Annotated in this window: 45 protein-coding genes and 1 pseudogene; 20 read left to right on the plus strand and 26 right to left on the minus strand. The window is 44.9% G+C overall.

Translation table 11 applies throughout. The features are described 5' to 3' along the window. Positions 1 to 160: 160 nt before the first annotated feature. The 4 genes from AC3A14_RS03185 (at position 161) to AC3A14_RS03200 (ending at position 5,312) form a co-directional block, all read left to right on the plus strand. A complete protein-coding gene (locus AC3A14_RS03185; RefSeq protein WP_318731579.1) occupies positions 161 to 2,188 on the plus strand; it encodes a GspE/PulE family protein in 2,028 nt (675 codons plus the stop codon). A gap of 70 nt (positions 2,189 to 2,258) precedes the next feature. Then, the gene (locus AC3A14_RS03190) at positions 2,259 to 3,338 is read left to right on the plus strand and encodes a type IV pilus twitching motility protein PilT (RefSeq protein WP_318698164.1); all 1,080 of its coding nucleotides are present in this window, start codon (positions 2,259 to 2,261) and stop codon (positions 3,336 to 3,338) included. A gap of 53 nt (positions 3,339 to 3,391) precedes the next feature. Beyond that, on the plus strand, positions 3,392 to 4,636 hold the full coding sequence (locus tag AC3A14_RS03195) for a type II secretion system F family protein (RefSeq protein WP_318698165.1): 1,245 nt from the start codon (positions 3,392 to 3,394) through the stop codon (positions 4,634 to 4,636). An 82-nt stretch (positions 4,637 to 4,718) separates the two neighbouring features. After that, positions 4,719 to 5,312, plus strand: coding sequence for a hypothetical protein (locus tag AC3A14_RS03200; RefSeq protein WP_318731580.1), 594 nt, complete (start codon positions 4,719 to 4,721; stop codon positions 5,310 to 5,312). Between the two features lie 21 nt (positions 5,313 to 5,333). On the opposite strand, the gene AC3A14_RS03205 is transcribed toward AC3A14_RS03200, so the two are convergent. Next, positions 5,334 to 5,798 carry a nucleoside 2-deoxyribosyltransferase gene (locus tag AC3A14_RS03205; protein ID WP_318731581.1) on the minus strand — a complete coding sequence of 155 codons (465 nt, stop codon included), beginning with the start codon at positions 5,796 to 5,798 and terminating at the stop codon, positions 5,334 to 5,336. Positions 5,799 to 6,095: 297 nt separating this feature from the next. Here AC3A14_RS03205 and AC3A14_RS03210 point away from each other — a divergent pair, with 297 nt between their 5' ends. Further along, positions 6,096 to 7,505, plus strand: coding sequence for a reverse transcriptase family protein (locus AC3A14_RS03210; RefSeq protein ID WP_318731582.1), 1,410 nt, complete (start codon positions 6,096 to 6,098; stop codon positions 7,503 to 7,505). Between the two features lie 75 nt (positions 7,506 to 7,580). Next, positions 7,581 to 7,748 (plus strand): PCP reductase family protein, encoded by a 168-nt coding sequence (locus AC3A14_RS03215; RefSeq protein ID WP_318731583.1) that lies wholly within the window; start codon positions 7,581 to 7,583, stop codon positions 7,746 to 7,748. On the opposite strand, the gene AC3A14_RS03220 is transcribed toward AC3A14_RS03215, so the two are convergent. Then, positions 7,742 to 8,659 (minus strand): DMT family transporter, encoded by a 918-nt coding sequence (locus AC3A14_RS03220; RefSeq protein ID WP_318731584.1) that lies wholly within the window; start codon positions 8,657 to 8,659, stop codon positions 7,742 to 7,744. The two genes, AC3A14_RS03215 and AC3A14_RS03220, sit on opposite strands and share 7 nt — an antisense overlap. Continuing rightward, positions 8,656 to 9,801, minus strand: coding sequence for a response regulator (locus tag AC3A14_RS03225; RefSeq protein WP_318723134.1), 1,146 nt, complete (start codon positions 9,799 to 9,801; stop codon positions 8,656 to 8,658). Before AC3A14_RS03225 ends, AC3A14_RS03220 begins: the two co-directional genes overlap by 4 nt. A gap of 218 nt (positions 9,802 to 10,019) precedes the next feature. Here AC3A14_RS03225 and AC3A14_RS03230 point away from each other — a divergent pair, with 218 nt between their 5' ends. Then, on the plus strand, positions 10,020 to 10,895 hold the full coding sequence (locus AC3A14_RS03230) for a tetratricopeptide repeat protein (RefSeq protein ID WP_318731586.1): 876 nt from the start codon (positions 10,020 to 10,022) through the stop codon (positions 10,893 to 10,895). A 13-nt stretch (positions 10,896 to 10,908) separates the two neighbouring features. On the opposite strand, the gene AC3A14_RS03235 is transcribed toward AC3A14_RS03230, so the two are convergent. Continuing rightward, positions 10,909 to 12,114 (minus strand): glycoside hydrolase family 10-like protein, encoded by a 1,206-nt coding sequence (locus AC3A14_RS03235; protein ID WP_318731587.1) that lies wholly within the window; start codon positions 12,112 to 12,114, stop codon positions 10,909 to 10,911. 35 nt (positions 12,115 to 12,149) lie between these two features. After that, the gene (locus tag AC3A14_RS03240; protein ID WP_487778907.1) at positions 12,150 to 12,548 is read right to left on the minus strand and encodes a response regulator; all 399 of its coding nucleotides are present in this window, start codon (positions 12,546 to 12,548) and stop codon (positions 12,150 to 12,152) included. Between the two features lie 434 nt (positions 12,549 to 12,982). Between AC3A14_RS03240 and AC3A14_RS03245 the strand changes: the two genes are divergently transcribed. Then, positions 12,983 to 15,538: a DNA gyrase/topoisomerase IV subunit A gene (locus AC3A14_RS03245; protein WP_318731588.1), complete on the plus strand. Its 2,556-nt coding sequence runs from the start codon at positions 12,983 to 12,985 to the stop codon at positions 15,536 to 15,538. Between the two features lie 5 nt (positions 15,539 to 15,543). Here AC3A14_RS03245 and AC3A14_RS03250 read toward each other — a convergent pair whose 3' ends face one another. Further along, positions 15,544 to 16,533, minus strand: a complete 990-nt coding sequence (locus tag AC3A14_RS03250; RefSeq protein WP_318731589.1) for an ATP-grasp domain-containing protein — start codon at positions 16,531 to 16,533, stop codon at positions 15,544 to 15,546. 70 nt (positions 16,534 to 16,603) lie between these two features. Between AC3A14_RS03250 and AC3A14_RS03255 the strand changes: the two genes are divergently transcribed. The 3 genes from AC3A14_RS03255 to AC3A14_RS03265 all read left to right on the plus strand — a co-directional run bounded on the left by AC3A14_RS03255 (position 16,604) and on the right by AC3A14_RS03265 (position 19,111). Further along, entirely contained in the window at positions 16,604 to 17,572 is a 969-nt protein-coding gene (locus AC3A14_RS03255; protein WP_318731590.1) for an RpnC/YadD family protein, read from the plus strand. Between the two features lie 23 nt (positions 17,573 to 17,595). Then, positions 17,596 to 18,861 (plus strand): ABC transporter ATP-binding protein, encoded by a 1,266-nt coding sequence (locus AC3A14_RS03260; RefSeq protein WP_318731591.1) that lies wholly within the window; start codon positions 17,596 to 17,598, stop codon positions 18,859 to 18,861. An 88-nt stretch (positions 18,862 to 18,949) separates the two neighbouring features. Further along, complete coding sequence (locus tag AC3A14_RS03265) at positions 18,950 to 19,111, plus strand: chlorophyll a/b-binding protein (RefSeq protein WP_318698177.1); 162 nt, start codon at positions 18,950 to 18,952, stop codon at positions 19,109 to 19,111. A 163-nt stretch (positions 19,112 to 19,274) separates the two neighbouring features. On the opposite strand, the gene rpoD is transcribed toward AC3A14_RS03265, so the two are convergent. From rpoD to hisH, 3 genes are all read right to left on the minus strand, one after another. Then, a complete protein-coding gene (gene rpoD / locus AC3A14_RS03270) occupies positions 19,275 to 20,396 on the minus strand; it encodes an RNA polymerase sigma factor RpoD (protein WP_271940737.1) in 1,122 nt (373 codons plus the stop codon). Between the two features lie 578 nt (positions 20,397 to 20,974). Further along, positions 20,975 to 21,229 (minus strand): hypothetical protein, encoded by a 255-nt coding sequence (locus AC3A14_RS03275; protein WP_318731592.1) that lies wholly within the window; start codon positions 21,227 to 21,229, stop codon positions 20,975 to 20,977. A 164-nt stretch (positions 21,230 to 21,393) separates the two neighbouring features. Further along, positions 21,394 to 22,035: an imidazole glycerol phosphate synthase subunit HisH gene (gene hisH, locus AC3A14_RS03280; RefSeq protein ID WP_318698179.1), complete on the minus strand. Its 642-nt coding sequence runs from the start codon at positions 22,033 to 22,035 to the stop codon at positions 21,394 to 21,396. A gap of 192 nt (positions 22,036 to 22,227) precedes the next feature. On the opposite strand from hisH, the gene AC3A14_RS03285 reads away from it, so the two are divergent. Next, positions 22,228 to 22,629, plus strand: a complete 402-nt coding sequence (locus AC3A14_RS03285; protein WP_318731593.1) for a gamma-glutamylcyclotransferase family protein — start codon at positions 22,228 to 22,230, stop codon at positions 22,627 to 22,629. Here AC3A14_RS03285 and AC3A14_RS03290 read toward each other — a convergent pair. The 5 genes from AC3A14_RS03290 to AC3A14_RS03310 all read right to left on the minus strand — a co-directional run bounded on the left by AC3A14_RS03290 (position 22,626) and on the right by AC3A14_RS03310 (position 25,937). Further along, positions 22,626 to 23,207 carry an anti-sigma factor family protein gene (locus AC3A14_RS03290; protein WP_318731594.1) on the minus strand — a complete coding sequence of 194 codons (582 nt, stop codon included), beginning with the start codon at positions 23,205 to 23,207 and terminating at the stop codon, positions 22,626 to 22,628. The genes AC3A14_RS03285 and AC3A14_RS03290 overlap by 4 nt on opposite strands. Positions 23,208 to 23,358: 151 nt before the next feature. Then, a complete protein-coding gene (locus AC3A14_RS03295) occupies positions 23,359 to 24,015 on the minus strand; it encodes a sigma-70 family RNA polymerase sigma factor (protein WP_318731595.1) in 657 nt (218 codons plus the stop codon). Between the two features lie 122 nt (positions 24,016 to 24,137). Then, positions 24,138 to 24,680 (minus strand): late competence development ComFB family protein, encoded by a 543-nt coding sequence (locus AC3A14_RS03300; protein ID WP_318731596.1) that lies wholly within the window; start codon positions 24,678 to 24,680, stop codon positions 24,138 to 24,140. Positions 24,681 to 24,822: 142 nt separating this feature from the next. After that, positions 24,823 to 25,680, minus strand: a complete 858-nt coding sequence (locus tag AC3A14_RS03305; protein WP_318731597.1) for a M23 family metallopeptidase — start codon at positions 25,678 to 25,680, stop codon at positions 24,823 to 24,825. A gap of 44 nt (positions 25,681 to 25,724) precedes the next feature. Further along, on the minus strand, positions 25,725 to 25,937 hold the full coding sequence (locus AC3A14_RS03310) for an Hfq-related RNA-binding protein (RefSeq protein ID WP_318731598.1): 213 nt from the start codon (positions 25,935 to 25,937) through the stop codon (positions 25,725 to 25,727). Positions 25,938 to 26,132: 195 nt separating this feature from the next. Between AC3A14_RS03310 and dapF the strand changes: the two genes are divergently transcribed. The 4 genes from dapF to AC3A14_RS03330 all read left to right on the plus strand — a co-directional run bounded on the left by dapF (position 26,133) and on the right by AC3A14_RS03330 (position 29,742). Further along, positions 26,133 to 26,969, plus strand: coding sequence for a diaminopimelate epimerase (gene dapF / locus AC3A14_RS03315; RefSeq protein WP_318731599.1), 837 nt, complete (start codon positions 26,133 to 26,135; stop codon positions 26,967 to 26,969). Positions 26,970 to 26,981: 12 nt separating this feature from the next. Continuing rightward, complete coding sequence (locus AC3A14_RS03320) at positions 26,982 to 28,139, plus strand: hypothetical protein (RefSeq protein ID WP_318731600.1); 1,158 nt, start codon at positions 26,982 to 26,984, stop codon at positions 28,137 to 28,139. A 57-nt stretch (positions 28,140 to 28,196) separates the two neighbouring features. After that, positions 28,197 to 29,393: a pentapeptide repeat-containing protein gene (locus AC3A14_RS03325; RefSeq protein ID WP_318731601.1), complete on the plus strand. Its 1,197-nt coding sequence runs from the start codon at positions 28,197 to 28,199 to the stop codon at positions 29,391 to 29,393. Between the two features lie 214 nt (positions 29,394 to 29,607). Further along, positions 29,608 to 29,742: a hypothetical protein gene (locus AC3A14_RS03330; protein ID WP_318732611.1), complete on the plus strand. Its 135-nt coding sequence runs from the start codon at positions 29,608 to 29,610 to the stop codon at positions 29,740 to 29,742. Positions 29,743 to 29,955: 213 nt separating this feature from the next. On the opposite strand, the gene AC3A14_RS03335 is transcribed toward AC3A14_RS03330, so the two are convergent. Further along, entirely contained in the window at positions 29,956 to 30,990 is a 1,035-nt protein-coding gene (locus AC3A14_RS03335; RefSeq protein WP_318732612.1) for a YdcF family protein, read from the minus strand. A 146-nt stretch (positions 30,991 to 31,136) separates the two neighbouring features. Beyond that, positions 31,137 to 32,432, minus strand: coding sequence for an ATP-binding protein (locus AC3A14_RS03340; protein WP_318732613.1), 1,296 nt, complete (start codon positions 32,430 to 32,432; stop codon positions 31,137 to 31,139). A gap of 210 nt (positions 32,433 to 32,642) precedes the next feature. On the opposite strand from AC3A14_RS03340, the gene AC3A14_RS03345 reads away from it, so the two are divergent. Further along, positions 32,643 to 32,933, plus strand: coding sequence for an HNH endonuclease (locus AC3A14_RS03345; protein ID WP_318732614.1), 291 nt, complete (start codon positions 32,643 to 32,645; stop codon positions 32,931 to 32,933). 23 nt (positions 32,934 to 32,956) lie between these two features. Here AC3A14_RS03345 and AC3A14_RS03350 read toward each other — a convergent pair whose 3' ends face one another. Both AC3A14_RS03350 and AC3A14_RS03355 read right to left on the minus strand, forming a co-directional pair. Continuing rightward, positions 32,957 to 33,232 carry a hypothetical protein gene (locus AC3A14_RS03350; RefSeq protein WP_318701340.1) on the minus strand — a complete coding sequence of 92 codons (276 nt, stop codon included), beginning with the start codon at positions 33,230 to 33,232 and terminating at the stop codon, positions 32,957 to 32,959. Then, complete coding sequence (locus AC3A14_RS03355; RefSeq protein ID WP_271942183.1) at positions 33,229 to 33,798, minus strand: hypothetical protein; 570 nt, start codon at positions 33,796 to 33,798, stop codon at positions 33,229 to 33,231. The genes AC3A14_RS03350 and AC3A14_RS03355 overlap by 4 nt, the downstream gene beginning before the upstream one ends. Positions 33,799 to 34,081: 283 nt before the next feature. Between AC3A14_RS03355 and AC3A14_RS03360 the strand changes: the two genes are divergently transcribed. Then, on the plus strand, positions 34,082 to 35,119 hold the full coding sequence (locus AC3A14_RS03360; protein ID WP_318732615.1) for an N-acetylmuramoyl-L-alanine amidase: 1,038 nt from the start codon (positions 34,082 to 34,084) through the stop codon (positions 35,117 to 35,119). 143 nt (positions 35,120 to 35,262) lie between these two features. Here AC3A14_RS03360 and AC3A14_RS03365 read toward each other — a convergent pair whose 3' ends face one another. Then, positions 35,263 to 35,592, minus strand: coding sequence for a hypothetical protein (locus tag AC3A14_RS03365; protein ID WP_318701343.1), 330 nt, complete (start codon positions 35,590 to 35,592; stop codon positions 35,263 to 35,265). A 296-nt stretch (positions 35,593 to 35,888) separates the two neighbouring features. Here AC3A14_RS03365 and AC3A14_RS03370 point away from each other — a divergent pair, with 296 nt between their 5' ends. After that, entirely contained in the window at positions 35,889 to 36,959 is a 1,071-nt protein-coding gene (locus tag AC3A14_RS03370) for a CHAD domain-containing protein (RefSeq protein WP_318732616.1), read from the plus strand. Between the two features lie 97 nt (positions 36,960 to 37,056). Here AC3A14_RS03370 and proX (AC3A14_RS03375) read toward each other — a convergent pair whose 3' ends face one another. From proX (AC3A14_RS03375) to AC3A14_RS03390, 4 genes are all read right to left on the minus strand, one after another. Next, the gene (proX, locus tag AC3A14_RS03375; RefSeq protein WP_487778908.1) at positions 37,057 to 38,070 is read right to left on the minus strand and encodes a glycine betaine/L-proline ABC transporter substrate-binding protein ProX; all 1,014 of its coding nucleotides are present in this window, start codon (positions 38,068 to 38,070) and stop codon (positions 37,057 to 37,059) included. Positions 38,071 to 38,338: 268 nt separating this feature from the next. Next, positions 38,339 to 39,391, minus strand: coding sequence for a glycine betaine/L-proline ABC transporter substrate-binding protein ProX (gene proX, locus AC3A14_RS03380; RefSeq protein WP_318701346.1), 1,053 nt, complete (start codon positions 39,389 to 39,391; stop codon positions 38,339 to 38,341). An 82-nt stretch (positions 39,392 to 39,473) separates the two neighbouring features. Further along, positions 39,474 to 40,169, minus strand: coding sequence for a GUN4 N-terminal ARM-like repeat domain-containing protein (locus tag AC3A14_RS03385; RefSeq protein WP_318732618.1), 696 nt, complete (start codon positions 40,167 to 40,169; stop codon positions 39,474 to 39,476). Positions 40,170 to 40,244: 75 nt separating this feature from the next. Further along, positions 40,245 to 42,320, minus strand: a complete 2,076-nt coding sequence (locus AC3A14_RS03390) for a cache domain-containing protein (protein WP_318732619.1) — start codon at positions 42,318 to 42,320, stop codon at positions 40,245 to 40,247. Between the two features lie 443 nt (positions 42,321 to 42,763). Here AC3A14_RS03390 and AC3A14_RS03395 point away from each other — a divergent pair, with 443 nt between their 5' ends. After that, complete coding sequence (locus AC3A14_RS03395) at positions 42,764 to 43,057, plus strand: hypothetical protein (protein WP_318701349.1); 294 nt, start codon at positions 42,764 to 42,766, stop codon at positions 43,055 to 43,057. Between the two features lie 34 nt (positions 43,058 to 43,091). On the opposite strand, the gene treY is transcribed toward AC3A14_RS03395, so the two are convergent. The 3 genes and pseudogenes from treY to AC3A14_RS03410 all read right to left on the minus strand — a co-directional run. Next, positions 43,092 to 45,935 (minus strand): malto-oligosyltrehalose synthase, encoded by a 2,844-nt coding sequence (gene treY, locus AC3A14_RS03400; protein WP_318732620.1) that lies wholly within the window; start codon positions 45,933 to 45,935, stop codon positions 43,092 to 43,094. Between the two features lie 161 nt (positions 45,936 to 46,096). After that, positions 46,097 to 47,920 carry a malto-oligosyltrehalose trehalohydrolase gene (treZ, locus tag AC3A14_RS03405; protein WP_318732621.1) on the minus strand — a complete coding sequence of 608 codons (1,824 nt, stop codon included), beginning with the start codon at positions 47,918 to 47,920 and terminating at the stop codon, positions 46,097 to 46,099. A 629-nt stretch (positions 47,921 to 48,549) separates the two neighbouring features. Next, positions 48,550 to 48,976, minus strand: a pseudogene (locus tag AC3A14_RS03410) (hypothetical protein); the annotation flags it as partial.

Here is a 48,976-nt window from a genome sequence, read left to right on the forward strand (position 1 = left end):
ATCTCAAGCTGGTCGTTTCCTTTCACCATTGGGTAACATGCATAATAGTAGCATGGAAGGATTAGCTGCAAGCACCCTCTATGCTATTCCTCAGAAATCCGTAGTTTCTTGATGAGGCTATCTTAAATTAATTCATATTTAGAGGAGATCTCCACCCCCCATGACCAAATCCCCCATCTCGTCGCGCCGACAGCAATCTAAAGCCTTAATTGCTGTTGCGAATAATCTCTCTCCCTTTGGCAATAAACTGGTACAGTCTGGCTTTATTGAGAAGCAGGACATGGAAAAGGCTCTGGTGGAAAGCCGGAAAAGTAAGCGATCGCTGACCGATCTAGTAGAACAACTCACGGGTAAGCAACTTTCCCCAGATCTAATTCGTCAGTACAAAAAGCAACAGCTTTTTGAACTTAAAATTCTATACGGTGTTGATTCCCTCGATCCGGAAATTAATGAAATTGATACGAATCAGGTCAATGAACTCATTGATACCTTAATTCCATTAGATCTGTGTCGCCGTTATCAATTAGTTCCCCTCTCTAAAAATAATGCTAATCCGCCTGCCGTATTGGTGGCTTTAGTCGATCCAGATAACTTAGCCGCTCAGGATGACCTGAATCGAGTGTTGCGTCCCCAAGGACTCACCATGAATCGCATGGTGATTACCCCAGAAGATTTTCAAGCGATTATCTCCAAGTATCTAGACGAACAAGTTAAAAAAGCACCCGATCCCAAAAAAGTAGATTCTAAACAGTTAGAAATTGATATTAGTCAATTTGGGGATGGCGATCTCGAAGAAGGAGAAGATGATGAAGTCTCTGATGCTGACCTGAATAAAGCACTCGGAGATGCCGAAAGTGCCCCCGTGATTAAGGCGGTTAACCAGATTCTGGCGAAAGCTCTATCGGATGGAGTCTCCGATATTCATGTAGAACCCCAAGAGGAAAATCTGCGGGTTCGCTTTCGTAAGGATGGGGTCTTGCAACAGCCCTTTCCTCCCTTTCCGAAAAAGATTGTCCCAGCTATTACATCCCGATTCAAAATTATTGCCGATCTCGATATTGCTGAACGACGTAAACCCCAAGATGGTCGGATTCGGCGGATTTTCCAAGGTCGTAAAGTAGACTTTCGGGTGAATACCCTGCCAGCCCGTTATGGTGAAAAAATTGTACTGCGGATCTTGGATAACTCCTCGACGCAGTTGGGTTTGGATAAATTAATTACCAGTCCAGAAACCTTGGAAATGGTGCGTGATATGGCTTCTCGCCCCTTTGGACTTATTTTGGTGACTGGGCCGACAGGGTCGGGTAAATCAACGACGTTGTATTCGATTTTAGCTGAACGCAACGATCCCGGAATTAATATTTCCACGGCTGAAGACCCGATTGAATATGCCCTGCCAGGAATTAACCAGGTACAGGTGATTCGAGAAAAGAACATGGACTTTTCCGCCATTCTGCGAGCGTTCTTGCGGCAAGATCCGGATGTGATTCTGGTGGGGGAAACGCGGGATAAGGAAACGGCAAAAACAGCAATTGAAGCCGCTCTGACCGGACACTTGGTATTGACGACCTTGCATACCAATGATGCATCCGGTGCGATCGCCCGTTTAGATGAAATGGGTGTAGAACCGTTTATGGTCTCTGGGGCACTCCTAGGAGTCGTTGCCCAACGGCTGATGCGACGAGTCTGTAGTGAATGTCGCATTCCCTATACCCCAAGTCCAGAGGAACTCTCTCGCTTTGGTCTATCAGCAGCTAAAGAAGGAAATTTAACCCTCTACAAAGCCAATACCATCGCTCCCGATGAACGGGCGGCCTTGAAAGAGCAAGGAGAACTTTGTCCTAAATGTAACGGTGTCGGCTATAAAGGGCGTTGTGGGGTTTATGAACTCCTGCGGGTGACTGAAAATCTACAAGTGCTGATTAACCAAGGCGCACCCACTGAACGCATTAAAGAAGCAGCCGTAGAAGAAGGCATGGTTACCCTGTTAGCCTACAGCTTAAACCTGGTGCGGGAAGGATCGACTACTCTGGAAGAAGTAGAGCGGGTAACCTTTACCGATAGTGGTTTAGAGGCAGAACTCAAGGCCAAACGAAAAGCGGGGCTAACCTGTCGAGTCTGTGGAGCTGGACTTCAACAAGAATGGATCGACTGCCCCTATTGTATGACCCCGCGTTTTAGTGATTAATCTTACCCTTTTCTAGCCAGAGAACTCTGGCTTGATGTTAACTATTACCAAAGATTGAGGAAAAAAACTGATGAGTTATATGATTGAAGATGTGATGGAATCCTTGGTTGAACAAGGAGGATCGGATATGCACATTCAAGCGGGTGCGCCGATCTATTTTCGCATTAGTGGTAAATTAACTCCCCAGCCTCAGTTTGGGGAAATGCTTGATGGGCCAGACTGTCAGCGGTTGATCTTTTCGATGCTCAACAATAACCAGCGTAAAGATTTAGAACAAACCTGGGAGTTAGACTGTGCCTATGGGGTCAAAGGACTCTCTCGGTTCCGGGTGAATGTGTATCGCGAACGGGGCTGTTATGCGGCTTGTTTGCGGGCATTAGCGTCCAAAATTCCTAATTTTGAGAAGTTGGGTGTTCCGGAAATCATGCGGGAAATGTCAGAACGACCTCGGGGTATGGTTTTGGTGACGGGACAAACTGGATCGGGTAAAACAACAACCATGGCGGCGATTTTGGACTTGATTAATCGCACCCGTGCTGAACATATTCTGACGGTAGAAGATCCGATTGAGTATGTCTTTCCTAACATTAAAAGTTTGTTTCACCAACGGCAACGGGGAGAAGATACGAAGAGTTTCTCCAACGCACTCAAAGCTGCTTTGCGGGAAGATCCAGATATCATTCTGGTGGGAGAAATGCGGGACTTAGAAACCATTGGTCTAGCGGTATCGGCAGCAGAAACGGGTCACTTGGTCTTTGGAACTATGCACACGAATAATGCGGCAGGTACGATTGACCGGCTATTAGATGTGTTCCCTCCGATTCAACAGCCCCAAATTCGGGCCCAAATGTCAGGATCTATGGTGGGAGTTTGTTCCCAAAATTTAGTGCAGAAAGTTGGTGGTGGACGCTGTGCGGCTCAGGAGATTATGGTGAATACCCCGGCTATTGCCAACTTGATTCGGGAAGGAAAAACAACTCAAATTTACTCAGCGATTCAAACGGGTGGGAAAATGGGGATGCAAACCATGGAGATGGCTTTGGCAAAACTGGTTAATGATGGCAAAGTCTCCTACGAAGATGCGATCGGTAAATGTAATAAAGTCGATGAGTTGATGCGTTTGGTTCAACCGGCCAAACAAAAACTCTAATCTTGCTTCTAACCTCAATGTGCCCACCCCAATGATTTCAAGAATAATGAACCATGCCTGAATTTGTTGCTGATGTTCGAGACTCGATGGGAAATGCCAAGCGAGAAACTGTTAAAGCAGCCTCACTTGGTGCAGCTCGTGCTGAATTACTCAGTCGAGGTTTAGAGGTCGGCGAAGTCAAAAAAGCCCCACTGTTTGGAATTGACTTTGCTAACCTTGACATGGATGAGTTAAACGAAAACTTTGCTGCGGCGACGGCTAGTGTCACCGTAAAAGATAAAGCCATCTTTTCCAGGCAGTTTTCCGCGATGGTCAATGCTGGCGTGGGAATGGTGCGCTGTCTAGGTGTTTTAACCGAACAATGTGAAAACCCTAAACTCAAAAGGGCATTGAAACAAATTTCAGCGGAAGTGCAAGAGGGGTCAAGTTTATCTGAGTCTATGGGTAAACACCCTGATTGCTATGATGACCTCTATGTAGCGATGGTCTCTGCTGGAGAAGTTGGGGGGGTACTTGATGATGTACTCAACCGTCTAGCCAAGTTACTGGAAGATTCGGCTCGGCTGCAAAACCAAATTAAATCAGCCATGTCTTATCCAACAACTGTAGGAACTCTGGCTGTGATTATTTTCGTTGCCTTAACGGTATTTTTGATTCCTACATTTGCCAATATCTTTGCCGATATTGGGGTAGAGTTACCGGCATTTACACAGATGATGCTCCACATTAGTGCTTTTCTAACTTCCCCGGCAAAGTCAGTGACCCTATTAGTAATCTTAATTGTCCTCAAGGTTGTTTACGATAACTGGTACAAAACCCCTCAAGGCAAAAAAATCATGGATAAGCAGTTCCTGAAAGTGCCTTTATTTGGGGATTTGATTAAGAAAACGGCAACGGCTCGGTTTTGCCGGACTTTCGGAACTCTATCCCGTGCAGGGGTTCCCATCTTAACCTCTTTAGAAATTGTTCGCGATACTTCTGGAAATCAGACCATTGCTGATGCCGTGGAAGCGTCCCGCCAAGAAATCCAAGGTGGGGGGATGATTAGCACGGCTCTTGATCGGTACAAAGTATTTCCTGCTCTAGCAATTCAAATGATTAGTATTGGAGAAGAAACGGGACAAATTGACCAAATGCTGATGAAAGTCGCTGACTTCTATGAGGACGAGGTTGAGCAAGCGGTCAAAGGGTTAACCAGTATGCTTGAACCCGTGATGATTGTAGTGATTGGGGGGATGGTAGGTTCGATTTTGCTGGCGATGTACCTACCCATGTTTAAGGTGTTTGAAACCTTGTAATGTCTGGAATGATAACGGGGAAGGCGATCTACATGATGGGTTAATTCCCTGTTGTTTGTTATACTCAATATGATTGAAGACGATGCCAATTAAAAAATCCCATTATGAAGCCCTATTAGCAGAATACAGTAATCTCAAGTCGGCGATCGCCTTGTTGCGTCAGTATCGCCCCTATGTGGAATTTCTGCCGAGTCTCCGACGACCAGAAGAGAGCTTAATTTCTATCCCCTTTCCTATTGTGGATTTAAAACCGAGAAAAATTATCTCTCAAGGGATTCATCAGCCTCCAATTGGATTAACACGGCTGCCCTGCGATCTGGGTTTCTTAATGTGCGATCCAGAGTGGAAAATTAAGACTGGCGTGGAAATTTTTGTCTTTATTCATCGGCCAGGTGAAGATTTTTCCGATCTCTTGGGAAGATGGCGACAAACTCAAGTTTGGTTAGATGGAGATTATCAGTGGGTTATGCCTCTGAATTCTTCTCATATTATTAGTGAAGGTGCGGACAAGATTTTGCCTATTTTTCTCCTATTTCTAGAAACACCTGAACTAATTAAACGAGGGTTGAAAGGTGCTGGACTCCCGTTTTTAGTCCAAAATCCTTCCCTCTTGCTTGAAGAAGATTCAATCGATCTTCAACTTGAAAATTTAGATGCACAATCTTATGATATTTAAGCCCGGATTTGTTCAGCCGAATTATTCGATAATTTTGAGTAAAATAGGAACATAATCTTCTCCTGGAGAAATTAGAGTAATGTTAGGGGGGATTTGAGTGGGTAGATTCCGTTGAGCTAGGAGTACATGATTGCAACTTTGAAGTAACATTAAATTAAGTCCCCAGTCATCTCCAGTTCCTCTGAAATCTGTTCGTAAACCTACAATGGGTAATTTCTTAGCGTAGGCGAATCCAACTTCAAAGCAAGTCCCAGAATCTGCGTCTGCACCATCTAAAATTACTAATACTAGATGGGAATGATTCAGTCCATACAAACACCACTTAAATATCTCTTCAGTTTGAGTCAAGCCTTTGGTTTCTTCTTGGGGTAAGAAGACAGTATGTCCTGCTGATTTTAATCGTTGGGCTAATTTAGCGTTGAATTCTTGCTCTGCTTCTGTAAATAATGGGGCAGCAATGTAAATCCAAGAGGGTCGATCAAGCATGAAATGTGAAAAAATATTCAGTTAGGGTAGTTTATCATTGATTCAGGAAATTGGATATCAGTCTCTGCCACTTTTCAAAGTCCTATAAAGTAGGAAGTTTAACCCGATTTCAAAGAAGATTCGAGACTTAAAAACTTTATGTTCATGAGTAGACAATGACTTGATGATGGGTTTGACTCGGGATGAAAAGGAGGCTAGCATTGAATTGATTTCTTTATATCTTTGAGAATAGATTACAACATTTTATCTTCTTTTTTTCGATATTAAGCTAACTTTCAACACTTCTGGCTCATCACCATGTCCGATCAACCTCGTACCCGCCAAGAACTCTACGATCGCATTCGCAAAATGGGTCGTGAAGCCTTCATCCTCGAAGAAATGATTCGCTATGGATTTTGGCCCGAACAGGGAGAACTTCCTCAAGATCCAGCCGATGAAATTCGCCGTCGTTCAGAACTGTATCAGCAACTGAGTGAGCTACGACAGAAAAACCGTCAACTGCAAGATGAACAAGCCATCCGTCGGCAATTGCGAAAACAACGGTTAGCAGAATCTCGCCGGAAACGGGAAGAAACGAAACAAAGACGGGAAGAGGAAAGACAAGCAAGGGCACAAGCTTGGCAAGAGCGTCAACAACAGGAGATTGTTTATTTAGGGGAAGAGGTTTCTGGGGGTTTAGGAGAGCAGCAAAGCAACCTCTCAGAACTCGATCGGCATGGACTGCCTCAACTGGCAACAGCCGCCGATATTGCCCAAGAAATGGGGATTACGTTGGGCGAGCTAAGATTTTTGGCCTTTGACCGGAAAACGGCAACTGTATCCCATTATATCCGCTTCAAAATGCCTAAAAAGACGGGGGGTGAACGCTTGATTTCTGTGCCCATGCCCCGATTAAAACGGGCGCAATACTGGATTTTGAGTCAGATTTTAGAGAAGATTCCGGTTCATGAGGCGGCCCATGGCTTTTGCCGCGATCGCTCCATCATTACGAATGCAACCCCCCATGTGAGAGCAGAAGTGGTGATTAATTTAGACCTTAAAGACTTTTTCCCCTCTATTTCGTATCGCCGGGTGAAAGGTTTATTTCGCTCCTTGGGCTATTCGGAAGCGGTGGCAACCATTTTAGCTCTCATCTGTACTGCTCCAGACGTGGAAGAAGTTAGCTTAGATGGCCAAACTTATTATATTGCCCTCAATCAACGACATCTTCCCCAAGGCTCTCCAGCGAGTCCTGCTATTTCTAATCTCATTTGTCGTCGTTTAGATCAGCGCTTAACCCAGATGGTGGATGAATTGGGCTTTACCTATACCCGCTATGCCGACGATCTCACCTTTTCGGCTTCTGGTGATGTCCTCAGAAATATCTGTAGGATTTTGCGCCGTACAGAATCAATTATTGATTACGAAAGTTTTACCCTCCATCCGGAGAAAACACGGATTTTGCGCCGTAAATCTTGCCAACTGGATGTTACGGGAATTGTGGTCAACGAAGGGTTAAATATAGACCGCAAAACCCTGAGAAAATTTCGCGCTACCCTACACCAAATTGAAACTCAGGGGTTAGAAGGCAAACATTGGGGACATTCTGGAAATGTGTTGGCTTCAATTCAAGGATTTGCCAATTTTGTGACCATGGTGAATCCAGAGAAGGGCGCTCAATTTCAAGAGCAAGTGAGTCGCATTCGTCAAAAGTATGGACGAAAGTAGGGGCTTGCATATTTTTGCTCCTACAGGGGTGAAACAGCTTAAAATAGAGGAGACTGATGGCAGAGGTAGAGCAAAATGTATGAATTAGAGTGGACGGCTGAGGCTGAGGTTAAACTGAAAAATATTCCTTATTTTGTGCGATCGCAAGCCAGAGGCCGCATTGAACAACTTGCCCGCGAGTCCGACTCGGAGATCGTTACCGCTGATTTAGTCGAACAAGCTCGTCTTGAGTTTGGTCAATAATTTTGGCTCCTTTTCCCTTCTCCCCAAATGGCTAAGGCAACACCGAATAGCAAAATCACGGCTCCCCCAAACACGAATGGGGTGGGCACTTCGGCAAATATAAAATAACCGAGCGAAGTTGCCCCTATGGGTTCACAGAGAATAGCCAGAGCAACGGTGGTTGGTGAAATCCAACGAACAGACCAATTCAAGGAGGTATGACCCATGAGTTGGGGAAGGGTCGCCATCAGAGCAATATAGAGATACACATCAATAGGATAACCGGCATAAGGAGCGCCCAAGAGTAAGGGAATCGGGAGTAGACATAGGGCGGCGAGGGTATAAACAGTCGCGATATAATGACCTAAACCTAATCCTTCCTGTTGGGCTTGTTGTCCGAGAATTAGATAAAAACTGGCGGACCAAGCTCCCATTAAGGCTAAAGCATTACCCAGCAGAGACAGGGAGCCAGTTGGGGTAGTGCTTTCTCCTCCAAACGCAATCAGCATTCCCCCAGTTAAGGCAATGATGATGCCCACAATTGTGAGTTGAGTGGGTCGTTTGCCTTGCCAAACCCAGAGAATTAAGGCAACCCAAATGGGGTTGGTGGTGACTAAGGTGGTAGAAGCTGCAATTGAGGTATAGGATAAAGACGCGATCCATAGGGAAAAGTGGATGGCCAAACAAAATCCAGCGGCGATCGCCCATTGCCAAGCTTGTCGTGAAGCTTTATTATGCTGAACACCTTTCCACAGGGGAAGACAAAGAACTGAAGCTATTGCCAAGCGTAAAGCAGCCAGCACCAAACTAAATCCAGCTCCTGCCATTCCCGCAGACTCAAGACACAAGCGGATAAAGACGGCCGAAGTGGCGATCGTTAAAATGCCAAACCCCAAAACCAATCCCACCCACCACTTCGCCGGTTTATTCATGATTCAGTTACGGGGGAAATGGGGTTAATATGTTTTTCGATTAACTTGAGCAGTTGCTCCGGTTTAGCGGGTTTTGTCAAAAAATCCGTTGCCCCTGCCAACTTCGCCTTAGTGCGATCGATGATATGATCCCGACTGGTCAGAATAATAATGGGAGTATCACTAAACAAGGACGTTTGCCGCAAAAAACTGCACAAATTATAGCCGGTTACTGTCGGCATCACTACATCCAATAAAATCAGATCCGGTTTGTGTTTGGCCAATTGGGCAATGCCAGAAATGGGGTCATGGATTTTGAGTAATTGATACCCGGCAGGAATCAAAATATGGCCTAAAGCATGGCCAACTAAGGGACTATCATCAATACAAGCAACTAGGGGGCCAGAAATTGGGGTATCGGATTCCCCATTGAGGGTTTGATCCATCCTAGGGGTTGTCCAAGAAACGGGTGGATTCAGATCGGGTAAGGATTGAAACTCAATAATCCCTTGTTTCCAAAAATGACGGATACTGCGAGATAAGGTATAGAGGGATTGCTTCATTTCCAAGGCAATATCCCAAATGGGATTTTCCCCATTGAATAGCTCAATTAACTTGGTTGAGGTTTCAGCGTTGACTCGTTTAGGAAGTTCCCGTTTTAACATGGGAGCTAAATCGGGAGACAGAGACGTTAATTCCATATTCTGCCATTGCTTCGATAAGCTTTGAGTTCTTTGAATTAAGGGCGGAATTTTTAAAGCTAGGGACGATCGCGGAGTCGCTGTATTGCCCGATAACCGTTGGCTGGGTTTCCAACGACTGGAAACGTCATTAGAGGGTTGGTTGAGTAGGGTAAATAAAATTTCAATGGCACTATAGGCAATCACAGATTGAGCTTGATTGAGGTTGATTTGGTGTTGCTGTAGAGCATAGCGCAGCAGATAATACTCCCACATGCCTGTGGGCTTTTTGAGTTCGATCTCGCTCCAATCAACGGAAAACAGCTTAATATACCGATACCATCGGCGGCTGCGATGCATTCCCCCGGTAGCATAGAGTAGATGACCTAGATAAAAAAATAAGTGCCAAGTTTGATCTTGAGCGGTAACAATTAACTCACCAGTGGCTTGTTGGTGGTAGATTTGCCGGAGATAACGCTCCATGAAAGGGCACCCATTGCGATCGGAACTGAGCAGATTGGCTGAGAAAGACATCCAAGAGCAACTCAATCCTAGAAGAAATAAATTTGTTTTTATTCTAGATGGGTTCACAAATGCTCGTAAAGAGCAATAGAGATCTCAACTGGAAGTTGGGCAAACCCTCAATCTTAGTTAAAATTGTAAAGAGTGGTCTGTGAGTTATGTTGTCTGAGGCTTGTGTTGTGCCAAAACCTATTTATTATGCTTTGTTGGTGTGCTTGTGGAGTGGGTGGGGTGGTCTGCAACCAGCCTGGGGTCAGGCGATCGTTCCCCATACTTTACAGTTAGAGCGGGAAGAGTTGGAGGAAGAGGGGATTAAGTTAGCTCGACAAGCGGAACAACTGGCCCAGTTCCAACAATATGAACCTGCTCTTCCTCGCGCTCAGTTGGCCGTTCAGCTTTTACCGGAGGATATCCGGGCTTGGTTTTTGCTCGGTCGTTTGTATTTGCAAACGGATGATGTAGGGCGGGGGATTGAGACTTTAGAGAAGGCCCGATCGCTCGAACCGAAGAATGAGTTAGTTTTGTTTACGTTAGGTTCGGCCCATTTCCAAAATGAGGACTACCAAAGGGCGGCCGATTATCTCAAAGAAGGGTTGAGGATTAAACCCGATCAACTGGCGGCCCTGTTTGATTTGGGGAATGCTTACTATAAGCTCAATCGCTGGAGTGATGCGATCGCCCAATATGAAAAGGCAATTCGCCAAGATGAGGAGTTTTGGCCAGGGATTAATAATATTGGCTTGATTGAGTATGAACAGGGGCAGGTCGATCGGGCGATCGCCTCCTGGCGTAAAGCGGTGAGCATTGAACCGGATGCGGCTGAACCCCAGTTAGCTTTGGCCGTTGCTTTGTATATGAATGGCGATCGCGAACAAGGACTGAGAATGGGAGCCGCCGCTCTTGAACTTGACCCAGCTTATGCGGATCTGGAGTTTCTGGAAGCTAATCTTTGGGGAGATCGTCTCTTAGCCGATACGAAAACCTTTTTGGAAACTCCGAGAATCCAGGAAACCCTTGCACAACTATCTGAGGCGGAATTTCACCAGCAACGTTAGTAACAAGTATTAATTACTGCCAGCAGTGCAAAATGCTGGGACGCGCAGCCGGCTGGGGAAAGATGCTTTTCCAGTCGGTTTGTCGATTTTGGGAAGATTCCTGACTCAAATTCCAGAGCGTTTCATAGAAAAAGAAGGAGACCCCAGCAAATTTTCCGTTTCTGACTTCAGCCACCTGTTCCTGAACTTGGCTCATGGGAACTGAGCGATTTTTCAGTCCTGTTAACACCCCAATTCCTACGGGAATATGAGCTAAGGCAACTTGTACTTCTGGTCGCTTCAGCTCGGCTTGAAATCGTTCTAGGTCATCTCGATAGATTTGAATCAATAATTCTTCGACAAACCCTTGTCTCTCCCAGCTAAACCAATCTTGAAGATAGCGACTATAGGCAAAATGCTGGGGATTCGGAGATAGGGAAACAATGGCATCGGGGCGTTTACTTTTAACAGCCGCAAAAATCCGTTCCATTACTATGGTGATGCGATCGGCCCTCCAGCGTATCCAGGCTTCATCTTCTGGATTCTCTGGCGGCAGTTGGCCGTTATGCTCCGATTGATAAACTTGCCGAGTATAGGCATCATAGCCCAACTCTACGGGCAAACCAAAATGATCGTCTAACTGAATCCCATCAATATCGTAGTGGGTCACCAATTCAGTCACTAAATCTACCATCAACTGCTGGACTTGGGGATGAACGGGATTTAACCATACCCGTGGATGAATTCCTTGCATCACCACTTGGGAACCATCTGCACGGTTGGTAATCCAATCCGGGTGACGCTTGACTAACTCAGATTCGGCTGGAGCCATAAAGCCAAATTCCAACCACGGTAGCACACTCATGCCCCGTTGATGGCTCTGCTCGATAACTTCGGCGAGCATATCCCTCTTCTGTAAGCCGGGGATCTTGAGGACCGAACGGCCGGTTACCTCCTTTCCGACTACACTCGGATAGAGGGTATACCCATCATTCCAAACCGTCGGATAAATCGTATTAAAATGGAGCCGATCGAGTTGTTCTAGAGCATCCGTGAGGCGATCTCTCGAAAACAGAACCTCACTATCGACATTAGTTAACCACACCCCACGCAATTCTGTTGCGGGTACAGGGGGGGTCTGCCCAGTCACTGGAAACACGCCCCAAAAGCAGACTAAAGTCCAACCGACTAGCCAACTCAGGATGATTTTAGTCTTTCTTTGATCGAGCCAAGAGAACACTTAAACTCCCTCCCAAAGCCATGAATACCAGGGTCTCAATCCTCGGGCAGTAAAGATTTAATTTTATCCACAAACTCCTGATGATCGATCACGGGTTTGGAGATATAGGCATCTGCTCCACTTTGCTGGAGGAAGTTCTCGCGATCGCCCTGCATCGCATGGGCTGTCACGAGAATAATCGGAATTGCTGATGTATTCATGTCTGCTTTAATCATTTGGGTAATCTTAATACCATCCACTGATTTACCCTGATACACACTATTGGATAAGGACACATCCATCAGAATAATATCTGCTGCTTTTTGGCTGACAATCTCCATCACCTCATCGACATTTTCGGTATGCTTAACATTTAGTCCACCACGTTTGGTGAGGATTTTAGAGAAAACCCGTGCATTAATGGGATCGTCTTCTACGATTAGAACAGTTTTCATAATAGGTTCTCTTAGTTTTCAACTCCAGGATAGATAAAGGCTCAGATTCCCAGTTGCCATATGCTTGGCTAAATACTACTGTCTAGATACACCTATATGAGTGTATGAGACAAGCCCTACTCTTGCATAGATAGAGAGGAATGAGGAATAGATTGAGCGACCCATCTCCCCCTAATTGCTGTGTTCTACTTTTACCGAGCTGATGCCAATGATGCTCACCTGCACTATCTCATGTAGATTCATTCTGCCTCACATCCGTTACTTTTGGTATTTAGGTTTTCTCTCTTATTTTACAAGAGAAAGACGACAAACCCGAATTGATGGGGCGATCGCTTGCCATTTTTTGCCCATCTACCCTCCGTCAGGTGTACCCTAGAAACCTACAGTTATAGAGCATTCTTACCCCTGAGTTCACCCTTACCTTCATTCAACCCATGGCTAAACAACTTCGACTTTTCCAGAGCGAACAAATTATTCCGACTGCCTTACATACCGAGATGGAGAGGTCTTATCTTGAATATGCCATGAGTGTCATTGTTGGCCGTGCCCTCCCAGATGTCCGAGATGGCTTAAAACCAGTTCATCGGCGTATTTTATACGCCATGCATGAATTGGGATTAACCCCGGATCGCCCCTATCGTAAATGCGCGCGGGTGGTGGGAGATGTATTGGGTAAATATCATCCCCATGGAGATCAGGCAGTCTATGATGCTCTGGTGCGGATGGTACAAGATTTTTCCTGTCGCTATCCGTTATTGGCAGGTCATGGGAATTTTGGCTCGGTGGATAACGATCCGCCGGCAGCTATGCGCTATACGGAAACGCGCCTCTCTCCGATTAGTCATGAGAGTCTATTAGCGGAAATTAGCGAGTCTACGGTAGATTTTATTCCTAATTTCGATAACTCTCAAGCGGAACCGGTAGTGCTACCGGCGCAATTGCCGATTTTACTGCTCAATGGCTGTTCGGGGATTGCGGTAGGGATGGCGACGAATATTCCTCCCCATAATTTGGGGGAAATAGTCGATGGGTTAATTGCTTTAATTGATAATCCAGAACTGTCGGATGAGAAGTTAATGCAGAAGATTCCTGCACCGGATTTTCCTACGGGTGGGGTGATTGTGGATCGAGAGGGAATTGAGAGTGCTTATCGGATGGGAAAAGGTAGTATTCCTATGCGCGGGGTGGCAACGATTGAGAAAATTCAACCGGGGAAACGCAAGCGTATCCGCGATTGTATTATCGTGACGGAGTTGCCTTATCAGGTGAATAAGGCGGGATGGATTGAGAAAGTGGCCGATCTGGTCAATCATGGGAAGTTAGAGGGCATTTCGGATATTCGCGATGAGAGCGATCGCACCGGAATGCGGGTAGTATTGGAGTTGAAAACGGATGCCCAACCCAGTAAAGTCTTAGCCCATCTGTATCATCAAACCCCTTTACAAACTAATTTTGGGGCAATTTTCTTGGCTCTGGTGGATGGGACTCCCCAGCAGTTGAGTTTGCGTGAAGTGCTGCAAGAATTCCTGAGTTTTCGGGAACAAACTTTAACTCGGCAATATACCCATGAGTTGGAACAAACGCGCAAACGCTGCCATATTCTGGAAGGATTGTTATTAGCTTTAACGAATTTAGATCGGGCGATCGCTATTCTCAGAAATGCAGCCGATGGTACAACGGCTAAAGCCCAACTTCAAGAACAGTTAGACCTACAACCGGCTCAAGCCGATGCTTTGTTAGCGATGCCGATGCGTCGGTTGACGGGGTTAGAGCAACAAAATTTACAAACTGAGTTCGACCAACTGACTCAACGAATTCAAGAATTGGAGCAATTACTCAATCAGCGATCGGAATTGCTGAAGTCGTTGAAAAAAGAACTTCGGAGCCTTAAGCGTCGCTATGATAATCCCCGACGCACGCGCATTCAAATCGCTAAGGAAACTGCCTCTGAACCTAAGCAGCGGGGGAGTTCGAGAAGTCAGTCCGAGGAATCTGGAGGATCGTCTAGGCGATCGAAAAGTGCCCAGAAGGCTAAATCTTCGGCTATCGAGCAACAGGCGATCGAGGAGTTATCGTTATCTCTGGAAACCAGTTATCTAGAGATTAGCTATGGGGGATATATTCGTCGAGTCCCTGAGCTGAGTCCAGATGGGGGTGAGGGGATGAGTTCGATGTTAAGTTCCTATCAAGCAAGAGCGGATGCCGATTTATTGCTGTTAACGGTTGACGGCAAAGGCTATGGGGTGAAGGTGGGTCAGGTTCCGACTAGTAGTAAGTCTCAAGGTATTCCCCTCAATAGTTTAGTGCCCCATAGTGGCACGGGACAACCACCAGATGTGGTGGCTCAGTTTGTGTTAACGGAGTATGGGGACGATCTCGATTTAGTATTAGTAACGGAGGAGGGACGGATTAAACGTTTGCCTTTGGCTGAGTTTGCCAATCTGCGAGCTAGTGGGTTAACGGCGCTGAAGTTGAAGGAGGGCGATCGCCTCAACTATGCATATTTATCAGATCCGGGGTCACAATTATTGTTGGCAACATCGGGGGGGCGGATCTTGCGCCTAGATATGAATTCGGAACAAGTCCCTGTTTTAGGACGCACGGCTCAGGGTTACCAAGCCCTAAGATTGCGAAAACAGGAGAAATTGGTGGGTTGTGTGGTAGCGCATCCCCAGGATCAAATCCTGTTGGTTTCCGAGATGGGATTCGGGAAACGGGTTCGAGTGGAGGTCATTCGCCAAGGAAATCGTGGGGATATTGGCACTCAGGCTCTACAATTTAGTCAGCGTAGCGACCGCATGGTAGGCATGGTATTAGCACCTTCGGGTGGAACAGTACAAGTTGTCAGTAGCAGTCAACGGTTTTGGCGCTTAGAGGTAGATAAGGTGCAAGAGATGGGTAAGGATGGAACCGGCGATCGGCTGTTGAAACTTCAGTCCCAGGAAAGGCTCAAGACAATTGACCTCTTACAATACGTTTTACAAGACTAACAAAGTCAGTAACTGGGAGGGAAGATTGCCGCGATAATAGCCGCTAATCTCTGAGGTGTCCATCCGACGAGATCGGAGACTTGTCCATCACCGAGTTCTACCACGCGATCTCGTCCATCTCTGTGTTGAACGACATCAATAGTGAAGAAGGGACTATTAATGCGATCGGCAACTTGATGAACAATTTTGGGGATACGATGTTCGGGTTCATGAGCATAAGGTATGCCTTGAACCACAAAATATCGAGTTTCTGAATCAGGTACAAACTCTTCAACTTCTCGCACGCAGAATCCGCCTTCGATCCCTTGTCTAAACTTAATCATATTCGCAATAAGCTGCGGTACATCATCGGTAGACTCGAGTAAAGACCCTGATGCTATCTTGAGCGATTTCACATAATCTTTAATAAAGTAAGATGGCCAATTTAAGGTCTCAAGTTCCGTTTTCAAATCAGCATCAGGAGGAAAAATTAAAGTTTTTGGCGTAAACTCTGAAATCAGAGGATACCAATTGGGCAAATGGTGACATTGAAGATAGGTTTTAGGATTCGTCAACATTGTTGCTTTATGAGCAGAGATCCCATTAGACAGAGTTGTATACTCATCATGGGTCATCATCCACCCCCGATAAAGAATAGTTTCATTTTCAGAGATTGCAGGAAAGACCTGATACTTTCCTTGATGAAGGGATTCTAGAGAAACGAAGGAAATTTGGTATCCCATCTCCTTCAATACTGCTATGCTATCGATAAAAGTACTATCAGGTTTCTTGGGTTTTATCGCATCACTAGGAAATAGAAATCGCATGATGGAAGGATTCATAAAATGTAGGGTAACGTCAGTTTTGGTTAAGCGATCGTTAGACTCAAGTTGTCCTGTCAGGGGAGTAATAACACTAATCTTGATAGTTTCTTTATTGACTCTATCTGAAATCTGGCTACTACAAGCAGCTAACATCAGCCCGATTAGGGAGGCTATCAACTTAAAGCGGGACATGCTAGTTGAGATGAGGGGTTAGGTCTTGCTAAAGTCATATAATAGAGCATCAATCCTACCCAACCGTTCTGTGACGCGCCAACCCCACGATCAATTTGCCAAGCAATATCTCAAAGAACTCCTCGAACCTTTGGGAACTGTTAACATTGGCCAGGAAATTCCAGGGGAAACCCTACAAGTCGATCTGATTTTCGATCCCTATCCAGAGCCTCCAACTAATCCACCAGCCTTGGGTTTACTCTCTCAACTCGTTTCTACTCCCTGCTTATTAGAACCCTATCGCAATTGCCCCACTAACCCAGAAATTCGCAACTGTATCCTCAAGCTTTTTTATGTTCATGCCGAGTTACAACGTCAAGCCAAGCGGGGAGATAACCCCCTCAACGAACAACAACTGCCCCGATTATGGATTTTAACTCCTACTGCATCAGAGAGACTCTTGGAAGAGTTGGGTGCGGGTCAAGATTCCGAATATGAGTACACAGGAGTGTATCGACTAGCACAGATTAATCAAACCGGGATTATTGCCATCAACCAACTACCAGAAATCCCAGAAACCCTATGGTTGAGAATGCTGGGGAAAGGGAGAACTCAGAAAAGAGCCATTGAGCAAGTGCTAGAGTTACCCAGAGAAGATCCTCAACGGCGAAATATTCTACAGCTAGTGGGGATGTGGCGGATTAATGTTGCTAGTAAAATAGAGCTAGAACCAGAAGAGAGGGAATTGATTATGGAGTTATCATCAGCATATCTACAGTGGAGAGAAGACACCCTGCAACAAGGCATTCAACAAGGACTTGAGCAGGGGGTTCAACAAGGCATTCAACAAGGACTTGAGCAGGGGGTTCAACAAGGACAACGCTTGCTCATTGAAGCTTTGCTGAGGACTCGGTTTGGTGAGTTAGATGAAGCGCTCTTGGGTATCATTGACTCTTTACTGGAATTATCTCCAGATGAGTTTATGCCTTTGTGTTTAAATGCTTCTGGTGAGGAATTATTGGAGCGATTTGGCAATGTGACTGATACTGAGAATGCATGAGAATTTTTTAAATAGTGGTCATTGTGGCAAAGGTAGTTTTAGAGAATCTTTATAAGAGTTTTGTCGCTTCGGAGAGTCCAACTCAGGGGCAGTCGGTTGCTGAATCTGGAGATGAGGTGAATGTTCGTAAACCCAAGTCTCCGGTTCTGCGAAATATTAATTTGACGGTGGAGGATGGGGAGTTTTTGGTGCTGGTGGGGCCATCTGGATGTGGTAAGAGTACCCTATTGCGGATTATTTCGGGTTTGGAGAGTTTGACGGGGGGACAGGTTTGGATTGGCGATCGCCAAGTCAATACCTTACCCCCGAAAGCTCGCAATACCGCCATGGTGTTCCAAAATTATGCCCTTTATCCCCATATGACGGTTTATGAGAACATCGCCTTTGGCTTGAGGCGGGGGAATTCGGAGCAATCCGTAGAACAATGGATGAAACGAGGGGGAGTGGCGCTGACGCGATCGCTTCCTCCCGGTTTCCGCTATGTGTCCCTAGAGGAGCGTCAGATTAAAGCGCAGGTGCAACAAGTAGCGCGGTTATTGGAAATTGAAACTCTATTGGAGCGCTTACCGAAGCAGTTATCTGGGGGACAGAAGCAAAGAGTAGCTTTGGGACGGGCGATCGCCAGAAATCCCCAAGTTTTCCTCATGGATGAACCCTTATCCAATTTAGATGCTCAGTTACGAACACAAACGCGATCGCAGATTGTGGAATTACAGCGACAGGTGGGAGTAACAACGATTTATGTAACTCACGATCAAGTAGAAGCAATGACGATGGGCGATCGCATCGCAGTCATGAATCAAGGAGAACTGCAACAGGTCGCTCAACCCTTAGAACTCTATCATCGTCCCGCCAATCAGTTTGTCGCCCAATTTATTGGTTCTCCACCCATGAATTTTATACCCGTCAAGCTGTCTGCCCCCCTTCTATTACAGCATCCTCAATTTCACTTTACCTTACCAGAAAGGTGGCAATACCCCTTACAGAAATTAGGGGAGTCTTCCCTAATTTTAGGCATTCGCCCAGAACACCTTCAGGAAAGCGCTCCCGCACCTAAAAATTTACCGATTCAGGTGAAAGCAGTGGAGCAACTCGGTCATGAAACCTTACTTTCGGGAAGTCTCCCAGAAGAAACTAAAATTCTTAATCTAAGATTGTCTCAACCGCGCTCTATCAAGATCGGGGAAACCCTCTGGTTTTCTATGATTCCTGAACAAATTCACCTATTTTCTCTCCAGGCGGGATTAGCTATTTTCCCTATTGAGGATCAAAACCATAAGAACTTCTGAATCCTCATCAAAAGTACAGCCAACTCTTTCTCATTTTGTTAATATTTATTTACACCAACAATTTGAGCGTCAATGAGGACTTCAACCTATGGAAAATCGCGAAACTTTACCCAACCGTAATGCTTGGAAGGTCGGCTTCACCCCCCAAGCAGAAATCTGGAATGGCCGTTTAGCCATGCTTGGCTTTGTAGTTGCCCTAGGAATTCAATTGGTCTCTAGTGATGGAGTGCTGGGGATTTTGGGGTTATAGCTCTACACGCTAAGGAATAGGGAATAAGCAATAGATTTATAGATTTATAGAGGCTAGGTTCGATCGCTTGAGGTTCGCCCTAACCCCCTTAGCAGTCGCTATATAACAAAAAGACGGCAGGTTAAGACTTGCCGTCTTTCAGAGTAAATAGCGAGGCTAGGAGCTAGCCGATATATTCCCGTAAAATACTATTGCGGTTGGGATGACGCAATTTACGCAAGGCTTTCGCCTCAATTTGCCGTATCCGCTCCCGTGTCACATTAAAGATTTGTCCAATTTCCTCAAGGGTTTTCATGCGTCCATCATCTAAGCCATAGCGCAGACGCAAGACATCCCGTTCGCGAGGACTAAGGGTTCCCAAAACTCCTTCTAGATCTTCGCGCAGCAAACTCTTAGAAACTTCGTCTTCTGGGGTTTCGCCATCAGATTCGATGAAATCACCTAGTCGAGAGTCTTCCTCTTTACCAATAGGAGTTTCTAGAGAGATGGGCAATTGGGCAGATTTGGCAATGAACCGCAGTTTTTCGATGGTCATTTCCATTCGTTCTGCAATTTCTTCCTCGGTGGGTTTGCGCCCCATTTCTTGGGAGAGGAGTTTAGTCGTCTTTTTAATCCGAGAAATGGTTTCGTAGAGGTGAACCGGAAGGCGAATTGTACGAGATTGATCGGCGATCGCCCGCGTAATTGCTTGACGAATCCACCAAGTGGCATAAGTCGAGAACTTATATCCTTTCTCATGGTCGAATTTTTCGGCAGCCCGGATTAAGCCTAAGCTCCCTTCCTGAATCAAATCTTGGAAGGATAAGCCCCGATTCATATATTTTTTGGCGATCGAAACCACCAGACGCAAGTTGGACTGTACCATCTTGTCTTTAGCTCGTCTTCCCAGATGCAAACGATAGCGAAACTGGGGCAAAGGCATTCCCACCGATTCCGCCCATTCTGCATCGCTGGGTTCTCGTTCTAGCCCATCTTCTAAATCGTCTCTCAGACGCTCTAATTCTAATAAATCAGCAATTTTACGGGCTAGTTCAATTTCTTCATCAGCCCTTAACAATCGAATCCGACCAATTTCTTGTAAATACAGACGAATAGAGTCTTCTGTATAATGCTTTTTCTTGACTTGGGTCTTTCGACGTATCGAGCGAACTTTGCCAGACTTACCGTCTTCCTCATCCGGAGTAGTATCTAGATAATCTTCTAGTTCATCCTCCTCTATTGCATACAGTTCCTCTTCTAGTTCGGGGGGTTCGAGGGTTGGGAGTAGGTTTTTAGCCTGGGTCATGCCGCGTTCCTCATGCTCCTTATAAATATCTTAAGAAATGAAATTGAGAAATTGTGTTGGTGAGTTTTTGTTCACCCTTATCTACCAACAAACCTTTCAAGTTTAACAATACTTGAGGGATCTGTGGGTCAGATTAGGGAAAATTAGATCGTTTTCTCTAGTTAAATGAGTATGGGGGGGTAGCACCCCATATTCACTTATAGGAGGTTCCTTAGTCCTCCTCTAGAGAGGTTCCCCTGATGATCCGACACCAGCGAACTGGGAGAGTAAGACCCTTCCAACTAGAGGTTGGATCGGCGATCTTAGGACTGGATTTTAACCAGAGCGTGACATCAAGGGGAGGAAAAATTAGGGTTGGCTTTGCCATACTACAAAAACACGAAAATGTAGTGGTTTTTGTAAGTGAACTCTACTAGAGTAGAAGATCAGACTCAACTACCAATTGGATTGCCCTAAGGGTCTCAATTGCAGTCTATTTTCTGTTAAGTTAACTCACTTTGCCTGAAATGGGAGGGGCAATTAGGTTAAGTTAATTGACAAAATTAACGTTTTAGCGGCAAGCTTTGTTCTCTTGGGTTCTAGGATGGCGGTAGGGTATTGGGGAAGTCATCTTTTTTCAGGGGACTGGGTAAATCCAAAGAGAGTCCATCAATGATAACAGCTTTCACAATGGGGTCTCGTAAGCTTACCCACAAACTGCAATGCTTTTCTGTAATACTAATCACTACACGAGTTTCATTGTAAGTGAGTTTACAGCCAAACTGATAGAGTTGGGCCCGGAATTGAGGGCTGAGGGTATATAAACGACAAAACATTTCCTGTTTGTAGTTCATTCCCTCTTGAATCTGGTCATTTAACCAGAATTTAAAGGTAAAAAGTGTATTTTCCTTAACGACCAGAGGTAACACAATAGTTTGGCTGTAAAATCAACAGACTAGATGTGATACTTCAAGACTAAAATACATGAGTGTACTCTTAATCTTAAAGATTGGTGAGATTAAACGCAAATTGGGCTTTGAGACCGGACATGTTCGACAAAGTTAGAGAGAATTTGTAGTCCAGCGCGGTCGGATTTTTCAGGGTGAAATTGAACAGCCATGAGGTTGTTTTTGGCGATCGCCGCTGTTACACATTGAGTTCCATGGGTCACCGTTGCTCCGCAGACCGCTTTATCTTGGGGATCGACATAGTAGGAGTGGACAAAATACATCCAAGAAGTGGTTGATAAATGCGTCCATAAGGGAATATCCGGTTGGGTAAAGTGCAAGTGATTCCATCCCATGTGGGGAATGGTGATTCCCGGCTCCCAGTGAAAACGACGGACTGCTCCAGGGAGGATACCTAGACCGGGTTGCTGTCCTTCTTCGCTGTAGTCAAACAGGATTTGTAATCCTAAGCAAATACCAAGAAAAGGTTTCCCACTGGAGATCGCCTCTTTAATCGGATCTTCTAAGTACCGCGATCGAATATGCTCCACGGCTGGATCAAAGGCCCCTACCCCCGGTAACACCACAGCGTCTGCTTGGTGTATTTCTGTAGCTCGGTCGGTTACTTTGGGGGTTGCACCGGCTTTCTCCAGTCCCTTACAAACCGAGTGCAAATTACCCATATCGTAATCGATGACGGCGATAACTGACATGGTATTTTATCCTTACTGAATGGGCAAATATGCCCTTATTGTAGGTTATTCTTGATGTAAATTAATGTAACAATTTCCGAGCATTTGCATAAAAATGGCTGATTTCAACGGAGAACCCGATAGAGAACCTCGTTCACCTGTGGTTAAATATGCTGTATTAGAAAGGGGTTTATTAATACTTAGCTCAAGCCAATGTTCAAAGTTTTCGTTTATGGGACGCTCAAGCCCGGTGAAGTGAATTACCAGCGCTATTGCGAAGGGCGTATCGTCAAAGAAGAAGAGGCGATCGCCTGGGGGCGTTTATTTTTGCTACCCATGGGTTATCCAGGCCTGACTGTAGGAACGAAGCGGATTGAGGGATATGTACTCCATTTTCAGGATTCACACCTGCTCGATCAGCTCGATCAATTAGAGGGCTATCACCCCGACTCACCCTTAGAGGATAACCAATATCTACGCCAGTTGATGCCTGTCTTTCGACCAACTGGTGAACCTCTGTGTGATGCTTTGGTCTATGTGATGAGTGTAGAGAAGATTGAGGGATACGGGGGCACTGAGTTACTCAACGGCTCTTGGTCTCCCGTATCTGATTAGCGGTCATTCTGGAGCATTTGATGAAGATCGCCCGTTGCATTAGGCATTCCCAAAGGATTGTTATCCGATTTAGGGATATTAATCAGGGGCTGATCCAGGGCGATACGCATCAGAGCTGGCGAGGTCGGGGTTTCCGCTATTTGGGGGAACAGTTGGTTAGAATTGGCAAAGGTTGTAGATAGGGCTGCCACTGCAGCAGCGGCGATCGCCCCTGTTCCCCATAAGAGGGCGGTGCGTTTGGGTCGTCGATCTAAGCGGCCCATCACTTGAGTAACCATATCCTCCACGGGTTGCTCTTGGGGAGGAGTGGGCAACATTTCAAAGCCTTGACGAAGTTTAAGCAGGCGTTGATAGAGACATTGAACCGTAGGGTCATTGTCTAGCCATTCTTCCACCTGTTTGCTTTCCGAAGCACTGACTTCGCCATCAAGATAGGCACTGAGCAGTTCAAAGCGATCGCGTTTTAACATATCAGGTACACCCATATGTGAATTGGGGTTGCTGTCATTCCAGGAAGTCAGATGGGATAAATATCCCTCCTTCTGGGAATGGGGTTGACAATCAAAGTGAGGAGTCATAGGGGGTCACCTACCAAGTTGATAAACTCAAGATCACACTTAGTTACTAACCCAAGATAGTGTACACCTAATGATCCTAAAAGGGGTATTTAAGTTTCCAATTAATCTTAAGATTTCTCAACACGAAGTCTGAACAGGTCAGTTTTTCTTCTTAGCTATTGAGATACTTCTGAAGTTGGATTTGTAAGCGTTGACGCGCCCTAGCAATCCGAGATTTTACCGTTCCTAGAGACACACCCGTAATGTCGGCAATTTCTTCATAGGCCATCCCTTCGATTTCCCGCAGGATAATCGTTGTGCGGAACGTTTCTGGCAAATCGGCGATCGCCTGTTGCAATTGTTCGTAAAACTCGGTTGTGGTTAGACTTTCTTCTGGGCCTGGATCGCCAGCCGGAAGTTCCCAACTGATCTCCTCATCATCAAACCGGCGTGGGGCATCTAAAGAAATTGGAGGTCTTACCCGTTTACGCTTGCGGAGTTCATCATAAAACAAATTTGTCGTAATCCGACTTAACCATCCGCGAAACTTAGCCGGATCGTTCAGACGCTTCACATTACGATAGACCCGAATCCAGACTTCCTGACCTAGATCTGCCCGGTCTTGCCAATCTGGAGCCAAGTGATAGAGCATCCGATTAACATGGGATTGATATCGCCTAACCAATTCAGCAAATGCCAATTTATCAGGGCGAAGACCGGCCTGACAGCGCATAATAAGATCGGTGTTTGAGAGTTTTTCGGGCTGCACAGGTGCTTGAGGAACTCCTGCCCCAACCGTTGACCAGGATAAAGAAACAGATTGACTCATGGACAGAATTAGTGCTTAAACACTCCAGTCTAGACATGACGTGGGGTTTTGCTCTAAGTTCCCGTTCAATCTCTCCCTAGTGTACCTGAAACAGGGCATTATCCCTAGGATTAAAGCACAGATCATTCCAGAGGTTGAGGCTTTTTCTCGTAAGTCTGTGCATAATTTTGTAACAAATGGCTGACCTGAGAAAGAACGTTATCCGTTTTACCCAGGGCTTGCCGTTCGGGTTCTTGAGGTTTTTCTTGGTTCTTAGAAATGGCCGCACCAACCTGTTGCTTAATTAAAGCCATCAGCTCTTGTTTGGCTCGATCCCGTTGATAGCGGGCCCCTTCTTCGGTCGTGGCATATAGGGGAGGTAGGCGGTTGAGAGCATAGGCCGCCACATCTCCCAAATCTAGTTTAATTCCTTCTTTTTCTTCGATCGCCGCTACATAAGTCATGGACTCGGTTAGCACTAATTCTTCCATCACATTAATGAATTGCTTCCGGGGAACGGCCACGACTTCACCGGTCAATAAACACCCCATTAACCGGTCTAAAGCCATGTATTCCTCAATAGATAGCTCTGAGGCATTATCACAAATATTCCCTACCTCAGCTTCCATGGCTGGGGTTAAATAGCCATCCTTGAGGGCCTGTTCCACAATCTCTTGGATACTCATAAGGCTGATCTACTCCACAGTTTCCTTGCTCACCATTAACGATACACTTTTCATCCATCTTCCCCCAGTTTGCCCCAAGAATTTCTACGATCCGGATCGCTTTGATCTTGTGAAATATTTTAACCTCTGAAGATTAATGGATTTATTCAATGCCTTCATAGCGCCAAGGCACAGGATCGACAGCCACACCATTCACATAGAGTCCCCAGTGTAGGTGAGGGCCAGTTGAAGCACCTGTTGATCCTACTGTACCAATGACTTGACCCGCTTCCACCCTTTGTCCTTCCTGCACGTTAATGGTGTGGAGATGGATAAAAATGCTCAAGATTCCCTGGCCATGATCGAGTCCAATGGTGTTTCCATGGATTTCAAACCCATCGACTTCTCTACCGACGAGGGAAATGATTCCCGCAGCAGGGGCAATGACCGGGGAACCGGTAGCTGCGGCATAATCAACACCCCGATGGTAGTAATTGTCAGCAAATTCACCGTTATAGTAGCGTTGAACGCCAAAGACGGTGGAAACATACCCTGAACTGGGGCGCAAAAAGGGGCCGTTCCAGAATTTTTGGGGAGTAACCAGGCTCTTGAATGCATCTACGCTGTCAAATTCGTGGTCAGTTCCTTCAAGAGCAGCATCGCTTTCGGATAACCAAATGCTTTGGGTGGGAAAGGTGCGATTGCCCATTCCTACTCTAACGGTTTCGGTTTTTCCATCTCCTTGAACCTGAATCGACCAGGTCCCGGGATTATCTAAGGGACTCGATGGAATCAAGGCCCGAAATCGATTGGGACTTAAGGGAAATACGGGGTAAGTTGTATTTCCCATCTGTACGGTGGGGGAGTCTGGGGTGGTGACCTGAATTTGTATAGAAATGGTATCTCCAAGCTGGGCAGATTGGGGATTAACCCGAACTTGTAAAGCTTGGAGGGGCTGGCTTAGGGCGGCCCAAGAGATTAGGGTAAGCAGGGTGGATTGATATCGGGTAAAGATGTTCATCGAGCGATCGGGGGTTTAGGGAACTCAAGTATAAAGACAAGGACTTAGGGTTTAGGTTTTATAAAAACAATCGCTTGTCGCCAGACGATAGTGGGTTGTTCATAGTGATCCATCAAGCAGATACAGTTGGCATCTTGCCAAACAATCTTGCCTACAATTAGATCGTCGGTGACTAATTTGAGTTCAACTTCATTTTTTTCTTGGATGAAGTTCTGGATGTTGCGAACACTGGGTAAACTCGTATCAAACTCGGACATAGTTAGAGGGCCAATGATGGTTTAATGTGGGAATTAGAGACTCCCGAACAAAGTTTAACAAGGGATGTCTGAAAATGGGAGTGGGGCGGGACTGGGGAGATGGGGAAACCCGGAGAGGGATTGACTCATTGCGTATTGCCTATTGTCTGTTCTCTATTACCAATTACCATGATGAAAATTGAGTAGGGTAAGGTTATGGAACTCGAATTTACGAAGTATCAGGGATTGGGGAATGATTTTATTTTGCTGGATAATCGGGGAACTCAGGAGCCTTTGATTACGCCGGAGCAGGCGGTTGAATTGTGCGATCGCCATTTTGGCATTGGAGCTGATGGAGTGATTTTTGCCCTTCCTGGACAGGAGGGGACGGATTACACCATGCGGATTTTTAATTCCGATGGTTCGGAACCCCAGATGTGTGGCAATGGTATTCGCTGTTTTGCCCAGTTTGTCGCCCAGCTAGATGGGTCTGGAAAGGAAGAATATCAGATTTCGACTTTAGCAGGGGTAATGGTTCCTAAACTGGGGTCACAGGGTCAGATAACGGTGGATATGGGCATTCCTCGCTTAGGAGGGGCAGAGATTCCCACCACCTTGGGATCGGAAAGCGATCCGGTGGTAGATCGGGCATTGGAAGTGGCGGGACAATCCTGGTTAGTGACCTGTGTGAGTATGGGAAATCCCCATTGCGTGACGTTTGTAGAGGATGTGGAGAAAATTGCCTTAGAGAAAATTGGCCCCCAATTTGAACATCATCCAGTTTTCCCAGAACGGATTAATACGGAATTTGTACAGGTTCTAGCCTCCAACCGGGTGAAAATGCGGGTTTGGGAGCGAGGTGCTGGGATCACCTTAGCTTGTGGGACAGGGGCTTGTGCAACGGTGGTTGCTGGAGTACTCTCTAAGAAGTGCGATCGCCGCACGACCGTAGAATTGCCAGGTGGCGATCTGGACATTGAGTGGGCTGTAAACGATAGACTATACATGACCGGGCCGGCTCAATCGGTGTTTACTGGCCAAGTTGTAATCTAAAGAGGACAATTCATGGGTGGGGGAATTTATCTGATTCAGGATGAGGATCATTTAGTAGAGATGATGGAACAATCCTATGATTCAGAAGAGCGCCTGCAAGAGTTAATTGAAAAATATCCTAATCTTTTAGCAGGCGATCAGATCGATCGAGCAACCCCTAGATGGTGGTTAGGCATTACTCGTGAAATAACCTCCACCCTAGACGAGGAAGATGATAATAGTTGGTCTTTAGATCGCCTATTTGTGGATCAAGATGGTATTCCTACTTTGGTTGCCATTCAGAAAGAGGATAGCAAGCGATCGCGCCGGGAAATGATGGGCAAAATGTTAGAGTATGCTGCCCAACTGCCTTTACACTGGCCCGTAGAATCGGTCATTGCCCAATTTGAACTCAATTGTCGCGAGCAAGGGCGAGATCCAGAACAGGTGTTTGAATCCTTCTTAGGAACTGATGTGGATGAAGAAAAATTCTGGCAGAAAGTCAAAACCCATCTACAAGCGGGCAAAGTCAGATTGATTTTTGTCTCGGACGAGGTTTCTCCAGAGTTTCGGGTGATGATTGAGTTTCTTAATCCCCAAATGGACCCCTTGGAAATTTTAGCCTTAGAAGTTAAGCAATATGTGAGTGAAACGGGGTTAAAAACCTTGGTTCCCCGCGTGATTGGCAAAACAGCGGAATCCCAGCAGAAAAAGGCCAGTACAGTCCTAGAGCGCAGGCGTTGGGATCAAACGTCATTTTTCTATGAATATGGGGCCCGACAGAGCCAGGAAGAGGCGCAAATTGTACGCCGGTTGTATGATTGGGTAATCCAAGATAAGCCCCTGCGAATTAAATGGGGCATGGGAGATACCTATGGTGGATTTTCGGTTTGGGTGGCTCCATCCAATGCCCCCAATGCTCAGATGAGTGAGTTTTTTAGTATTAGTATTGATGGGGTGCTTCAGGTTTCGTCTAGAAGCTATGCTATCCTATCTCCTTTTGATAAAAAGAAGGAATGGAACTATTTAAGAAATCAGTTTAGTTCAATTGGGTTATCCCTCCCGGTCGATCCTGTAGAACCGAGGTTAACCAGTTTTGTCTTATCTAGTTTACAAGATGAGTCTGCCTTAAATCGGGTGATCGATGTATTGGAGGCAGTGCTGAGTAAGGTGATGGGGAATAGGGAATAGCAAATTGAGGAGCAAAGCGTGAGACAATGACAGGTTGAATGAGTAAGAGCAAGCTTTATGTCCCAACCCTTGACTGAGAATCGATATCCAGAAGTTCTATCTATAGAGTGGTCTGTTGTGTCCCTTTCTGAGTCTACGGGAGAGGGACAAGAGTATGATTTGTATTTGAGTATAGCCTGCGGCGATCGATGGGAACCTCTGGGAAATGGCCAACTGCAATTTGGCTTGAAGGGGGGGGAATTAGCGCTGAGTTTGAAAGAAGGGATTTGGTGTTCAGAAGCGGAGCAGGAGCCGGATTTGAGCGGTATTGGAGCGCAGGCGATCGCCTCTGGAACCCCAGAAAATCCCACCTGGACGTTAACTCCACTCAAATCAGGGCAGATATTGGCAGGTTCGATCTCTCGATGTAAGTGGGGGCGCATTCAAGCCACGTCTAGTCAAGGAGCGTTGGAAGCTACGTTTTCTCTGAAGGCTACGGAGATTCAAATTATGGGGGCAGAAGGGTTATGGCTCCATCAAGTAACGCCGAATCAAGTGGCGATCGCCGAGCAAAAACTAGCCCTCATGCTGCTACAATCACAACTGCAACCCTACATCAGTCGTACCCTCTGGCAAGCTCAAGGGAAAGTGGAGATGCCACCGAGCCATCAACCTAGCTTTGACGGAGCAACTGCGTTAGCTCTCATTACCCAAATTACCACCGCCAACACCGACAATTTCCAAGAACTTGCGGAAATTGCTGGCTTAAACCTCGCTCAAGACTTAGCTGGAGCCAAACTCTTAGGTACAAACTTAAACGGTTTAGACTTGAGCGAAGCCAACCTTTGCCGCGTCTATCTGCGCGGAGCAGAACTCTGTGATGTCGATTTGAGTAGCGCCAATCTCCAAAATGCCAACTTTGGTGGAGCCGACTTAAGCGGCGCTTATCTTAGTGATGCTCATTTAGAAAGGGCAAACTTCCACCGCGCTAGTTTAGCTCTTGCCAACCTCAGTGGAGCTAACTTAAGCGGCGCTGACTTTACTGAAGCGAATCTCAGTAATGCTAACCTCAGCGATACCCAGTTAACAGGTGCAAACTTTACTGGAGCTGACTTAACCGGTGCAGGTATTGTGCTATCCGATCTGACTAATACTATCCTCGATCGAGCCAAGGTTCACGATACCCGATTCAAGGATAATCCAGGATTAACACAAGCAATGCACGATTCCCTGTTGCAAAGAGGAGCTATTTTTGAACACGACGAGACAGAATAGGGAAAAGAGCAAATTTCAAGGGTAAAAAACGTTGACCCATTACCAGAGTAAAGCGCTGTATTGAGGTATAGTATTTAATCTATGGGTTAGAATTGTCATTGCGACCGGAGGGAAGCAATCGCCAAGATTGGGTGATTTTGCGATTGCTTCATTCCACTTCGTTCCATTCGCAATGACTGATCTCTAATGATACTGTACTCCGTTACAGCGCAAAGTGCTGTATTATGAGGATAAACTCGACACCACCAGTTTTGCTCTAGATCTTGAAACGTATCTGTACGGCATTGGCATAGGTGACTATTTGAGAGTTGCCATTCTATTCCATCAAAATATTGTGCAAATGTATTAACATCCCTTTTATTAGAACCACATTCTGCTGATAAACTGAAAAGCCATACCATTGTTATGAACTCCTATGATAGATAAACTTAATCAACTCTTTTCAAATTGTTAGACTATTTCTCTTTAAGCCTGCCATTAATCGATCCTTAGGAGGCAAGGGGCTTAAGCCTCTTGTGAGCGCGCATCTTCATAGAGAAATGGTATTAGCTCATTATTCATTTTAGATAAAGGGGGAGAGCCATCCCCGTAAAAAGTAGTAGATCAGAGCTAAGTATTCATTGGTGACTTTCGTACTTAAGGTGAGGGCTTGGGAACTGGGAATAATATCTGCTAAGGTGATTTTTTTCCACATCGGGGCATTTTGAATGGTAATGAAGTCTGTAGGGCTGGGAATTACTTTGATTTTTAACTCGGAAAAGGTCAGCTCTGCGCGATGCATTTGTAAGGCAGAGGTGACCAGAATAACCGGGGTTCCTTGTAATCCTTGAACTTCAAGAATTTTGCTCACTTGTAGGGCAGCACGATAGATATTATCTCCTTGAGAAATGGGTTGGAGATTAGAATTATGGACTCCAAAACGCTGGAGTAAGTTGACAATATCTTGGGCTTCGTTCGTATTTTCGGTAAGCGTAAGACTTTCTACCCTAGAGCGTCCGGTGACAATGATTTGTGGGTCTTGATTTTGGGAAACGGAGGCCCAAAATATTTCTAGGGTATGAAAAATTAGGTTACCGCGATCGCTCAATTGCACATGGCGATAATTTTCGGTCGTCACGGCTTGCGTTGTATCTTGACCCAAGAGAACAATAATTCGTGCTTGTTCCATGAGGGGCACTGGACAAGTGGCTTGACAGTTCAGATAGCGTTGTTGGGTACTTTTGACGGATTCTGATTCTGCCTGATATGCCAAGCTATAGGCAACCAAGGGCAGGCTAAAGAGGATTAAAATAGCGAACCCAAACCAGAGCAGTGTTTTTCCCGGTTTGGCAATTTCCTTGCCTTTGAAGTGCAACATTCCCGATAAAATCAGGGTAATCGAGAGTCCTAGGGGGGTGAGGGGAAAAACACACAATCTCCAAATGTCTGCCACTACCACTGCACTGGGATTGAAGAAGGTGAGGATAATCAAGGTAAAAATCAGGATTCCCCCTAACCAGGTATAATATTTCTTGGGAATCCATTGCAGGAGAATCGCGTAAGCAATGACTGCAATCAGCAGCCACAGCAAAAGCCGAGTAAGTAGGGAAAAGAGCATACTGTGGCCTGTCTGGGTTGATGACTGGTGAATGAACTGCCTATCACTATCTCCTATTCGCTGCTGTCCGGACAAGGGGCCATTTTTGCTGGCTTTTTTGACGGTAATGGATGCCGAGAAAATCAAGCAATGTTATTATTGGCGATTTAATTGCTCGTGCTATTGCCTTGAGATTTAATAAAGTCAATAAACTGCCGTGCGGTTCTGCCGGAGCGCCCATTATGGCGGGTTGCCCATTGTAAGGCTTGATATTCTAATTCTGCACCCGTGAGAGAAACTTGATTAAGGGTGGCTAAATGTTTCACCATATGCAGGTAGGTTCTTTGATCGGCAGGTTCAAAGGTGAGGGTTAAGCCGAAGCGATCGCTAAACGATAGCTTTTCTTGTACTGTATCCCAATAGTGAATCTCTTCGGCATCTTGAGGACGGGGGCGATCGCCAAAAAATTCCCGAATTAAGTGACGACGGTTGGAAGTAGCATAAACAATGACGTTATCGGGTCTAGCGGTTAAATTGCCTTCTAAGACGACTTTCAGAGATTTAAAGGCATCATTATCTTCTTCAAAGGAGAGATCGTCAACGAAGATAATAAACTTTTGCGGCAGATCCCGCAGCCGTTCGACAATGTTGGGTAAGTCTTTAAGGTCGGACTTCGTTACTTCAATTAAGCGTAAGCTATGATACTGATGAAGTAATCCTTTAATCAAAGAAGATTTGCCACTGCCGCGACTGCCATATAAGAGGACATGAAGCGCCGGAGATCCAGCAAGTAAGGCTTCGGTATTCTGTAAGAGAGCTTGTTTTTGTTCTTCGTATCCCACTAATTCCTTGAGTTGAATGAGATCGGGATAAGAGATACCTTTTAATTCTCCCGACTGCCAGCGCAAGGCTCGATATTCACCAAAGATTCCAGTTCCATGGCTTTGATAATAACGGATTAATTCCGGCAGTGCATCCGCCCAGTTTTTAGTTTTTCCTAGCAGAGGGTGAGCAGAAGAGTCCATTACCCAGGAAACCGGAGGTTCTGGCAGATTTGCCACCCATTGCACCCACAACCCGATCTGTTCTACCACTGGAGGTTCTCCTTGACAGAGGGTTTGTAGGGTCTGTAAATCCTGCCTTGCAGCAGCGATCAGGGGACTGGGAATTTTGGCTAAGGCAAGGTGTTGCACTTTGCTCGTAAAGGGGTTATGGTCTCGGACAATTTGTGCCAGCAGATAATCTGACCAACTTTTTTGCACATCTGCCAGGATTCTAAACCAATGACCGTATGCCTTGAGACACTCCAGGGACTTGGGTTCGGGTTGATTGAGTTGGTCTAAGAGGTTCAGAAAGGCTTGCCCGACTTCATTATGGAGTACATTTTGATAGAGAAGTAGGGAAACCGCTTGATGTTGGAGTGAGGCAATTTTTTGTTGCGCTGAAGGGTTTAGGGTGGTCATATCAGCATTTGGCGATCGCATGGAAATTTACATGGTATCCGGATCGTTGGGGCGATCGGCTCATTTATAGCGCTTCGCGCTAGGGAATAGGGAATAAGGTCGGAGAATACACGAATGGTCTTGCAATAACGTTGATATAGTTAGCCGTCGTCATGATTATCACTTAGTACCATTACTATTGACTATAATACAGATAAAATTTTCATCAGTATGTCCCGCGATCGCTACCCTAAAAACTGGCAAGAAATCGCCACTTCTGTCAAAGAAGCCGCATCTTGGCGTTGCCAGAAATGCGGTAAACAATGTCTTCAACCCCATGAGAAAAACAACGGTTTATCCGTTTCAGAACGTCGAGCAATGACCTTAAATGTTCATCATCGCAATTTTCGCCCAGAAGATAACCGCTTAGAAAATCTAGTCGCTTTATGCACCGGTTGCCACCTGGCCTACCACCAAAATCGCCGGGGAAATGTTCCCCCAGGACAATTAGAATTATGGTAATGGGCAATCAGTAATCGGTACACCTATCCTTGATGGCGCTTAAATGGAATTGTATTTCCTTTTTGCGTTTCTTCTGGAGTTTCAGCCTCTTCACGTTCTAAATTCGGGGCTATCTTAGAGTCTTCTTCTTTCAAAGAATCTTTCTTTTCTGGATCGTGCCAAGGAGAATCGTAACGGTTCCACGGCAAAATTGGCCTTTTGGGTAACTTATTGGTCAGTACCGTAATATTATCCTGATCCGGTTCCGGCAGGTTGACTTTCTTTTTGGGAGGATTGGGATTGTCCGCAGTGGAACTCATAGGGCAAAGTAAGTCAAAACAGTAGGGAAACAAGCCATCCCTGGACAGAAGTTAGCCACTACCATATCCGTCAGAATCACCAGTGCCAACATCCAAGTCGCATAAGCAGCATAGGAGAGGGATTGGGAGATATCATCAAGGCGTTGTTTATTGGCATTATAGGCTTCTGACCAGTTAACCAACATTTGTAGTTGATATTCCTCTGGTGAGAGGGAGAGGTAAGTTTCGAGGAATTTGCGATCGCCTAAATTGGGGCTGACTGCCATTTGCCGAGGGAGAAATGCCGAAATCAGCAATGTAAAGTTTACAAGAAAGCCCAGCAACTCAGCAACTGTGATCAGGTTAGGTACTAGCACCAACCGAGATAGGGTTAAACTGGTTAGCAAGGCTCCATTCGTTACAAATAAGATATTGAGTTTAGTGGTTAGGGTTTGGTTTTTCTGTCGTTGTTGTTCAAGGACTTCACGGGCATCTCCAACAGCAAGTTTTAGGGTACTGGCAGATAAGGAGTCTTCAGAAGGTTCAGGAGCAAGGGCATCAAAGAGGGAATGCACGATGGCAGTCATGGTGGTAGGAGGTTTTATTCAGTTATAGGGTGAAGGGTGGAGTTAGCCAAAACCTTGGCCAGTGCTATCTTCTATTATGCTAGATGTCGAACACCTTTGGGAAGAGGGCTTTTACTCGATTTTGGCGATTTTGTGGATCAGGGAGAGGGGTCGCGAACTAGGCTAAATTACAGATCGAGGCGATCGCTCTGTTTAAAGAAAGCTTCTTTTTTGCCCAACTTTAATATTCTAGACGAAATCCCTGAAATATAATGAGGTCGATATCTTAGGATCAGGCAAGTTTATGGGTCAAATCATTCGGAAAATCTATTTACACTGGAGTGGAACTCACTATAACTGGGCAACTCCTGGTCATTACCATACTATAGTCATGAGTGATGGCACGGTTAAACGGCTCACCGGCTATGACCAAATGTTGCGGACTCATACTTATGCCCGCAACGCTAATTCCGTCAGTATCTGTTGCTCTTGTATGGGAGGAGTTGCTTGGCGAGATTATCCCCCTACTAATATTCAGATTGACAATATGTGTAAAGAAGTTGCATCCCTAGCCCTAGATTTGGGTTGGGGTCCCAACGATATTACCATCTCTACTGTCATGACTCATGCAGAAGCAGCCGCCAATCGGGATTTCTCCAAGTGGCAAGCTTGGCGAGGTACAGGAGTTTCTTTTGGTACAGCTAGATACTATGGTCTCCCCCATGATAATTATGGCCCCATCAGTTGGCATGATGGATGGCCCGGAGGAACAGCAGAGCGCTGGGACTGGTGGCAACTGAAATCTTCCGATCGCGGTGGTGTAGGGGGTGATATCCTACGAGATAAAATCCGTAATTTCATGCAAGCTGCTGCCGATCCAGACTTACAAAAGATCGAAAATTATCAACAGGAAACAGAATGTCGGCTCTTCTTTGGGGGGCGAGTAATTTCTACAGGATATATCCTGTCTGATAACCGGTGTTATGCTCGGTTATTAGATTTAACCTCACCCTTCCAAATCAGAATTGGTACAGTCCAAAGCGGGGACATCCGGTTTATTAACCTACTTTCGGATAAATACAAACCTAAGTATATGACCGATGCTCCCATTATTCCGAATTTTCCCAATGTTGACATTTACCTAAATCGTCCCTTGGATGTGAATGGAAATGCTGTTGGTGACCAAGATTTCCCTGTACAACCCTTTGTGCAAGGAGTCTTATTAAAGCGTTCTACTTATGTCATCTTGGCAGATTTCTGTAAAGAATTAGGCATTGATTATGCTTATCGGGGTGCAGATAAGTCTATCCATTTAGGCACGAAAACAGCCCCTCCCATGTAAATGCTTTTTGTCTTGGTGACACTCCGCTTAACAAGGGGCTTCAGCCCCTTGTTAAATAACGGTTCTTTCTGGGTAATGGGTTAAGTTACTTGCCAAAGCCTATCAAGGCTTCATTGAAGCGATGGTTTAAGCTGAAGGGGAATTTAGTTACTTGAGTCAGCACCATGGGTAGAGCTTTTATTTCGATAGTAAATGGGGTCTTCTCCGTCTTTTGCCGTGACGTTTTCATAAACGCCGTCATCCCGCTTTACTAATTTACTAAACCCTAAATTTTTGTAATCATTATTGCTTGTGGGAATGCTAAGCATAGGAGCGCTCACCAAACGACGCACCGGTTCATCTAAGGGGGTATGTTCAGGATCAATCTGGGCTAATTCACACAGTTTCCCCCAAGTTTCGATGGTCTGATTCAGGGAATGAAAAACTTCGACCCGGCGATTATTACTAGGGCAGAAATAATCGTAGAGAGGCATAATAATCTGTAAATTGGGAAAAAGGTTGATCTATACTTTAGTATATAGGGCTTAGAGACCAATTTCAATAGATGGATGGGTCAAGGTTCGTTTGTGTCGATCAATTGGGCGATCGCCATGGGTAAGTCAGTTTGAACGCAGCGGAGAATTATCTGTACTAACGGATACAATTTGAGGTTGTGAAGTTTTGATAATTAAAGATTACTAGGAGAGTGTAAGTAGGTTATGCTAGACCTTCTTAGCTAAGATATCCTAAATGGCTAAAGCGATTCATTTGATTGTAAGGGGCATAGACGATGATTCAACAGCGACACTCTCAAACGCAACAGTTAAGAGATTGGGCTTATCTGGGTATGGAAAAATATTTCCGCAAAGCGATCGCCTATGAACAGAAGGTTTTAACCGACCAAGATCCGGAAGATTTACACCAGATGCGGGTTGGAATGCGGCGGTTACGCAGTGCAGTGACTGGCTTTGCCCCTATTTTAGACTTACCCCCCCAGATGAGTAACAAGCGGATTGGTAAAATGGCCAGAATTCTGGGAGAGTTGCGAGATTTAGATGTGCTGCAAGAAGCTCTGCAAGAGTATCAACCCCAAGTAAAAGCGAAAGAGCAACCCTTATTAGAGAAAGCCTTGCAAAAATTATCCAAACGACGCTCTAAGGCTTTCAAAACCGTGAAAAACTTCCTCAAGAGTAAGACGTATAAGAACTTTAAGCAGTCGGTAAACACATGGTTGCAAGAGCCGCACTATCAGAATTGGGCAGAATTACCAGTTAATAGTGTATTACCCGATCTATTGTTACCTTACATTAATCAATTGTTGCTACATCCGGCTTGGTGGGTTGGGGTAACTGTAGAGGGAGAAAAAATTAAGCGGCCAACTCGGTTAACCCTCAAGGGGGCTGAATCCCAGATTTCACAACAGGGCGAAGCATTGCACGATCTGCGAAAACAAGCGAAACGAGTACGCTATCAAATGAGCTTGTTTAGACAGCATTATGGGCCGGTTTACCAAGAATATGTGCAGGAGATTAAACAAATTCAGGAAGTCTTAGGCACGATTCAAGATACTTTGGTATTGGAAGCTTTTTTGGATGAAGTTTTACCTTCTAACTGGAGACAGGAAGGACCTGGATTGACTAAGCTGTTGACTAAACAGCGTTACGAATGCTGGAAAGAATGGTACAAGTTGCAACAGCGGTATTTAAATGAACTGGTTCGTCAAGGACTAAGACAAGCCGCGATCAGCCCCTTGATTGCGATCGCCGTGACTGAAAACAATACACTGGTATCAAAAGACCTGCCGGAAGATATGAATTCTGGTAAAACAACCAACCATCGTCATCTGCATAATAAACATTGATCCCCTTTCTTTTCGTTGATGATGCTCGACGCAACAAGGGGTCTCCAGCCCCTTGTCTGCCAAAGTATGGATGAATGGCAAGCTCAAAGAAAGGGGATTAAGATTCAACGTCCATCGCTTGTTCTACCCAACTATCAAATAACTCTTGATTGTCGGCAATCCACTGATTCACATGGAGATCGATATCTTCGGGGGTATTTTCTCCCTCTTGCATTAGCATGTTTTGAGCATTAATATCGTCAATTGGAATTTCTACCACTTCAAAGAGCTTTTGAGCAGAAGGATTGGCTTCCACAAACTCTTTGTTGGCAACAATCCTCATGCGATCAACAACAAAACCTAGATTTTTACCGTTAGCTGTGGTATCGGCTTCGGACACTTCCCCTTGTGCTTCTGGCAGAGCTGTATAGGGTACTTCTATCCAAACAGTCTCTTCACCTGGTTTCAATACACCACCAACCCAGTAAGGATTCCAAGTGTAAAATAGGACAGAATTGCCGGCTTGGTAGCGAACTATCGTATCAGCGATCAAAGCAGAATACTGACCCTGATCGTGTTCAATAGTATCGCGCAAACCATAAGCATCTAAATGGTGTTCGATCACCAACTCACACCCCCAACCGGGATCGCATCCCGTTAAATTGGCTTTTCCATTACCATCGGTATCAAAGAGTTTGGCAATTTTAGGGTCTTTGAGCTGTTCTAAATTGGTAATTTTATATTCATCGGCTGTTTTCTTATCGATTTGGTATCCTTGTGATACCGCAGGGGTTAGCACTCCAATGTGGGCTAATTTTTCATCCCCACCACTATTTTCATAAAATTCAGTGTGTAGCCTTTCCCAATTTACAGCAGTGTATTGTATATCTCCGTTGCCGATCGCTGCATAGAGGGTTGGAAAAGTAAGTTCTTTGGGAATTTCAGTCTCGTATCCCAATTTCTCTAAGGCTTTGTTGACAATTTCAGTGTGAAACCGCGCTTCTAGCAAGTTAGTATGGGCGGCAATGACTGTTACTCCTTCCCCAGGTAAGCCGCCAGAAGTTTCTGTGGTATTATTGCCACCAGAGGTATTGTTACAGGCGATCGCTCCCAAGAGCAACCCAGCTAACATTGTGCCCAAGGCGAACGATTTTATTCTCAATTGGATCATCGATTTGCTTCACTAACACAACAATTAGATCTCTCCTCTGTTTACCGATTAAAACTGGACTCAAAAAATATGCCAGAGGATATGAATTCTGGTAAAACCACCAACCATCGTCACCTGCACAATACACACTCATTCCTTTTCTTTTTGCTGATAATGCTCGACAAAACAAGGGTCTCCAGACCCTTGTCTGCCAGCGTGTTCATAGATAGCAAGCTAAAAGAAAATGCAATTAAGATTGAGCCTCCATTGCTTGTTTGACCCAACTATCAAATAACTCTTGATTGTCGGCAATCCATTCATCCGCATGACGTTGAATGTCTTCTGGTGTATCTTCTCCTTCTTGGATTAGCATGTTTTGGGTATTGATGGCATCAATGGGAATTTCTACCAGCTCAAAGAGTTTTTTAGCTGCCGGATTAGCGTCTACAAACTCTCTATTGGCAACAACCCGAATGCGATCGACGACAAAACCGAGATTTTTGCCATTGGCTGTGGTATCGGCTTCAGATACCTCTCCTTGTGCTTCAGGTAGATCGGTATAAGGAACTTCCAGCCAAATGGTCTCTTCACCAGGTTTCAACACGCCACCAACCCAATAAGGAGTCCAAGTGTAAAACAAAACGGGTTCTCCTTCTTTGTAGCGAACCATTGTATCAGCGATCAAGGCAGAATATTGGCCCTGATTATGTTCTACAGTATCTCGCAACTCATAAGCATCTAAATGGTGTTCGATCACCAACTCACAACCCCAACCGGGATCGCATCCCGTTAAATTAGCTTTTCCATTACCATCGGTATCAAAGAGTTTGGCAAGTTCGGGGTCTTTGAGCTGTTCTAAACTGGTAATGTTATGTTCATCGGCAGTTTTTTTATCCATTTGGTATCCTTGTAATACCGCAGGGGTTAGCACGCCAACGTGGGCTAATTTTTCATCTCCGCCACTATTTTCGTAAAAGTCGGTGTGTAGTCTTTCCCAATTCACCGCAGTGAAGTCTATATCTCCGTTACCGATCGCCGCAAACATGGCAGGGTAGGTCAGTTCCTTAGGGGGTTGAGTCTCGTATCCCAATTGCTCTAAGGCTCTGTTGATAATTAGAGTTTGAAAGTGTTCTTCGAGCAAGCTACTCTGAGCATGGGTTAAGGTTATACCTTCTCCAGGTAAGTCCTCGGAGGCTTGTTCCGTAGTATTTTCGCCGGAGGTATTGCTACAGGCGATCGCCCCCAAGAGCAACCCAGCTAACATCGTACCCAAGGCGAGCGATTTTATTCTCAATTGGATCATCGATTTACTTCACTAACACAACAATCAGATATCTCATCTGTTTACCAATCACGGTAGCATAAATAATTTACGTCTTCCTTTTTTACTCGGTCCAAGCTGGATGAGAAAGGAGTGAGTCCATCACCCGAACCCCTCGCAGTTGATTCGTCAGGGGTAAATGTCCCTTGGGAGCGGTCAAATCCCAGATAAATCCACCTGGATACCGCGTCCAAGTTTTTCCCGTGCGCCATTGAATTTTGGGCCAGAGTTTTTCCCAGTTTTTGCCCAAGGATAACCAGATCTCCCGTTGAATGGAGAATCCAAATTTACCTTCGGAATACACGAGCCACAGGGTATTAATCGTGTGTAAATCAGTTCGGGGAAATTGGTTCACTTCGGAGAAATATAACCATTTCCGAGTCATGGCACTTTCTCCTGCGAGTTCGCACATTTTCAGGAGCGTCAGGCGATCGGCCTCTTGGAATTTCTGCTCGATCAACAGCGCTTGTAGGGAGTTATAATCAATATCGCGATCCGTATTTAAAGGCACTATTCCTTGGGGAAACTCACGGTTGAGAAACTCTTGCACCACAGAAGACTCAGATGCTCTGAGTTTTAGGAATGCCGTTCCCTGTGTCCAAGTGGGATGGTGGCGATCGCTCTTAGCCAAAAAATCCATCAGCACCTGTTCCCCGGAGCTCCCCAAAGTGCTGAGAGTCTCAATGGTTTTCAGTTGGGTTTTCCCATTCGGCGACGAGAGGGCAGTAGAGAGTTGTTCGAGATCGGTAAGTTCAGGCACAGAAACAGCAATTAAATCTTTGAATCCCTAATCGGAATCATTGTACCACGAGGGATGGAGAAGAGGGGAAAAACCCTATTCTTTGATCGCTGGAATTTCCACCACAAATTCCGTACCCTGTTCCGGACTCGATTGAAACCATAAACGTCCGCCATGTCTTTGGGTGATAATTTGATAGCTAATGGATAGTCCTAAACCAGTCCCTTTACCGATAGGTTTGGTTGTGAAAAAGGGATCAAACAAACGAGGTTGTACTGACTGTGGAATTCCAGAACCATTATCATGAATGCGAATAGCAACCCATGCATCTCCTAGAGCTTCTGTCTTAATCGCGATCCGGCTGGGATGATCTTTCAATGTTTTGCGGTCTAATTGCTGCTGTCGTTCATCAAGGACATCAATGGCATTACTCAACAAATTCATAAAGACTTGATTGAGTTGTCCGGGATAGCAATTGATTAAGGGAAGTTCCTGATAATTTTTAGTCACTTCAATAGCCGCACAACTCTGACAGCATTTAAGGCGATTTTGTAAAATCATCAAGGTGCTATCAATGCCTTCATGCACATCGACTGCCTTAACTTCTGATTCATCCAAACGGGAAAAGTTACGCAAGGATTTGACAATTTCCCGAATTCTGACGGTTCCTACTTGCATGGATTGCAGGGTTTTAGGAAAATCTTCGCTGAGGAAATCAAGTTCGATCGCCTCTATTTCTTGTTGGATGGCTTCGGGAGGTTGGGGATAATGCTCTTGATAGAGCTGCACCAAGGATAACAGGTCTTTGGTATAGGTTTGGGCATGGGTTAAATTTCCATGAATAAAACTGACTGGATTATTGATTTCATGGGCAACTCCCGCCACCATCTGTCCCAAGCTAGACATTTTTTCACTTTGAACCATCTGAGCTTGAGTGTGTTTTAATTCTTCCAATGTCGTATTGAGTTGCTCGGTCCGTTCTACCACTTTGAATGCTAAATCTTTTTTAGCTCCTTCCAATGCCTTAAACGTGAGCTGTAACTGAGCCGCCATACGATTGAAGGCTTTGGCTAGGGTTCCCAATTCGTCCTCTTGCGAGAGATAGACTCGTTGAGTCCACTGTCCCTTAGAGAGGTTCCATACGGCTTCTGTCAAATCGGTTAACGGTTGAGTCACCCAACGACTAAAATGCCAAGTAATTGAACCAACAACAATTAAGGTGAGTATACTGAGAGTAATCGCTGAACGATGATAATAGTTCTGGGGAGCAGAGACTTCGGAGGTTTGCTGCATGAGAACAACTCCCCAACCATTGGCTAATTTGACAGAGATGGATAACCAATGGATGCGATCGCTATCTTCAAATTTTAAGAGTCCTTCTTTACCTTTTAAAAGCTGTTGAACTGGGGGATAGGAGCTAAAATCCTGAAGGTTATTTTGTCGTAATTTCCGGTTTGGATGGGCTAACAGTTGACCTTGTTCATCAACGAGAAAGGCAAAACCCGTTTTCCCAATTTGGGTTACACCAATCACATTAGAAAGTTCCGTTAATACCATACCCATGCGGATCACTCCTTGGGGATGGAAGCGATCGCCGGTTTCTGCATAAACGGGGGCGGAAAAAATCACTGCGGGTTCTCCCGTCCGTCGAGTGATAAGGGTTTCACGGGTAATGGGTTGTCCTTTCATGGCTCCTTGGAACCACTTGCGATCGCTAAAATCGATCGGTTTAATCGTTTCTTGTTCGCTCAGGGCGATCAATCTACCCTCTTGGTTTGCAGCTCCAATACTCCAAACCTGCTCTTGATAAGTATGGTGAGTAGATTGTAATCGGGGACGTAGCTGTTGGGGAGTCAGTTGAGAGAGTCCAGGTTCACGGCTGAGGTTTTGTACCAGTAAGGTATTCATCCGATCCCATTGCGTGACGCGATCGGCTAATCGTTGGGCTTGAAGGTCAAGAATTTGTTCACTCTCCTGGTTAATGAGCCGTCCAGCATCGAAAGCTTGCAATTGCAGAGCGCCTAGGACAATAGGGACAACCCCTAACAGGATAAAGAGAGTCATGCGCGATCGCAAACTCCCCATTAGCCCGATCCCAATCCAACGCCCTGAAGAAGAGCTACAGCTAGGATTCATCTTTCTAGCAGATGAAGAACCAGATAGAGTAACCATGGAGAACCTCACATCAACCCCTTCGGCATGAAGTACAACTATCTTATAATTGAGATGTGAAAAACTTGTGACAATCTTGCTATCTTTGAGAGGATTTCAAGGGATTGTTGTAAAGATTTTTTAATAGATACGTCCTTAATAAAAGGATAGTCTTAAAAATTCAAAGTTGAATTCATAGGTATAGATACGGTTCAATGCTTCAGGATCAAACGCTCATCCGTAATCTCTGATACAAAATTCAACATTCTCATTTTAATCCAGAACAAAAACACCAAAATCACCCAACCTTACTCTCATTTTTTGCCATATATCTTCAAAAAGATTTAAAAAGAAACATTTAAGTTTTTTGTATTCTTGGTCGAAATGGAAAAAATCCGCCTATTGTAGAAACGGATGACACCCAGTTGTCCTCCATGAAGTGAGGTTTACTGGATATAACTCATATGAACCTTTTACTGATTTTTGTCCGTTCCCTGTGTTTAGCCATTTTACTCAGCTTTGTTGCTCCTTGGATTCTGATTGGAGGAGTTATGGTTGGCTTGGATGTAGGAACTCGAATTCCTGGATTAACCACCCTATCCCAAACCGGAGAAAGCCTCATTTGGCATTTCTTAGCCATTTTTGGCAATGGAGAACCCCTAGAAGGATTACTGGTGCTTGGAGTCACCTGTAGTCTAGTTGGGGCAATGTTTGATGCTTTTGCTTTTTATCGAGAACAAATTTGGCATACTCATTAAGTCATTTGGCCTAATATCCCGATGACAACTTGGTTTATGAAGTTTGTTTAATCAACAAGGCTACGGGAAACTGGTTGAGAATCTCCCGCATCCATAGAGTATTTTCACCTTGGATTTCTTGCCCCGTAATCGCATCTTTCCACACCGCAGAAGACCCCGTGGGTAAAGAAATCCGAGTTTCATGCCAAACTTGTTCCCCCAAGGGGTATTCATCTTCCTTAATTAATTGAGTTAAAAACCGAGGAGCGATCGCGATCGCACTTTGCTCATTCCAAGTCCTCATAAACGTTACAATATGAGACTTTAAACTCCCATTAACCGGCAACTTCTGATAATCTCCCCGTTGAAACAAGTCTTGATAGTCTTGACGGGCCTTGAGAGACTGAACAATAGTAAACAGTTTAATTTTGCCATCTTTTGGGTGCTGGAGAAGATTGGTAAATAAAGCAGACTTATTCTTTTTCCACTGCGATCGAATTTCATTAAGCAACTTTAATCGCTTCTTAAAGTCCACTGGCCGTCGGTTATCTGGATCGACCAACGTTAAATCCCATAACTCCGTTCCCTGATAAAAATCAGGCACACCCGGAACCGTAATTTTTAGCAGCGTTTGCGAAAGGGAATTGAAAATACCATAATGTTGAATTTTCTGCTGGAATTGACGGAAGGAAGGTAAAAACTTATTCTGCTTCGTCTCCTTAAATAAACTATCTACAAACTTCAGAAACCCTTCCTCATAAGCCGTATCTGGACGCAACCAGGCCGTATTTACCTTCGCTTCCCGAATAGCCTTAATTAAATACTCCTTAATTCGTTGTACAAATTCCCCTTTATCTTGGTCATCAAAAGGATAAATTCCCAACAGAGTCTGATAGAGAAAATATTCATCATTGGGAGTGGGTACATCTAAACCGCGCACCGTATCTTTATACCCCGCATTCATCTTTTTCCAATCTTGTATATAGGTACTCCATTCTTCCGGAATTTCCGACAGTACATTAATTCTAGAACGCATATCTTCCCCCCGTTTTGTATCATGGGTAGACGTGCCATTCATCGCATGGGGCCAATTTGAAGACCGCTCTTGATTAAATCCATGAAACTCTTCTAGAGAAAACCCAAATTGACCGGGGGTAGAACCCACCTCATTTAAAGACACCAAGCGGTTATAGATATATAAAACCGTATCCTCTACCGACTTGGCCATCAGCGGCCCCGTGAACTGCTGTTGACGCATGACAAAATGCAGCCATTGTTTTTTATCTTCTGGGGTTAAATTGTCATCAAATTGTAGCAACAAGAACTTTTTAATAAAATTAATTTCATTAATTAACTCATTCAAAAAGCTAGGAATATTTTCTTGCGTCTTGGCAATCACTTGAGCAATACAGTCTTGGTCTAGGGTACTCACTTCATAATTGACTTCCTCTCCACTGACTTCTCCGCTAATATAGGTTCGATAGACCGAGAACGCTGCCATCACTTCCACCAAGGCCGCTTTTAATCCATAAATGGTAAAATCACTCGAATAGCGATACTGGTCAGCAATCCGTTTGAGCAAATTTGCTAAGTTATCAATATCTCCTGCTAGATGTTTTTCCAGGATTTTGCGTTTATTCTCATCAATCAACTTATCACATTTCAATATATCACCAATAAATTGACTATAGCACTGGTTAAATTCTGTCTCTGAGTCTTGATAGCAAAAAATCCCATTGATATAATTTAAGAAATCATAGCCAGTCGTTCCTTCAATTGGCCAATTCACTCTCAATTTCTCATGAGGTTCGATAATTTTTTCTGCTATAATATAGGCATTTTCCGCCTGATTCCTCAATCGAATTAGATATTGTTTGGGATCGTACAGGCCATCAATATGATCGATTCTTAACCCAGTGATTTTATTTTCTTCTATTAACCGCAAAATTAGCTTATGACTTTTATCGAAAACGGCTCTATCTTCAACTCGAACGCAAATCAAATCATTGACGGTAAAGAAACGCCGGTAATTGAGTTCTTCATTTCCAACTTTCCAGAAAGAGAGCCTAAAGAACTGCTCATTGAGTAAGTCATCCAGCAGATCAAAACTTTCGGGTTTACCCACTTCTCCATTAAAGACTTGAATATTCTCTTCTATAAAGGCTTTGATTTCAGGATTGTCATTCCACAATTCCCAAATCATGCTTTTAATAAAACTAATCTGTTCGTACCGTTCTCGGTAACCTGCACTGCTGGGAATATATTGAATAGCATTAATCGCATACAATACACCTAGAAATTTAACAAAATCCGGATGAGTTCTGCCTAGCTTGTTTCGCAATCGCTCGGAATTATGGTCTAATATTTTGCCATAAGACTCAATTTGGATCGGAAAATTCCAATCCCAATAGTTAATCGTAAATCCTTTTTTTTTATACTGGATTTTTAGCTCTCCACTTTCTAGACAATCCCCATAAAATTTACCTAAAAATGGGGCTAAAACTCGATGTCTAATGCCTTCATAAGGATGTTCCCAATCAATATCAAAATAGTCTTTGTATTGAGAGTTGGGACCATTCTCTAGCACATCCACTAACAAGGGATTTTGGCTACTAAAGGCCATATGGTTAGGCACAATATCTTGTATCCAACCCAGGTGGTGTTTTTGCACCCCTTTAATGAGCTTTTCAAACTGTTCTTCTCCACCGAGTTCGGGGTTAATTTGATTGGGATCGACTACATCATAGCCATGGGTACTGCCACTTTGAGCTTTTAAGATGGGGGAAGCGTAAATATCAGAAATCCCTAATTCTGATAAGTAGGGAAGAATCGACTGAGCCATTTCAAAAGTAAATTGGGGGGTAAATTGGAGTCGATAGGTCGCGGTGGGAATTTTCATAGAGTAGTATATCAGAAAAACAGTTCGGATTGATTATAGCGTCAATCCAGGAGTTATAACATTTTTCTCCGAAGTGGCGCTTAAAAAGGTGCTAACAAAGGGCTGAGAGCAATTTGCCTTAATAGAAAGGGTATTTGGTACGCAATCAATAGAATTTAACGCTAGGATTGAGTATACAAGACAAATCCCCAACTGGAGAGAGTGATTTCTTTGCCTGCGCTCAGTTCTTGGGGGTTGGTTTGTCCGGAACCGCTCCATTGTGGATCTGCAGAATCGAGGATTTTTATCCAAACTCCAGAGGGAATGGAGGGGGTGAAGGTAATCGGATCGGAGTTGAAATTTAGACAGATATAGAGATGGGAAGTGTTAGCATGACGATGGAGGATAATCACGGAGGTATCCGTGGGATGTATCACTTTTGTATGCTCTTTTTTAAGGGAGGCTAAAGCGGGATGAGTTTTGCGTAATGCGATGAGGGTTTTATGGAGCGATCGCAGAATTTTATGATTTCCTTGTTGCCCTAATTCCCAGTTTAAGGTCGATTCCTCAAATACTTCCACACTTTGGGGGTCAGGGACTTCTTTTTGCCAACCAAATGACTTAAATTCTTCAGCTCTTCCTTTGCGCACGGCTGCCACTAAATTGGGGTCGCCATGGCTGATAAAATACTGAAAGGGCGCGGTTTCTCCATATTCTTCGCCCATGAATAACATGGGGATAAAGGGAGAGAGCAATACAGCGGCTGCTGCTAATTTTAACCGATCGAATCCGACTAAGGTAGAGAGGCGATCGCCCGCTAATCGATTTCCCACTTGGTCATGATTTTGGATACAGACCACAAAACACTCCCCTGGATAGCTTAACGAAGAGTTCCCATGGGAGCGCTGACGGTGAACAGAATACTGGCCAGAATACACATAACCTTCCTGATAAGCCTTCGCCAAATGGCTCACCTGACCGAAATCTTGATAATATCCTGAAGTCTCTCCGGTTAACACGCTATGGAGAGCATGGTGAAAATCGTCACACCATTGACTATGATGGCCCCACCCACCCGTCTCGCGAGACTGGAGAACGCGCACGTCATTGAGATCGCTTTCCGCAATCAAATAATGGGTATATCCCAATTTTTGATCCAATGCTTCCACCGCTGCCCCCAACTGTTGCAGAAAGGGTTGGGCGCTAAAATCATAAATGGCATGAACGGCATCTAAACGTAGGGCATCGATATGATATTCCTCTAGCCAATAGAGGGCATTTTCGATAAAGAAATTGCGTACAGGGTCGCTATAAGCATCGTCATAATTGACCGCATCTCCCCAAGGCGTGCGATATTTGCCCGTGAAATAGGGGCCATAATCCCAAAGATAGTTACCCTCCGGGCCAAAATGGTTATAAACCACATCCAGAATGACGGCAATTCCTGCTTGATGACATGCATTCACCAGGGTTTTTAGTCCATCCGGCCCTCCATAGGAGGATTGCACCCCATAGAGATAGACCCCATCATAGCCCCAGTTGCGACTGCCCGGAAATGCAGCAACGGGCATCAGTTCAATGGCGTTAATGCCTAAGTCAAGTAAATCGGGCAGTCGGTCAATAATCGCTGTAAAGGTTCCTTCAGTTGTAAACGTACCCACATGCAGCTCGTAGATCGCATATTGCTCTAAGGGCAGACCGTTCCAGTCTTGATCTTGCCAGACAAACCCTTGATGATCCACTACTTGCGAGGCATCGTGAACCCCTTTCGGTTGCAGGGAAGAAGCGGGGTCAGGACGGTCTACGGTGGTGTCGAGTTGATAAAAGTAGAGACTTCCTGGCTGAACATCACTAACGGTTGCTGACCAATACCCCTGTTCCTCTTTTGAAAGGGGAATTAACCGCTCTTGGAGAGAAACCAAATGAACAGCAACCTCTTGGCGTTGAGGGGCCCAAACTCGAAATTCACACTGGTTATTTCCCAAATATTGAGATCCAATTTTCATCTGTTTAAGACCCTTGAGTGCATTATTTGATCTTAATACAGGATTGGCCCTTCACCCCAGATGGAGGAATGGGGGGAATTGCTGCTCGATATAGCATAATAGGGAAAGCTGGTGTTTCCGGACCTTAACATCATGGATTGGCAACCGGGAAAAAAATTACAGACAAGTACAGGATTGAGGAAGTCCTGGGTGAAGGAGGATTTGGCATTACCTATAAGGCCAAACATCTTACCCTGGGTTCGTTCTGTGTGATTAAAACCCCCAGGACAAAATTTCGCCAGGATTCCAGATACTGAAAGAGGAAAGCTACGAGGAAATTATTTAGCTGCAAAAACGACAGAGAATACTCTTTTCTCTTCTCTAGACTCTAGCATATAAGCGTTTCCCAGCATTCATAATTATTTCTTATCAATCTCATCGGTACGGTATTCTTACGTTTGCGGATTTCATTACCTGCCATGAATCAATGTTCATGTGGCGAGGAGCCGAAACAATGAATCATGAACAATGAACAATGAAGAATATCTGGCTGGTTGCCTCTAAATAATCGACAAAAAGTAATCTAGAATACAGAAATTAGACCTATTTTCTGCATTTAGACACACTAATCCTATCACCTGCCCCATTCATCAGTAGTAATTTTCTAAAAAGTTCGCGACGTGGGCAGGGTTATAACAATTGGCTAACATAAACTTTTCCCCCACTGCCACCACCTCCGGATTATTTTGTCGCCACTTTTCATAGTCCTCCCTCGCCTCTTGCTCTCGTTGACTCGGCTGTTTCTTCTTCTGTTTTTTGTTAGCATTTGACTTATTTTTGCGCGTCAACTTCGGTAAAAGTTTATTGCCCCAATAAAAAGGTTTAGTTTGTTTTTCCTTCGGCTGATACTGATGACAAAACTGGCGATATTTGCGGCTACACTCTTCTAAATCTTCTCCCAAAGCCAAAAATGCCGGATGCCAGGTGGTTATGCCATCATCCCCTAAGCGCTCATACACCCCATACCCCTCTTCTATCACTCTAGGCAGAGGAAAATAAGAAATCAGGCTCAAGGGA

The sequence above is a fragment of the Roseofilum sp. genome (genome assembly GCF_982964205.1).

Coding starts and splice junctions, on each gene's coding strand:
- AC3A14_RS03360 (WP_318732615.1), top strand. CDS start 34,082: ATGGGTCAAATCATTCGGAAAATCTATTTACACTGGAGTGGAACTCAC.
- treY (WP_318732620.1), bottom strand. CDS start 45,935: ATGAAAATTCCCACCGCGACCTATCGACTCCAATTTACCCCCCAATTT.
- AC3A14_RS03265 (WP_318698177.1), top strand. CDS start 18,950: ATGGAAAATCGCGAAACTTTACCCAACCGTAATGCTTGGAAGGTCGGC.
- AC3A14_RS03345 (WP_318732614.1), top strand. CDS start 32,643: ATGTCCCGCGATCGCTACCCTAAAAACTGGCAAGAAATCGCCACTTCT.
- AC3A14_RS03285 (WP_318731593.1), top strand. CDS start 22,228: ATGTTCAAAGTTTTCGTTTATGGGACGCTCAAGCCCGGTGAAGTGAAT.
- AC3A14_RS03200 (WP_318731580.1), top strand. CDS start 4,719: ATGCCAATTAAAAAATCCCATTATGAAGCCCTATTAGCAGAATACAGT.
- AC3A14_RS03185 (WP_318731579.1), top strand. CDS start 161: ATGACCAAATCCCCCATCTCGTCGCGCCGACAGCAATCTAAAGCCTTA.
- AC3A14_RS03220 (WP_318731584.1), bottom strand. CDS start 8,659: ATGAATAAACCGGCGAAGTGGTGGGTGGGATTGGTTTTGGGGTTTGGC.
- dapF (WP_318731599.1), top strand. CDS start 26,133: ATGGAACTCGAATTTACGAAGTATCAGGGATTGGGGAATGATTTTATT.
- AC3A14_RS03335 (WP_318732612.1), bottom strand. CDS start 30,990: ATGCTCTTTTCCCTACTTACTCGGCTTTTGCTGTGGCTGCTGATTGCA.
- proX (WP_318701346.1), bottom strand. CDS start 39,391: ATGATCCAATTGAGAATAAAATCGCTCGCCTTGGGTACGATGTTAGCT.
- AC3A14_RS03215 (WP_318731583.1), top strand. CDS start 7,581: ATGTATGAATTAGAGTGGACGGCTGAGGCTGAGGTTAAACTGAAAAAT.
- AC3A14_RS03245 (WP_318731588.1), top strand. CDS start 12,983: ATGGCTAAACAACTTCGACTTTTCCAGAGCGAACAAATTATTCCGACT.
- AC3A14_RS03325 (WP_318731601.1), top strand. CDS start 28,197: ATGTCCCAACCCTTGACTGAGAATCGATATCCAGAAGTTCTATCTATA.
- AC3A14_RS03390 (WP_318732619.1), bottom strand. CDS start 42,320: ATGGTTACTCTATCTGGTTCTTCATCTGCTAGAAAGATGAATCCTAGC.
- AC3A14_RS03275 (WP_318731592.1), bottom strand. CDS start 21,229: ATGAACTACAAACAGGAAATGTTTTGTCGTTTATATACCCTCAGCCCT.
- AC3A14_RS03350 (WP_318701340.1), bottom strand. CDS start 33,232: ATGAGTTCCACTGCGGACAATCCCAATCCTCCCAAAAAGAAAGTCAAC.
- AC3A14_RS03240 (WP_487778907.1), bottom strand. CDS start 12,548: ATGAAAACTGTTCTAATCGTAGAAGACGATCCCATTAATGCACGGGTT.
- AC3A14_RS03225 (WP_318723134.1), bottom strand. CDS start 9,801: ATGGAGCGTTATCTCCGGCAAATCTACCACCAACAAGCCACTGGTGAG.
- AC3A14_RS03210 (WP_318731582.1), top strand. CDS start 6,096: ATGTCCGATCAACCTCGTACCCGCCAAGAACTCTACGATCGCATTCGC.
- AC3A14_RS03355 (WP_271942183.1), bottom strand. CDS start 33,798: ATGACTGCCATCGTGCATTCCCTCTTTGATGCCCTTGCTCCTGAACCT.
- AC3A14_RS03205 (WP_318731581.1), bottom strand. CDS start 5,798: ATGCTTGATCGACCCTCTTGGATTTACATTGCTGCCCCATTATTTACA.
- AC3A14_RS03290 (WP_318731594.1), bottom strand. CDS start 23,207: ATGACTCCTCACTTTGATTGTCAACCCCATTCCCAGAAGGAGGGATAT.
- AC3A14_RS03365 (WP_318701343.1), bottom strand. CDS start 35,592: ATGCCTCTCTACGATTATTTCTGCCCTAGTAATAATCGCCGGGTCGAA.
- hisH (WP_318698179.1), bottom strand. CDS start 22,035: ATGTCAGTTATCGCCGTCATCGATTACGATATGGGTAATTTGCACTCG.
- AC3A14_RS03195 (WP_318698165.1), top strand. CDS start 3,392: ATGCCTGAATTTGTTGCTGATGTTCGAGACTCGATGGGAAATGCCAAG.
- AC3A14_RS03340 (WP_318732613.1), bottom strand. CDS start 32,432: ATGACCACCCTAAACCCTTCAGCGCAACAAAAAATTGCCTCACTCCAA.
- AC3A14_RS03190 (WP_318698164.1), top strand. CDS start 2,259: ATGAGTTATATGATTGAAGATGTGATGGAATCCTTGGTTGAACAAGGA.
- AC3A14_RS03310 (WP_318731598.1), bottom strand. CDS start 25,937: ATGTCCGAGTTTGATACGAGTTTACCCAGTGTTCGCAACATCCAGAAC.
- AC3A14_RS03320 (WP_318731600.1), top strand. CDS start 26,982: ATGGGTGGGGGAATTTATCTGATTCAGGATGAGGATCATTTAGTAGAG.
- treZ (WP_318732621.1), bottom strand. CDS start 47,920: ATGAAAATTGGATCTCAATATTTGGGAAATAACCAGTGTGAATTTCGA.
- AC3A14_RS03305 (WP_318731597.1), bottom strand. CDS start 25,680: ATGAACATCTTTACCCGATATCAATCCACCCTGCTTACCCTAATCTCT.
- rpoD (WP_271940737.1), bottom strand. CDS start 20,396: ATGACCCAGGCTAAAAACCTACTCCCAACCCTCGAACCCCCCGAACTA.
- AC3A14_RS03295 (WP_318731595.1), bottom strand. CDS start 24,015: ATGAGTCAATCTGTTTCTTTATCCTGGTCAACGGTTGGGGCAGGAGTT.
- AC3A14_RS03395 (WP_318701349.1), top strand. CDS start 42,764: ATGAACCTTTTACTGATTTTTGTCCGTTCCCTGTGTTTAGCCATTTTA.
- AC3A14_RS03300 (WP_318731596.1), bottom strand. CDS start 24,680: ATGAGTATCCAAGAGATTGTGGAACAGGCCCTCAAGGATGGCTATTTA.
- AC3A14_RS03370 (WP_318732616.1), top strand. CDS start 35,889: ATGATTCAACAGCGACACTCTCAAACGCAACAGTTAAGAGATTGGGCT.
- proX (WP_487778908.1), bottom strand. CDS start 38,070: ATGTTAGCTGGGTTGCTCTTGGGAGCGATCGCCTGTAACAATACCTCT.
- AC3A14_RS03250 (WP_318731589.1), bottom strand. CDS start 16,533: ATGTCCCGCTTTAAGTTGATAGCCTCCCTAATCGGGCTGATGTTAGCT.